The organism is Dyella ginsengisoli LA-4, from assembly GCF_000334915.1.
Classification (GTDB): domain Bacteria; phylum Pseudomonadota; class Gammaproteobacteria; order Xanthomonadales; family Rhodanobacteraceae; genus Dyella_A; species Dyella_A ginsengisoli_A.
Genome location: NZ_AMSF01000013.1, coordinates 1 through 57,671 on the forward strand (window position 1 = coordinate 1; position 57,671 = coordinate 57,671).

The 57,671-nt window shown below is 64.9% G+C and carries 41 protein-coding genes, 1 tRNA gene and 2 pseudogenes (1 of these 44 running past the window's edge); 22 read left to right on the forward strand and 22 right to left on the reverse strand.

Annotated features, from left to right (window positions below):
* The 5 genes from C693_RS20900 to pyrC all read left to right on the forward strand — a co-directional run.
* Positions 1-414, forward strand: a 414-nt coding sequence (locus C693_RS20900; protein ID WP_043598355.1) for a hypothetical protein, incomplete at its 5' end; no start/stop codon positions are given.
* The gene (locus tag C693_RS20905; protein ID WP_017460607.1) at positions 411-2,864 is read left to right on the forward strand and encodes a YbcC family protein; all 2,454 of its coding nucleotides are present in this window, start codon (positions 411-413) and stop codon (positions 2,862-2,864) included. The genes C693_RS20900 and C693_RS20905, both read left to right, overlap by 4 nt.
* Positions 2,861-3,781, forward strand: coding sequence for a sulfate adenylyltransferase subunit CysD (cysD, locus tag C693_RS0102175; protein ID WP_017460608.1), 921 nt, complete (start codon positions 2,861-2,863; stop codon positions 3,779-3,781). Before C693_RS20905 ends, cysD begins: the two co-directional genes overlap by 4 nt.
* On the forward strand, positions 3,781-4,644 hold the full coding sequence (locus C693_RS0102180) for a DUF6671 family protein (RefSeq protein WP_017460609.1): 864 nt from the start codon (positions 3,781-3,783) through the stop codon (positions 4,642-4,644). The genes cysD and C693_RS0102180 overlap by 1 nt, the downstream gene beginning before the upstream one ends.
* A 74-nt stretch (positions 4,645-4,718) precedes the next feature.
* A complete protein-coding gene (gene pyrC, locus C693_RS0102185) occupies positions 4,719-5,771 on the forward strand; it encodes a dihydroorotase (protein ID WP_017460610.1) in 1,053 nt (350 codons plus the stop codon).
* Between the two features lie 10 nt (positions 5,772-5,781).
* Here the strand turns inward: pyrC and C693_RS0102190 are convergent, their stop codons facing one another.
* Entirely contained in the window at positions 5,782-6,477 is a 696-nt protein-coding gene (locus tag C693_RS0102190) for an EAL domain-containing protein (RefSeq protein WP_017460611.1), read from the reverse strand.
* A 189-nt stretch (positions 6,478-6,666) separates the two neighbouring features.
* A complete protein-coding gene (locus tag C693_RS0102195) occupies positions 6,667-6,870 on the reverse strand; it encodes a hypothetical protein (RefSeq protein WP_017460612.1) in 204 nt (67 codons plus the stop codon).
* A gap of 878 nt (positions 6,871-7,748) precedes the next feature.
* Between C693_RS0102195 and C693_RS0102200 the strand changes: the two genes are divergently transcribed.
* From C693_RS0102200 to C693_RS22865, 7 genes are read left to right on the forward strand one after another with little or no spacing between them, the layout of a single operon-like run.
* Positions 7,749-8,030, forward strand: coding sequence for a hypothetical protein (locus tag C693_RS0102200; RefSeq protein WP_017460613.1), 282 nt, complete (start codon positions 7,749-7,751; stop codon positions 8,028-8,030).
* 49 nt (positions 8,031-8,079) lie between these two features.
* On the forward strand, positions 8,080-8,649 hold the full coding sequence (locus tag C693_RS0102205; RefSeq protein WP_017460614.1) for a restriction endonuclease subunit S: 570 nt from the start codon (positions 8,080-8,082) through the stop codon (positions 8,647-8,649).
* 5 nt (positions 8,650-8,654) lie between these two features.
* Positions 8,655-10,229 (forward strand): type I restriction-modification system subunit M, encoded by a 1,575-nt coding sequence (locus tag C693_RS0102210; protein WP_026107118.1) that lies wholly within the window; start codon positions 8,655-8,657, stop codon positions 10,227-10,229.
* A 46-nt stretch (positions 10,230-10,275) separates the two neighbouring features.
* Positions 10,276-11,304 (forward strand): RhuM family protein, encoded by a 1,029-nt coding sequence (gene rhuM, locus C693_RS0102215; RefSeq protein WP_017460616.1) that lies wholly within the window; start codon positions 10,276-10,278, stop codon positions 11,302-11,304.
* Positions 11,294-12,484, forward strand: a complete 1,191-nt coding sequence (locus tag C693_RS20910) for a restriction endonuclease subunit S (protein ID WP_083868206.1) — start codon at positions 11,294-11,296, stop codon at positions 12,482-12,484. Before rhuM ends, C693_RS20910 begins: the two co-directional genes overlap by 11 nt.
* Positions 12,481-15,777 carry a type I restriction endonuclease subunit R gene (locus C693_RS0102225; protein WP_017460618.1) on the forward strand — a complete coding sequence of 1,099 codons (3,297 nt, stop codon included), beginning with the start codon at positions 12,481-12,483 and terminating at the stop codon, positions 15,775-15,777. The genes C693_RS20910 and C693_RS0102225 overlap by 4 nt, the downstream gene beginning before the upstream one ends.
* Positions 15,770-16,522, forward strand: coding sequence for a M48 family metallopeptidase (locus C693_RS22865; protein ID WP_100243627.1), 753 nt, complete (start codon positions 15,770-15,772; stop codon positions 16,520-16,522). The genes C693_RS0102225 and C693_RS22865 overlap by 8 nt, the downstream gene beginning before the upstream one ends.
* Before the next feature lie 31 nt (positions 16,523-16,553).
* Here C693_RS22865 and C693_RS0102235 read toward each other — a convergent pair whose 3' ends face one another.
* The 7 genes and pseudogenes from C693_RS0102235 to C693_RS24420 all read right to left on the reverse strand — a co-directional run bounded on the left by C693_RS0102235 (position 16,554) and on the right by C693_RS24420 (position 24,309).
* A complete protein-coding gene (locus C693_RS0102235) occupies positions 16,554-17,297 on the reverse strand; it encodes an SseB family protein (RefSeq protein ID WP_083868207.1) in 744 nt (247 codons plus the stop codon).
* Positions 17,298-17,357: 60 nt separating this feature from the next.
* Positions 17,358-18,086: a hypothetical protein gene (locus tag C693_RS24145; protein ID WP_241762616.1), complete on the reverse strand. Its 729-nt coding sequence runs from the start codon at positions 18,084-18,086 to the stop codon at positions 17,358-17,360.
* Positions 18,087-18,248: 162 nt separating this feature from the next.
* Positions 18,249-18,686 (reverse strand): annotated as a pseudogene (locus C693_RS24470) (TniQ family protein); the annotation flags it as partial.
* Complete coding sequence (locus tag C693_RS22875) at positions 18,683-19,723, reverse strand: ATP-binding protein (protein ID WP_157798537.1); 1,041 nt, start codon at positions 19,721-19,723, stop codon at positions 18,683-18,685. The pseudogene C693_RS24470 and the gene C693_RS22875, both read right to left, overlap by 4 nt.
* Positions 19,724-19,748: 25 nt before the next feature.
* Positions 19,749-22,160: a TnsA endonuclease N-terminal domain-containing protein gene (locus C693_RS22880; RefSeq protein WP_083868210.1), complete on the reverse strand. Its 2,412-nt coding sequence runs from the start codon at positions 22,158-22,160 to the stop codon at positions 19,749-19,751.
* Positions 22,161-22,344: 184 nt separating this feature from the next.
* Positions 22,345-22,824: a hypothetical protein gene (locus tag C693_RS22470; protein ID WP_157798538.1), complete on the reverse strand. Its 480-nt coding sequence runs from the start codon at positions 22,822-22,824 to the stop codon at positions 22,345-22,347.
* Positions 22,825-23,880: 1,056 nt separating this feature from the next.
* Positions 23,881-24,309, reverse strand: a complete 429-nt coding sequence (locus tag C693_RS24420; protein ID WP_338390714.1) for a BPSL0761 family protein — start codon at positions 24,307-24,309, stop codon at positions 23,881-23,883.
* 181 nt (positions 24,310-24,490) lie between these two features.
* On the opposite strand from C693_RS24420, the gene C693_RS0102255 reads away from it, so the two are divergent.
* The gene (locus C693_RS0102255) at positions 24,491-24,754 is read left to right on the forward strand and encodes a helix-turn-helix transcriptional regulator (RefSeq protein ID WP_017460625.1); all 264 of its coding nucleotides are present in this window, start codon (positions 24,491-24,493) and stop codon (positions 24,752-24,754) included.
* 121 nt (positions 24,755-24,875) lie between these two features.
* On the opposite strand, the gene C693_RS0102260 is transcribed toward C693_RS0102255, so the two are convergent.
* Genes C693_RS0102260 through C693_RS0102275 form a run of 4 tightly spaced genes read right to left on the reverse strand, consistent with a single transcriptional unit; the run spans position 24,876 to position 32,022 of the window.
* On the reverse strand, positions 24,876-25,259 hold the full coding sequence (locus C693_RS0102260) for a hypothetical protein (RefSeq protein ID WP_017460626.1): 384 nt from the start codon (positions 25,257-25,259) through the stop codon (positions 24,876-24,878).
* Positions 25,249-28,695, reverse strand: a complete 3,447-nt coding sequence (locus tag C693_RS22475; RefSeq protein ID WP_017460627.1) for a helicase-related protein — start codon at positions 28,693-28,695, stop codon at positions 25,249-25,251. The genes C693_RS0102260 and C693_RS22475 overlap by 11 nt, the downstream gene beginning before the upstream one ends.
* Entirely contained in the window at positions 28,692-30,722 is a 2,031-nt protein-coding gene (locus C693_RS0102270; protein ID WP_017460628.1) for a hypothetical protein, read from the reverse strand. Before C693_RS0102270 ends, C693_RS22475 begins: the two co-directional genes overlap by 4 nt.
* 1 nt (position 30,723) lies before the next feature.
* On the reverse strand, positions 30,724-32,022 hold the full coding sequence (locus tag C693_RS0102275; protein WP_157798540.1) for a hypothetical protein: 1,299 nt from the start codon (positions 32,020-32,022) through the stop codon (positions 30,724-30,726).
* Between the two features lie 614 nt (positions 32,023-32,636).
* Here C693_RS0102275 and C693_RS0102285 point away from each other — a divergent pair.
* Both C693_RS0102285 and C693_RS23540 read left to right on the forward strand, forming a co-directional pair.
* Complete coding sequence (locus tag C693_RS0102285) at positions 32,637-33,608, forward strand: hypothetical protein (RefSeq protein WP_157798541.1); 972 nt, start codon at positions 32,637-32,639, stop codon at positions 33,606-33,608.
* A 617-nt stretch (positions 33,609-34,225) separates the two neighbouring features.
* Positions 34,226-34,630 (forward strand): hypothetical protein, encoded by a 405-nt coding sequence (locus C693_RS23540; RefSeq protein WP_157798542.1) that lies wholly within the window; start codon positions 34,226-34,228, stop codon positions 34,628-34,630.
* Positions 34,631-35,214: 584 nt separating this feature from the next.
* Here C693_RS23540 and C693_RS0102290 read toward each other — a convergent pair.
* The 5 genes from C693_RS0102290 to C693_RS0102310 all read right to left on the reverse strand — a co-directional run bounded on the left by C693_RS0102290 (position 35,215) and on the right by C693_RS0102310 (position 42,464).
* A tRNA-Arg gene (locus tag C693_RS0102290) sits at positions 35,215-35,291 on the reverse strand.
* A gap of 142 nt (positions 35,292-35,433) precedes the next feature.
* Complete coding sequence (locus C693_RS0102295; protein WP_017460632.1) at positions 35,434-37,338, reverse strand: M61 family metallopeptidase; 1,905 nt, start codon at positions 37,336-37,338, stop codon at positions 35,434-35,436.
* A gap of 67 nt (positions 37,339-37,405) precedes the next feature.
* Positions 37,406-39,313, reverse strand: coding sequence for a M61 family metallopeptidase (locus C693_RS0102300; protein ID WP_017460633.1), 1,908 nt, complete (start codon positions 39,311-39,313; stop codon positions 37,406-37,408).
* A 280-nt stretch (positions 39,314-39,593) separates the two neighbouring features.
* Complete coding sequence (locus tag C693_RS0102305; RefSeq protein WP_017460634.1) at positions 39,594-41,078, reverse strand: amino acid permease; 1,485 nt, start codon at positions 41,076-41,078, stop codon at positions 39,594-39,596.
* Positions 41,079-41,201: 123 nt separating this feature from the next.
* Positions 41,202-42,464 carry a sterol desaturase family protein gene (locus tag C693_RS0102310; protein ID WP_017460635.1) on the reverse strand — a complete coding sequence of 421 codons (1,263 nt, stop codon included), beginning with the start codon at positions 42,462-42,464 and terminating at the stop codon, positions 41,202-41,204.
* A gap of 307 nt (positions 42,465-42,771) precedes the next feature.
* On the opposite strand from C693_RS0102310, the pseudogene C693_RS0102315 reads away from it, so the two are divergent.
* The 7 genes and pseudogenes from C693_RS0102315 (at position 42,772) to C693_RS22480 (ending at position 50,810) form a co-directional block, all read left to right on the forward strand.
* Positions 42,772-44,310 (forward strand): annotated as a pseudogene (locus tag C693_RS0102315) (efflux transporter outer membrane subunit).
* 11 nt (positions 44,311-44,321) lie between these two features.
* The gene (locus C693_RS0102320; RefSeq protein WP_017460637.1) at positions 44,322-45,482 is read left to right on the forward strand and encodes an efflux RND transporter periplasmic adaptor subunit; all 1,161 of its coding nucleotides are present in this window, start codon (positions 44,322-44,324) and stop codon (positions 45,480-45,482) included.
* Positions 45,483-45,756: 274 nt separating this feature from the next.
* Positions 45,757-48,816: an efflux RND transporter permease subunit gene (locus C693_RS0102325; RefSeq protein ID WP_017460638.1), complete on the forward strand. Its 3,060-nt coding sequence runs from the start codon at positions 45,757-45,759 to the stop codon at positions 48,814-48,816.
* 172 nt (positions 48,817-48,988) lie between these two features.
* Positions 48,989-49,258, forward strand: a complete 270-nt coding sequence (locus C693_RS0102330) for a hypothetical protein (RefSeq protein WP_017460639.1) — start codon at positions 48,989-48,991, stop codon at positions 49,256-49,258.
* Between the two features lie 129 nt (positions 49,259-49,387).
* Entirely contained in the window at positions 49,388-49,642 is a 255-nt protein-coding gene (locus tag C693_RS0102335; RefSeq protein ID WP_017460640.1) for a DUF2164 domain-containing protein, read from the forward strand.
* Positions 49,643-49,738: 96 nt separating this feature from the next.
* Positions 49,739-50,161 carry a hypothetical protein gene (locus C693_RS0102340; protein ID WP_017460641.1) on the forward strand — a complete coding sequence of 141 codons (423 nt, stop codon included), beginning with the start codon at positions 49,739-49,741 and terminating at the stop codon, positions 50,159-50,161.
* A gap of 31 nt (positions 50,162-50,192) precedes the next feature.
* Positions 50,193-50,810, forward strand: coding sequence for a hypothetical protein (locus tag C693_RS22480; RefSeq protein WP_017460642.1), 618 nt, complete (start codon positions 50,193-50,195; stop codon positions 50,808-50,810).
* Here the strand turns inward: C693_RS22480 and C693_RS0102350 are convergent.
* The 4 genes from C693_RS0102350 to C693_RS0102370 all read right to left on the reverse strand — a co-directional run.
* Positions 50,750-51,481 (reverse strand): lysoplasmalogenase, encoded by a 732-nt coding sequence (locus C693_RS0102350; protein ID WP_017460643.1) that lies wholly within the window; start codon positions 51,479-51,481, stop codon positions 50,750-50,752. The two genes, C693_RS22480 and C693_RS0102350, sit on opposite strands and share 61 nt — an antisense overlap.
* Before the next feature lie 146 nt (positions 51,482-51,627).
* Positions 51,628-52,977 carry a cytochrome-c peroxidase gene (locus C693_RS0102355; protein ID WP_017460644.1) on the reverse strand — a complete coding sequence of 450 codons (1,350 nt, stop codon included), beginning with the start codon at positions 52,975-52,977 and terminating at the stop codon, positions 51,628-51,630.
* A gap of 41 nt (positions 52,978-53,018) precedes the next feature.
* On the reverse strand, positions 53,019-55,442 hold the full coding sequence (locus C693_RS20930; protein ID WP_017460645.1) for an alkaline phosphatase family protein: 2,424 nt from the start codon (positions 55,440-55,442) through the stop codon (positions 53,019-53,021).
* Positions 55,443-55,604: 162 nt separating this feature from the next.
* Positions 55,605-57,671 carry the 3' portion of a TonB-dependent receptor family protein gene (locus tag C693_RS0102370; RefSeq protein ID WP_017460647.1) on the reverse strand. 246 nt of this gene lie beyond the right edge of the window, so 2,067 of the gene's 2,313 nt are visible here — the last part of the coding sequence; its start codon lies off the right edge, out of view; the stop codon is at positions 55,605-55,607.

Sequence of the window (57,671 nt, forward strand, 5' to 3'; positions counted from 1 at the left end):
GCCGCCATCGGCGCGCTCGGTCTGCTGCTGGCGATCGGCGCGGGCCTGCTGCTGGCGCGCGCCACGCCGGCGCGGCAGCCCGCCGCCAATCTGGTGCGCGGACTCGTACTCGCCGCCTTCGCCATGCTCGCCTACGCCGCGCTGCACTCGATTGCCGGCGCCGCACTGGCCGGCAGCGTGCCGGCGGCCCCGGCGGCGAACTGGATCACCTGGGCGATCCTCGGCCCGACCCTGCTGGCCTTCGCCGCCATCGCGCTGGTGCAGTTGATGCCCGAGACGCTGCAGGCGCGACGCGGCTGGCGCACCGCCTACGTGCATCTCGCGCAGGGTCTCTATGTCGATGCCTTCCTGTGGCATCGCCTGGAGAACCGCGTGTCCACTCCCCCTGTCGCCGCCGCGGAGGCCCGTCGATGAACGCCATGCTGCGCCCCGCCGAAGCCGACGCCGCTCCGGCCGCCACCACGACGCCGACGCTGCAGGCCGCCGTCGCGGATGCCTGTCGCCGGGTTGCCCCGCTGTGGCCGCTCGCCCACTTCGTCGCGGTGAATCCCTTACTCGGCCTCACCGACCTGCCCTTCGCCGAGGCGGCGCAGCGGGTCGCCGCCACCGAGGGCGCCCGCATCACGCCGGCGCGGCGCGTCCGCGTCGAGGCGATCGCCCGCGGCGAGATCACCGACGCCGACCTTGCCGAGGCGCTGCGCCAGGCCGCGCCCGGCCCGCTGCGGCCGGCCGACGTGGCCGAACTCAAGCGCCACCTCGCCGAAGCACATGACCCCACCGGTGATGCGCTGCCCACGGTGCTGTCGCTCGCCGCCATGGTGCACCGGCGCGACGACGAGGCGCTGGCCGACGCCCAGCTCGCGCAGTGGGCGGCCGCGCACTACGACCAGGGCCAGGCGATGTGGGCCTCGCCGTGGCGCGGACTGCGCCCATATGCGGCGTGGCGGCAGCAGGCGCAGCGCGACCGCCGCCCCGAGATCGAAGGTTGGCCGGGCTTCCGCGCCGCGGTGCGCGCGCTGCCGGCCCACGCCGACGCGCTGATCGCCGAAGCGGCCACCGCGCTGGCGCTGCCGGCGCCGGGCCTGCCGCTGTACTTCCAGCGCCTGCTGGCGACGCTCGGCGGCTGGGCCGGCCACGCGCGCTACCGCGACTGGCAGGACGAGCTGCGCGGCGAAACCGGCAGCGAACTGGCCGAGCTGCTCGCCGTGCGGCTGGCGTGGGAGCTGCTGGCGCTGCGCCTCGGCGGCCCGCGACTGGCTTCGGCCTGGGCCGGCAGCCGCGCACGCTTCGTCGAGCACGGCCGCGATCCGCGCCGGCTCCGCGCCTTCATGGTCGACGAGATCGTCCAGCGCGCCTACGAGATCGCCTGGCAGCGCGCGCTGGCCACGAAGCTCGCGAAGCCCAGCGTCTCGGCGGCCGAGCCAGCGCCGCGCGCGCCGGTGCAGGCGGCGTTCTGCATCGACGTGCGCTCGGAAGTGTTCCGCCGGGCGCTGGAAGGCAGCCTGCCCGGGGCCGAGACGCTCGGCTTCGCCGGTTTCTTCGGCATGCCGGTGAGCTACGTCCCGTTCGGCCACGACGCCGGTCGCGCGCAGTGCCCGGCGCTGCTCGCGCCGCCGCTGACCGTGCATGAGCAGCCCAAGCGCAGCTCCGACGGCGACCGCGCGGCGCGGCTCGCGCAGCAGCGCACGCGCAACCTGCGCGCCGCCGGCTGGCAGGCATTCAAGCGCGCGGCGGTGGCCTCGTTCGCCTTCGTCGAGAGCCTGGGCCTGATCTACGCGGCGCGCCTGCTGCTCGACGGCTTCGGGCTGGCCGGGCACACGCCGCGCGGCCGCGGCCGCGACGACATGGAGGCCACGCTGCCGCCGCCGGACGTGCGGCTGGAGCTGGCGACCAACCTGCTGCGCGGCATGTCGCTCACCGAGCGCTTCGCGCGGCTGGTGCTGCTCGCCGGCCACGGCGCCAGCAGCACCAACAACCCCTACGCCAGCGGGCTGGACTGCGGCGCCTGCGGCGGCCACAGCGGCGAAGCGAACGCCCGGCTGGCCGCGCGCGTGCTCAACGACCCGGCGGTGCGCGACGGCCTCGCCGCCCGCGGCATCGCGATTCCCGCCGACACCGTGTTCGTGGCCGGCCTGCACGACACCACCACCGACGCGCTCACCGTGTACGACCGCGACGACGTGCCGGCCAGCCACGCCGACGACCTCGCCCGCCTCGAACAGGCGCTGGCCGAGGCCGGCGCGCGCACCCGCACCGAGCGCGCCGCCCGGCTGGGGCTGGACGCCTCGCCCGAGGGCCTGCGCGCCCTGCTCGCGCGCAGCCAGGACTGGAGCCAGCCGCGCCCGGAATGGGGCCTGGCCGGCTGCGCCGCCTTCATCGCCGCGCCGCGCGAGGCCACCCGCGCGCTCGACCTCGGCGGCCGCGTGTTCCTGCACAGCTACACGTGGGAACAGGACCCCGAGGGCCGCGTGCTCGAGCAGATCATGAGCGCGCCGATGGTGGTCGCCAGCTGGATCAACCTGCAGTACTACGCCTCCAGCGTGGACAACGACGCCTTCGGCAGCGGCAACAAGACCCTGCACAACGTGGTCGCCGGCGTCGGCGTGATGGAAGGGGCCGGCGGCCACCTGCGCAGCGGCCTGCCCTGGCAGTCGGTCTCCGACGGCACGAAGCTGGTGCACGAGCCGCGCCGCCTCACCGCGGTGCTGGCCGCGCCCACCGAGGCGATCGAGCAGGTACTGGCCAGGCAGGCCGGCGTGCGCGCGCTGGTCGAGCACGGCTGGCTGCACCTGTTCGCGCTGCCGCCCGGCGGCGAGGGCCTGCAGCGCCGCGGCATGGACGGCCACTGGGAACGCTTTGCATGAAAGCCGCAGGCGGCCGCCGGCTGTGCGGTCACCTCGACGCGCTGGAGAACGAGGCGATCCACATCCTGCGAGAGGGCGTGGCGCAGGCGCAGCGGCCGGTGCTGCTGTTTTCCGCCGGCAAGGATTCCACCGTGCTGGCCCACCTCGCGGTGCGCGCGTTCCATCCCGCGCCGCCGCCGATACCGCTGCTGCACGTCGACTCCACCTGGGAGTTCCGCGAGCTGCTGGCATTCCGCGATGCGTTCGCGCGGGCGCACCGCTTCGAGCTGCACGTCTACGCCAACGAAGCCGGGCGCGCCGCGGGCATCAACCCGTTCGACCACGGCGAGGCCTACACCACCGCGATGCGCACCGACGCGCTGAAGCAGGCGCTGGATCGCGGCCGGCACGACGTGGTGTTCGGCGGCGCGCGCCGCGACGAGGAGCGCACCCGCGCCAAGGAGCGGGTGTTCTCGGTGCGCAGCGCCACCCACGCGTGGAACCCGCGGCAGCAGCGGCCGGAGCTGTGGAACCTCTACAACACGCGGCTCGCGCCGGGGCAGTCGCTGCGCGCCTACCCGCTATCCAACTGGACCGAGATGGACATCTGGTACTACGCGCTGCGCCGCGAGCTGGCGCTGGCGCCGCTGTACTTCGCCGCGCCGCGCCCGGTGGTCGAGCGCGACGGCGGCCTGCTGGTGGTGGACGACCCGGCGCGGATGCGGCTGGCGCCGGGCGAGACCGTCACGCACCGCCCGGTGCGCTTCCGCACACTGGGCTGCTGGCCGGTGACCGGAGCGATCGCCTCGGACGCGCGCGACCTGCGCGCGGTAATCGCCGAAACCGCGCGCGCCAGCGGCTCGGAGCGCCAGGGCCGGCTGGCCGATCGTGAAGGCGCCGGCAGCCTCGAACAGCAGAAGCTCGAAGGCTACTTCTGATGACCGGCGCGGCACCTTCGCTGCGCGGCGAGACCGCGGTGCTGGCCACCATGCACGGCAAGGAACGGGCGATCGCGCCGCTGCTGGCGCGCCTCCTCGGCGTGCGCGTGGTGGTACCGGAGGACTTCGACACCGACCGCTTCGGCACATTCAGCCGCGACGTGGCGCGTACCGGCACGCCGCTGGAGACGGCGCGTGCGAAGATCGCCGCCGGCTTCGAGCGAGTCCCCGACGCGCGGCTCGGACTGGCCAGCGAAGGCAGCTTCGGGCCGCATCCGCAGGTGCCCTTCGTCAGCTGGGGCAGCGAGCAGGTGGTGCTGGTCGACCGCGCCACCGGGCTGGAGCTGGTCGGCCGCCACGAGGCGCCGGCCGCACATTTCGTGCATGCGCAGGTGGACGACGTGGACGCCGCACGGGCTTTCGCCGCGCGCGTCGGCTTTCCCCGCCAGGGCGTGATCGTGATGGGCGTGGTCGACGGCCAACCCTCGCCCGCCGTCGCGCTGGCCAAGGATGCGTACGACGACCACACGTTGGTCGCCGCCGTCCGTCGCGTACTGGATATCTGCGGCGCGGCCTCGGTGGAAACCGACATGCGCGCCCACCGCAATCCGCAGCGCATGCGCTGTATCCGCCGCGCCACGGTCGACCTGCTGCGCGCCTGGCGCAGTCCCTGCCCGGCCTGCGCGCGCCCGGGCTTCGTGGTCAACGCCCGCCTGCCCGGCCGGCCCTGCGGCTGGTGTGGCGCGCCGACCCGGCAGGTGCTGGCCGACGAGCGGCGCTGCGCCGGCTGCGGCCACCTCGAACGGCGCCCGCGCGACGACGGTCCGGCCGACCCCGCGCACTGCGACGCCTGCAACCCCTGACGCACCCCCGGACTTTTTCCGCCGGACGCGGGACACTATGCGTCTTTGATCCCCATGCTTGAGAGGAACGGCCCATGAGCACGGACCGACTGGACATCGTCCGCCCCGACGACTGGCACCTGCACCTGCGCGACGGCGAGGCGCTGGCCTCGGTGATCGGGCACACCGCTCGGCGCTTCGCCCGCGCCATCGTGATGCCCAACCTCAAGCCGCCGGTGACCACCGTGGCGCAGGCACTGGCCTACCGCGAGCGCATCCTCGCCGCGGTGCCCGCGGGCATGACGTTCGAGCCGCTGATGACGCTGTACCTCACCCGGCAGACCACGCCGGAGGAGATCTTCGCGGCCAAGGCCAGCGGGCGGGTGTTCGCGGTGAAGTTCTACCCGCAGGGCGCCACCACCAACTCGGCCGACGGCGTGTCCGATCTCTCCAGCGTCTACCCGGTGCTCGAGGCGATGGAACAGGCCGACCTGCCGCTGCTGGTGCACGGCGAGGTAACCGACCCGGCGGTGGACGTGTTCGATCGCGAGAAGACCTTCATCGACCGCCACATGGTGCCGCTGCGCGCGCGCTTCCCGAACCTGCGCGTGGTGTTCGAGCACATCACCACCGCCGACGCCGTGCAGTTCGTGCAGGCGCAGGACAGGCACGTGGCTGCGACGATCACCATCCACCACCTGCTGCTCAACCGCAACGCGCTGTTCGACGGCGGCGTGCGCCCGCATCACTACTGCGCGCCGGTGCTCAAGCGCGAGCAGCATCGCCAGGCGCTGCTCGCCGCGGCCACCGGCGGCGACGCCCGCTTCTTCCTCGGCACCGACAGCGCACCGCATCCGCGCGAAGCCAAGCTGGCCGACTGCGGCTGCGCCGGCATCTTCACCGCGCACGCGGCGATCGAACTGTACGCCGAGGCGTTCGAGGAGGCCGGCAAGCTGGAAAGCCTGGAAGGCTTCGCCAGCTTCCACGGCCCCGACTTCTACCGCCTGCCACGCAACACCGCACGCATGGTGCTGGAGCGCCGCGCCTGGACCGTGCCGGACACCGTGCCGCTGGGCGCCAGCGTGTGCGTGCCGATGCGCGCCGGCGGTCAGGTGGCGTGGTCGATCGTGGACGCATCCGCCGCCTGAGGGCAGCGGATCAGCTCGCGTCGAGCGCCGACCAGTCGACCGCGGGCAGTTGCTCGAAACCCGGCCGGGCGAACAGGAAACCCTGGAACAGCCCGATGCCGAACTCGCGCAGCAGCGCGAATTCGGCACGGGTCTCCACGCCCTCGGCGATCACCTCGATGTGCAGCGCCTGGCACACGCCGAGGATCCCCCGCACGATCGCCTGGCGCACCGGGTCGGTATCGATCGCGCGCACCAGCGCCATGTCCAGCTTGATGATGTCCGGCTGGAACTCGGCCAGCAGGTTGAGGCCCGAATAGCCGGCGCCGAAGTCGTCGATGGCCGTCTTGAAGCCCTGCCGCTTGTACTCGCGGATGATGCTCTTCAGGTGCTCTTTGTCGACCAGCTGCTCGTTCTCGGTGATCTCGAAGATCAGCTGCTCGGTGGGAAAGCCGGACCGCCGCGCGGCCTCCAGCGTGGCGCGGATGCAGGTGGCGGCCTGGTACACCGCATTGGGCAGGAAATTGATGCTCACGAAGCACGGCATCGCCAGCCGCGAGGCCAGCTCCACCGCCTTGACCCGGCAGGCTTGGTCGAACACGTAGCGGTTGTCCACCGTCACCTGCGGCAGGATCGTCTCCGCCCCCTCGCCCTGAAGGCCCCGGATCAGTGCCTCGTAGGCGAACACCTTGCGTTCGCGCACGTCGACGATCGGCTGGAACGCCATGGTGAAGTCGAACGGCAGATCCTCGCCGGGACGGCAGGCGTTGCACGATGGCAGGGAGGGCGTGTCAGGGGTCACGTCAACGTGTCGACGAGGTGGGACCACCAGCATAAGCGGCCATGTCGGGCCCCGCCAAACCGATACCGCCCGGTCCGCGTTCCCCACGACGCGAGGGTCACGGGGAATCCGGCATTACAGCGCCTGCCAGCGCCTCCAGTGATTGCACATCGCGCGTGGCGCCATCTGGGTTCGGTGGGTGGTGGACACCGGGTTCGCGCAGGCCGCGGTCTTCAGCGGCCCCTCGAACGTCACGTGGCCGGCCGGCTCGTGGCGTCGCTCGCCGGTCCAGAAATCGCAGGTGAAGCACTGGGTGACGCCGGCGGGTTGGATTTCCACGGAAGGACTCGCTGGGAAGGGGACGGGGCGGTGGCACTCGCGGCATCACTGCGAATATCACCCGAAGGGCACGAGCGGCTCGCAGGCGGGCCTTCGACGCTGCAGCGTTACGGGTGCCGGACGTCGTTGGATCCCCGACTCGACTGCGGCCACACCGATTGCTGCGCGCACGTTCGTCCGACGCGGGAAAACGTTGCGCACGATCCATGCAAAAAAGCCCCGCCGCGACGGTCGACGTGGCTCGCAGGGTTGGCTGGGTGCGGCTTGCCGCCGCTCGCATGACACCGCTTGCCTCGCCGCGGCCGGTGGACAAATCACCATAAAGTGTCAGTTTTGACGCTTTATGCCGCCTTGAGCCCTGACACGAATTGCCGTTTCTTTATTTCGGATAGTGGCGACCGCTCCGTGTAGCGGCCGTGGTTGAACGCCTCGCTGCCTCGTGTCTCCGGCAGCGCCGGTTCTGAAAGGTGGCCTATCTCCGCGATTCCCGCGGCGGCATTTCCTTCCCCTCATGCTCGGTCACGAACTTGTCAGCTGGAAGTGGTCGGCCAAAGACTATGGCGGCGGGAGCGCGCCGGCGGATGTGCGCTAGCTAGCCGGCTCGCCGGTCCAGTGAGGGCTCTATTTCAAGAGCGCCCGTGCTCGCCGGGGATGAGTGCGTGCGAATTCGAGTGCACGACCGGAGACAGATATTCGCGGCAGGATCGCGCGCTGTAGAGTGCCTACTGTAAAATTTGTTGACACAAAGATGCGGGACGCGCATGATCCAGCACGTCCGTAGGGCCTCTACTGCTTTGCGGATAAGTGGTGCGGCAGGTTGCAGCCTGCCGCACCGGTTCGAATGTCCCAGTCGACGCTAACCAACAAGGATCAAACCGATGGCACTGTACCAAATCAGTTACGACCTCCGTAAGCAGCGGAATTACGACGCGCTCTACGAGCGCATCAAGGCCTATGGCAACTGGTGTCACGCACTGGAGTCCAGTTGGGTCATCTCCACGCCTCAATCCGCGGTACAGGTCCGCGACAACCTGCGCCAGGCGATGGATAGCGATGACGGGTTGCTCGTCACCCGCCTTTCCGGCGAAGCCGCTTGGTATGGCCTCGGCGAGACCATCAGCACGTGGCTCAAGACGCAGCTCGAAAGCGCTGCGGCGTAATTCACCGGCGCCAGGGATGGCGCCGACACCAACTGAATGGAGGAAGTGAATGCGCGAGCCCTTACGCCACGTCGCCGACATCCGTGTCGGGTACAGCTTCAGAACGAAGATCGAAAACGACCGCGCTGGCGATGTACGTGTGTTGCAGATCAGCGATATCAGAAATGCCGCAGCTCTCGATCCGCAAGCGCTGCCACTGGTCAAGTGGCCAGTAGCGAGCCAGCCGCCGTTGCTGCGCCCGGGAGACGTAGTGATACCGGCGCGCGGCGATCATTACGAGGCTTTGGTCATACGAAGTGACGAGCCCATGGTGGCATCGGGCCAATTATTCGTGATCGAGCCACGGATGGCAGCGGTGCTTCCCGACTATCTGTGCTGGTTCCTCAACAGGCCCGAATCCAGCAACTACATCCTGAAGAATCGTGCTGGCAGCAGTATTCCTTCCCTAAGTCGCCCGGTTCTCGGCGACCTGCCGATCACGATTCCCGCGTTGGAGACACAAAAGAAGATTCTCGCTCTGGCGCAGCTGTCGCAGCAGGAACAACTGCTCAGCCAGCGGCTGCTGGTCAATCGCCAGAAGATGCTCGAGGGCATCTACAGCAAACTCTTGGAGTCGTAAGCAACATGACCACTGTAGATCAAAACGAAATCAACGCCGCCGTCTGGTCGGCGTGCGACACCTTCCGCGGCACCGTGGATCCCAGCATATATAAGGATTACGTCCTTACGATGCTGTTCCTGAAGTACGTTTCGGACGTCTGGCAGGACCACTACGAAGAGTACAAGGCGCAGTACGGTGACCACCCCGAGCTGATCGAGGAGATGCTCAAGAATGAGCGTTTCGTGCTGCCGTCACGGGCCAACTTCTATGCACTCCATGAGCAGCGGCATTCGCCCGGAAACGGTGAGCGCATCGACAAGGCGCTGCACGCTATCGAAGAGGCCAACATCGGCAAGCTGCGCGACGTCTTCCAGGACATCAGCTTCAACTCCACCAAACTGGGCGACGAGCAGCAGAAGAACGACATCCTGCGACACCTGCTGGAGGATTTCGCCAAGCCAGAGCTCAACTTGCGCCCCAGTCGCGTCGGCACCCTCGACATCATCGGCAACGCCTACGAGTTCCTGATCAAGAACTTCGCGTCCACCAGCGGCAAGAAGGCGGGCGAGTTCTACACCCCGCCGGAAGTCTCGACTCTGATGGCGCAGCTGATGGATCCGCAAGAGGGCGATGAAATCAGCGATCCCACGTGCGGCTCCGGTTCGCTTCTTCTCAAGGTCGGCCGGCTGATCCGCGAGCGCACGGGTTCGCGCAAGTACGCGCTGTACGGCCAGGAAGCCATCGGCAGCACCTGGGCGCTTGCCAAGATGAACATGTTTCTGCACGGTGAGGACAACCACCGCATCGAGTGGGGCGACACCATCCGCAACCCCAAGCTGCTTGATGGTGAGGCTGCGTGGGATCCGTTCTCGGCAGTGCGCGGGAAAAAGAAATCTCCGTCCGAGCCGTCAATAAAGCCGGCCAGCCTCAAGCACTTCGACATCGTCGTCGCCAACCCGCCGTTCTCGCTGGAAAAGTGGGGCCACGAGGGTGCCGAGGCCGACACCTTCAGCCGTTTCCGTCGCGGCGTGCCACCACGTACGAAGGGTGACTACGCCTTCATCTTGCACATGATCGAGACCATGAAGCCAGGCAGCGGCCGCATGGCGGTGGTCGTGCCGCATGGTGTGCTGTTCCGTGGCGCTGCCGAAGGCCGAATCCGCAAACAGCTGATCGACGAGAACCTGCTCGACGTGGTGATCGGCCTGCCGGAGAAGCTGTTCTACGGCACCGGTATTCCTGCGGCCATCCTGGTATTTCGCAAGAAGAAGGCCGACGACAAGGTGTTGTTCATTGACGCCAGCCGTGATTACCAGGACGGCAAGAACCAGAACTTCCTTCGCGCCGAGGATCTCAAGAGCATCGTCGATACCGTGCAGGCTCGCCGGAGCGTGGACAAGTACGCCTATCTCGCTAGCCCAGCCGAAATCGCCGAGAACGACTACAACCTCAACATCCCGCGCTACGTCGATACCTTCGAAGAAGAGGCCGAAATCGACCTGATGGCAGTGCGCAAGGAGCGCCTCGAGCTCAAGGCCGAGCTGGCCAGGCTGGAAGAGCAGATGGCGAGCTACCTTAAGGAGCTGGGGTATGAGTGAGCGCAAACCGACGGATAAGCCGGTATCCACTCAGGTGAGGGATCAGATGGAGCCGCGCCTTTCCGAGGGCGAGCTGGTGCTGTACGCCACCGAGGACGGGCTATCCCGGCTCTACCTGCGGGCGGAGGACGGTACCGTTTGGCTAACCCAGGCCGAAATGGCTGAGCTGTTCCAGACCAGCAAGCAGAACATTAGCTTGCATATCAAGAGGATACTCGCCGAAGGCGAGCAAGCTGAATCAACCGTCAAGTTTTACTTGACCGTTCAAACCGAGGGCGAGCGGCGAGTTCGGCGCAAGGTCTATCTGTATGAGCTGGACATGATCCTGGCCGTCGGATACCGGGTGAAATCCCCACGCGGCACGCAGTTTCGCCAGTGGGCCACCGCTCACCTGAAGGAATACCTGGTCAAGGGCTTCGTCATGGACGACGAGCGCCTGAAGGACCCGGCTGGCTGGGACTATTTCGACGACCTGCTGCAGCGCATCCGCGAGATCCGCGCTTCGGAAAAACGGTTCTACCAGAAGCTGCGCGACCTGTTCGCCTTGTCCGTCGACTACCAGGACGATCCGGAAGCCACGGGCCGGTTCTTCGCCACCGTGCAGAACAAAATGCTGTACGCCGTGGCCGGCAAGACTGCCGCCGAAATCGTAGTGGAACGCGCTGATCCCGAGCAGCCCAACATGGCGCTCACCAGCTGGAAGGCCAGCCGTGTGCGCAAGACCGACGTAGTGGTCGCCAAGAACTATCTCCGCGCCGACGAGATCGATGCCCTCAACCGTATTGCAACCATGTTCCTCGACTACGCCGAGGATCGCGCCAGCCAGCGGCAGAATCTGCGCATGGCGGACTGGCAGCAGTATGTAGATCGCTTCGTCGAGTTCAACGAGCGCCCCTTGCTCAAGCATGCAGGCTCGGTCAGCCACGAGCGCATGCAGCAGGTGGCACACGAGCGTTATGCGGAGTTCGACGCCAAGCGGCGCGCGGCTGAAGCCTTGCAAGCAGATGCAGAAGACATGCGGGAGTTGGAGCGGGTCGAGAAGCTCGCTCGCAAAGGGGGCGGGCATGCTTCCTAAGGGGTGGACACGCAAGCCTTTGGCTGACTGTGCGAAATTCGTTTCAGGCGGCACTCCGAACAAGGACACCGAGGCGTATTGGGGTGGTGATTTCCCCTGGATCACCGCGAAGGACATGAAGCAGTTCCGCCTTGGTGCATCCGGGCTGACTCTTACCGAAGCGGGCAAGGCACAAACACGCACGGTACCTGCCGGCTCCATTCTCGTACTGACGCGCGGCATGACGCTGCTGAAAGACTTGCCCGTTTGCGTAACAGCAACCGATGCCGCCTTCAATCAGGACGTCAAGGCGTTGCTCCCCTTCGACGGTGTTGATGCCGACTATCTTGCTTGCCAGTTGATTGCCAGCAAGAACGAAATCCTTGGCCTCGTTGATACGGCAGGTCACGGTACGGGACGTCTCGACACTGACCTGCTAAAGGACTTCGAGGTGGTCATTGCGCCAAGGGCGGAGCAAAAACGTGTCGCGAAGCTGCTGTCCGTATGGGACGCCGCCATCGCCACCACCGAGCGCTTGCTGGCCAATAGTCGAATGCAGAAGTCAGCACTCGCGCGCACTCTTCTAGCGCCACAGCGGAAGGGCGGCAGTTGGAAGACATACCGCCTCGGCTCGCTCTTTCACGAAAGGGCTGAAACGCGCCGCGACAACCTTCCGCTGCTCTCCATTACACGCGACGAAGGCGTTATTCCGCGTGACGACGTGGGACGTAAGGACACCTCTAACGAGGACAAATCCAAGTACCTGCGCATCTGTCCCGGCGACATCGGTTACAACACCATGCGCATGTGGCAAGGCGTCTCGGCATTATCGTCGCTCGAAGGAATCGTCAGTCCCGCCTACACCATTGTGACGCCCAACGAGAAAATTGACGGTCATTACGCCGCCTACCTGTTCAAGCTGCCGAGCATGGTGTTCACGTTCTACCGTCACTCGCAGGGGCTCGTGTCGGACACCTGGAGCCTGAAGTTCGAGCACTTCAAGAAAATCAGTGTTGCCATTCCGAGTCGCGCGGAGCAGGAGCGCATCGTCTGTGTTCTTACCGCTTCCGATGAGGTCATCGCGAGCTTGAATGCCCAAGTAGACAAACTCCGCGCCGAAAAATCAGCCCTGATGCAGCAGCTCCTCACCGGCAGGCGCCGCGTGCGCCTTCCTGCCTCACCTGAGGCCGTATCTGTATGAACGGAAGCGCCCCCGATACCCGCGAGCAGGCCAGTGCGCAGATACCCGCGCTGCACCTGCTGGCCAACCTCGGCTGGCGGTATCTGGGAACGGCGGCATGCCTCGCGCTTCGCGGAAGCACTCGCGAGATACTGCTCAAGCCCCGTCTGATCGAGGCCCTGCAGGCTCGGCGATTCGACTACAAGGGGGGGCTTTATCCACTGTCGCCCAGTGCGATCGACCAGATCGTGCGCGAGCTGTCGGCGCTATCGTTGGCCGAAGGGCTGCTGGCGGCTAACGAGCGGCTATACAACAAACTCGCGCTGGGCATCACCGTCACCGAGTTCATGCCCGACGGCAAAAAGCACCAGCCGACCATTCCCATCATCGACTGGAGTAATCCGGCGGCGAACTTGTGGGACGTCACCGAGGAGTGCGAGCTTTTGTCCGCGCAGGGTACGCATCACCGCACGCCGGACATCGTGTGCTACGTGAACGGCTTGCCGCTGGCGGTGATCGAGGCCAAGCGCCCCGAGTCCGGCCATGCCGGCAAGGCGATGGTGAACGAAGGCATCAGTCAGCACTTGCGTAACCAGCGTCAGGATGAGATTCCGCAGCTGTTTGTCTACGCACAGCTGCTGCTGTCGATTAGTCAGACCGATGGCCGCTATGGCACTACGCACACGGCCGCCAAGTTCTGGTCTCGCTGGCGCGAGGAAGAGTTCGACGACAAAGCGCTCACGACGCTGAAGAACCGTACGCTGCCACTGGATACACAGCCCGCACTGTTCGACGGCAAGCCGCCCAAGTTGCGTGCTTACTTCGAAGCATTGTGGGCGCGGCCGATGCTGCCCACAGACCAGGACCGTCTCCTCGCCGGTTTGCTTGCGCCCGCTCGCCTGCTCGAGTTCCTGCGTGGCTTTGTGCTGTTCGATCGCAAGGTGGGCAAGGTGGTCGCGCGCTATCAGCAGTTTTTTGGCATCCGTGCCCTGCTGGCGCGCATTGCGCAGAAGCGGCCAGATGGCGGGCGTGAGGGCGGCGTCCTCTGGCACACCACGGGTTCGGGCAAGAGCTTCACCATGGTCTTCCTCACCAAGGCGCTGCTCTTGAACGAGGCGTTGAAAGAGTGCCGGGTGGTGGTGGTGACTGACCGTCTCGACCTGGAAGCCCAGTTGGCGCGCAACTTCATGACCGGTGGTGCGTTCGGCTCGGCTATCGGCACGCGCAAGGAGGCCGAGCACAGCAAGGCTACTTCCGGGCGCGAGCTCGCGCGGCGCATTGGTCACGGCACCGAACGCATCACTTTTTCGCTGGTGCAGAAGTTCAATACGGCTTCCAAGCTGCCGGAGTGCCGTAATGACTCGGCCGATCTGGTGGTACTGGTGGACGAGGGTCACCGGAGCCATGGCGGCGAAACCCACGAGCGTATGCGCAAGGCGCTACCGAAGGCGGCCTATATCGCCTTCACCGGCACGCCCTTGCTGAAGGACGAAAAGACGGCGAACAAGTTCGGTGCCATCGTGCACGCCTATTCCATGCAGCGCGCGGTGGAGGACGAAACCGTGGCGCCGCTGCTCTACGAAGAGCGCGTGCCAGAGCTGGATATCAACGAGGATGCCGTCAACCGCTGGTTCGACAAGATCACTGCCGCCCTGTCGTCCGCCCAGAGCTCGGATCTCAAGAAGAAGTTCGCCAGCAAACGGGCTATCTATGGCGCGGCCAACCGCATCGAATTGATCGCCTGGGACATTGCCACGCACTTCAACGAGAACATCAAGCAGTTGGAGCTCGGTCTGAAAGGCCAGGTAGCTACCGACAGCAAGCTCGACGCGATCCGCTACAAGAAGGCGCTGGACGAAACCGGCCTGGTGACCAGTGCTGTTGTGATTTCTGCGCCTGACACCCGCGAAGGCAATGCCGAGATCGACGAAGACGCGATGCCGGAAGTGCAGAAGTGGTGGAAGCAGAACATCGTGGATCGCAAGCTCGATCCTGAGGAATACGAGAAGCAGGTGCTGCAGGACTTCGGTAGTGACGGTTCGCCGGACCTGCTGATTGTGGTCGACAAGCTGCTCACAGGCTTCGACGAGCCACGAAACACCGTGCTTTACATCGACAAGCCGCTGAAAGGCCACAACCTCATCCAGGCCGTGGCGCGCGTGAACCGCCTGCACGACGCCAAGCGCTATGGCGTGCTGGTGGATTACCGCGGCATCCTCAAGGAGCTGGATGTGGCGGTGCGTGCCTATCAGGATCTGGAAGAGCGCACCCAAGGCGGCTACGAGCTGGCCGATCTCGATGGCCTATATCGCAGCTTCAGTACGGAGTACAAACGTCTGCCCGCCTTGCACGAGCGCCTGTGGTCGTTCTTCAAGAGCGTGGCCAACCGCAAGGACACCGAACAGTACCGCGAGATCCTGAAGCCGCACCTCGTGAAGGGTACAGTTGGGGAAGAATATGACGAGCGGCAAAAGCTGCGCGACGACTTTTCGGCGGCGCTGACGGAGTTCGGCCTGTGCCTGCAGACGGCGCTCTCCTCGCGCAGCTTTTTCGAAGATCAAAGCTTCTCCGAGGAGCTGATCCGTCGATATAAGGATGACCTGCGCTTCTTCTCCACTCTGCGCCAAATTGCCCGCAGGGATGCGATGGAGACGATCGACTACAGCGTCTACGAGGATCAGATCCGCAAGCTGGTGGACAAGCAGGTGATTGGCCGCGAGGTTCGCGATCCGCAGGGCGTGTATCTGGTTCATGAGTTAGGCAAGGTCGAGGATCCGCAAGGCTGGACCGAAGAAAAGACTCGCAACGAAACCGACCTCATCAAGACACGCGTGCGCAAGACCATCGAGCAAGAACTCGCAGAAGACCCGTACGCCCAGAAGGTATTTGGCGAGCTTCTGCGGCAGGCGATCGCCGAGGCGGAGGCGATGTTCGACCATCCCCTGAAGCAGTACGCACTGTTCAAAGCATTCGAGCAGAAGGTCGAGGCGCGTGAGACTCCTGGCATACCATCCGCATTGGCGGAGAACCGATACGCCATGGCCTACTTTGGTGCTCTGAAAATGGTGCTTGGCGACGCTGCCTTTGACGCCATGGAGGAAACAGAGCACCAGGCCTACACCGATCTTGCCGTGGAGATCGATCAGGTGGTGCGCGATGCCATCGCCGAGAACTCGCTCAACCCGCAGAACATCGAGGCGGCGGTGCGCAAGGCGTTACTCCCAAAGCTCTTCGCGCGAGTGGGCCTGGATCAGGCGAAGGCCGTGGTTGACCAGATCATCCAGATCGTGCGGGTGGGCTTGAGTCGTGCGTGAGGTGTTACCGCATGAAGCCGACTGGAGCATCCACTACGGTGAGGAGATCATTCGGTTCGCAGTACGTAGGCAGCCGCAGCGCCATCGCGGCAGCATCGCCATCCACGTCGAGCCACCCGGCCGCGTGGTCGTGGATGCCCCGCATGATGCTTCGCGGCCAACCGTACTCGCCGCGGTGCGGAAGCGAGCGCGGTGGGTGCATGAACATCTCGCCAGCTTCCGCCGCCGGCACCTTCATGTATTGCCACGTGAATACGTCAGCGGCGAGGCCGTGATGTACCTCGGACGCCGTTATCGTCTGAAGGTGATTCCTGCTGACGTAGCCGAAGCCAGCGTAAAGCTGTGCGGAAATCGCCTTGAAGTGCGTAGCACCGATCCAGCGCCGGCAATGGTTCGCGCGGCCATGGAGGCCTGGTATCGAGCCCGTGCCCGTGCGGTGTTCGCCAAAGGCATCGACGACATGCTCGCGATGCTGCGTTGGAAGCCGGCCGCCCCGCCGATGCGCCTGCAGGCGATGAAAATCCAGTGGGGCAGCTGTTCGCCGGCAGGGCGGCTCACGCTCAATCCCTGGCTGGTGAAAGCGCCTCGCGATTGTATCGACTACGTGATCCTCCACGAGCTGTGCCATCTCAAGGAGCACAACCACAGCGCACGATTTTTCAGGTTGATGGATCGATACATGCCGACATGGCGGCAGCGAAAGGCGCGTCTAGATGAACTTGCCGAGGTCATTCTGAACCAATAGATACAGCATGCTTGCGAACCTGGCGCTTTGATCAGGTCCCGAAGAGCTGCACACCGCGATAACAGATTTCGTCAAACGGCTCGTCTGCTGTGAGAAATCTCATGTCGAGCGGCAATGCGAGCTCGAGTTCCTCTGTTTTGAAAGCGAGCGCGATTAGCTGGAGGAGGCGTTCCTGATGTGCCTTACTGGCCACGACGGTGAGGAGCAGTGTGGCCGCTGCGTTCTCCTCTTGACGGCGTACTTCCGTTAGGAACGCGGCTCTTACCGTGGTCTCCTTCTCAAAGAGGTTGCGTAGGATGATGTGGAGCGAAGCCGTCGACACTGATGGCGGTGCTGCTAGGACCTGCACGCTCGCAGGGATCTCGTCCCAGGTGAAGTTGCCTAGGGCTCTTCCCTCCAGAAGGGCTATGACTTCGGGTGGGTAGAGGGCGATGGCATCTGTGTTTGGGTTAAGCATCAGGGACGCACCTCTTGTCAGCTCGAATAGGCTTCGACCAGACATCGCCACGATGAGAGCTGCGTTGTTTGCTGCCGCTTCTGCTTGCGCCTTGTCGCTGAAGAACGGGAGCACGGTCTGTCCGTTGTCTGGACGTACAAACTGGAGGAAGCGCATGACACCCTTGGGAGGGCTCTCCATAGGTACGTGGGCGTAAACCGTGGAGTCGAGCAACGCTTTGAAGAAATCATCTTGAGCACGCTCAGCTTCTGCTCCAGACGATGGACTCCTTGCAGCATCAAGCAGTTGCGCAAGCGTACCGGGCGCCGTTTGGGCCATTGTCTTAACCTGCGGATAGATAGGGCGAGGTATCGATCGCCACTTGGGTGGGCCGCTACGTCAGTCGCTGCTGTGACCACGGCTTGATGCGGCGAGTGGCTCGTCAGTGGGGAGCTCGCGGCGTGCATTCATCTTGGCCACGGCTACTCGAAGCGCCGATCGCGCAATTGCTTTGGGAACATGGATTTCCCTCATCACTTCAGCAACCGCATTGGCCCGATGCAGTCGCCGTCCGGACCGCCGCGCTTGCTCAAGCAGCCTCGCGATATAGCTGCATGCGACGCTAAAACTTATGCATTTTTGGTTTTCTGCGCGTCGCCGCCGCTCATTGGTGTAGCTTGAACAAAGCTCCGGGTGGTTGTCATAAAAGCTGGAGATACACACCTTGAATTCCTGGCACAGACTTCGCAATGGTGGAAGCATGGTCGTGGACGGAAGCGCCAGTAACTTTCGCAAAGTGGCTTCACAAAGCCGATAACCTGGCTTGTTAAACGCACACCGGCGCGGCGGGCGAGGGATAGAAATGTCTCGTTCGAACAATGCCGGCGAGACAGCTTCGTCTGGTCGAAGGAGGACGTCGATGGGAGTTGTTCCCCAGCGCGCTGCCATCGCAAAAATGGTTGACCAGCGATTGCCTTGAGACCTCAGCTTCTCCACTTCCTTGGACATAGGCCGTTGACGGTGCTCTGCGGAAGCAACCGCCACAACCTTCTTAATGAAGGTCTTGACGGCGTCAGGAGAGATTTCCTGGGAGGTGGGAGTCGCTATATGTTCGAGAACCTCCAGCATTCGAGCCTGACACCATGCTTCCCAAGGCGTGGGCACGTCTCGTGCCGAGTTATGCACTTTTAATTCAAAGCCGCACCTGATGCACAGTTTGCGAGCTCGGCCGACGGGCCAGTTCCTTTGGTACGAGCCGCACCGAGCACACTGATCTAAGAGCTTCGACCCGTGCGTAGGACAGTACGTTATTTGTGGCACCCACCATGCCAGCGGTTCGGCAACGATATCCTCGCGCTGCGCATAGCAAATCGGACACCATCGACGTCTTTCTACGCATGATCCGGATTGATTTCGACTTAAAACTCCTCGAAGACGCAACAATGTTCCGTGCACCAGATTATCTGCACCAGTCAGTCGTTGCAGTCGCTCGACAAGAACGGCTGTCCGACCTGAGTGTGCGCAAAATTCAATCGGATAGAGATCAATGCTTTGCAGTCGTGGCAGACCATCGCTACGCAGGTATATGGAATCGTTGCATACCACCTTGGCCAGCTGCTTCCCGGTAACCTGGTGTGCATCTGCGAGGCGGCAATAGTAAGACGCCAACGATTCGACAAGTGGAGTGCCTAAGCCGTGCAAATGAAGGGGCGCGAGGATTGATCTCATGACTCGAGACCACAGGGGTCGCGGTCAGGATTGCGTCGCCCAGGGCGCTTATTTCCTTGACTTCTTTGGACTGCCGATGGTCCTTTGGTAAGTTCTCCTCTGATCCGCGCCTCTCCCGCGTCGATCTCATGTTTCAGACGTTGCATTTGAACCGGTGTATACCTGGCTGCTTCCATGTCACGCCAATGCAACACATCCCTGCCTTGAGATAGGGCGCAGAGCTTGGCACGCTCAAATAGGCCGTGAACCTCGCCGAAAACCCCGAGGGTCCAAGCCAGGATGTCCTTTGCATGCCGGTCCAGCGTGCGTGGCTCTTCAAACTTAAGTGACTTGGAGTACATTCTTAACACCGCGAAAAATGCATCGCGATCGTCTTTGATCGCGTCATCGTATCGGCGCAGGTGGATAATGCGACAACGACGATTTAGTTGCGCACTGTGGTTCCAGATCTCTAGTAAATCATAAGTTCCGAAAAGGAAGATGATGATCCCTAGCCTCTCAGCCAGGATCTTCAAGCTTTCGAGATGATCAGACGGGCTCCGGTTTACATGCGTCAGGCACATGCTTTGAGCTTCGTCTACGAAGATTGCTTGCACGGAAACCGCTTTTGCCAAATGCTCGAATGCGCGCCTGATTCTCGTCTCCGTCATGGATACCCGGATTGAGCTCCAGAACTCTTCGCCAAGAAAGGCCAGTTGTTCCGGTGTCATCATTTTTTCTTGCTGAGTGCCGACGATGGTTCCTATGCGTCTGAAGGGATCACCTGCCTGATCCAGTAGACGACTGTAGAAATCCTTTGAAGAGAAGTAACCGCTTTCCGCGTTTGCTGCCAGGACAGATATGAGCGGAATCTGATTTTTTGAGGAGTGGTCGTCTGTTCTATATGAGGTTTTCTCAAGATGACCTCTTAGGGTGGATTTGCCGGCGCCTGATGGTCCGACCACGAATATCAGGGTGCCTTTCGAGGCGTGCGTGATGCAGGCTTGCGCTTGCCGACTCCACGCTAGAAAATGTGCGTGTTCCAGTGTGCCGCTCAATAGCATAGCTTTATCCCTCTTTGTGTTATTTGGAAAACGAGATATCGGCGTACTGCTCGAGGTCGACTGAAGCGTCTTCTGGTTGATTGGAGACGGTTTCTTTAGAGGTTGTGCCAGTTCTGGGTTGGTCAGCCGACAATTCGAAGGAAGCAGTTGCGGCATGCGAGGCTTCAATTTGCTCTATCCGCCTAGCAATGCGCTCGTGGCTGTGGCGTCCCTCGGTCCGAGATGTCCTGCTGTTACTTCGCACTCTGTAGTTTTCGAAGAAGCGGCCCTCGTTTGAAAGGGGTAAAAGAGCGTTGTGATCACGCGAATGGCAAATAAGCCAGTTTCCCTTGCACTTAACGTAGAGCGTGCTTGGTAAATCAGGGTCGAGGCGTGCCTCCTCGAGCTTGTAGGGGCGTCGTATCTGATTCAGCTCCTCAGTCCAATATTCCCTGTAGCCACAACGCAACCCCTTTTGCCTACCGAGGCGCACGTCTACGGCTACTGACGTAGCAATCAAGAAGGGTAGATCGATGTTTACAAGTTGGCCGACCTGGCCATACTCCAGTTCACCTCGATGCCATAGGTCATCGGGACAGCCGTCCGCGTCCCCGTGCGTTGTCTTATTGAACTCCTCAAATTCGAAGTTCCGGAATTCGCCGATGATGACGGCCAGCTCGAGCCGCGCTGTTGCTCGACTCTTCTTTGCGCCGGATGCCTGTCGGCTGCGCTGGTCCGCCCAGGTCGCTCCGGCAAGTCGATTGGCTATGCGGAAGTTGATTTGCTTGAGTGCTGACTCCGCGAGGCCGCCAAAGCGAGGTGCGCTGGATGGGCGCGAGTACTTGGTAATGTTGAACCTTGCTTGCAATTGCTCCCAAAGGACTGACCCGTACTCGGATCCACGGTCCTGCAGCATGTAGGGTGGCAATCGCCCTTGCCGCCTGACCAGATCTCGAAAAGCCAGGAATAGGCCGAAGCGATCTGACTTGCCAAAGCCAATCCAGGCACCTAACGCACGACTCGTTGCTTCGTCATAGAAGACGTAGAGCCATGGTGGTTCGCAGAATTTCGCCAGCTCGCATTCGCTCCACACCCGACCATCGAACTGCGTGCTATCGACATGACCGATGAGCCCAGGAATTTCACAACGAAGGGTCGCGTGTTCCGCCGACACGGGCGGGCGCGTGGAGTGGTAGCCGCGTACACCGAGTCGACCTAGAGCCACTTGCTCAGGAGCGACCTTCGAGCATCTGGTCCGAAGCGTGCTCTTGGAGATCTTCTGCACGCCATGCCTCGTGCAGGCGCTGTCTACGTGACCGAGAAGTTGCGACCGGTCTTTGCAAATGCCTGAGGTCCAGTGCGTCTTGATCACGCTCTCCACGATTCGTTCCTGATCCGTGGTGAGCCGGGGCACGCGGTTACCCCGGTCCGAGAATCGGGGCAGACATGCAGCAAGAGGGTGAGCAGCTTCGAGAGACGTGTTCGAAATCCGCTGAAGATAGCGGTATTCGTTACGGGTGGGTTTCCGAACCCCGGCGAGCACCTCCTGTATTCCGGCGTAGGTCTCGTTCGCATGCGCGAGTTCACGCGGTGTAGCGCTAAGCAGTGCCGCGAGAGCAGTCTCGCCACCCTTTTCAGGCGTTGCCCGATATGCCTGCAAGAGCTGTGCTTGAAACTCGTATGCCTCCGAGCGATTGGCGAAGAGCCGAAAGACGTCCTGTTGTGTCAGAAGCTGCGCCCTCAGAGCGCCAAAGATCTTTGATTCCGCCAGCAGCTGATAGACGATGGATGGCGCCGGTCCACGCTTGGCACTGCAGAGTTCGAGGATGGTCGGTGCGCCATGCAGTCTCGCCAGGATGCGTTGAACCATTTCATCCGGACAGTTGACAGCTGGGTTCAGCTGCAGCGCGTGGAGGAACTCAAGATTGGCCAGGTGGCGTGATGCAGTGTCGTCTGCGACGTAGAGCTCGTGAGGTAGACCCAATCTCTCTGCCGCGGTATGGGCAGGGAGATACCGCGGAACGCCTCCCGAGTAACTCCACTCGTCGGGCTTGTTGGCGATGTTCTTCTGAAGGGCGGCATACGGTTTGCACTCGACCAGAGCAGGTCCCGCTTTTCGTAGTACCAGGAAGTCCGGTGTGTAGCTGGCGACGTGGGTACCCTTGGCGCCCCTGTTGCGCCGAATCTGGAGTGGTATGGGCTGATCCCATATTTCCAGTACCTCGGGCGACAGCTCCGATTCGTAAACAAATGCCGCCTCACAGGTGCGGCTCTCCGCCTGGACCGTCAGGCCAATCCCACTGCTGGGGATGCGGGCACATACGTTGTGGCGAGCCGTGTCGCCGACACGTCTCGACGGTGGCCCTGCGCGTACAGCGGAGATGTACTCGACGGCTGCTTTGCACAGACGCGCCTGCCCGCAATAGGCTGCAAATTCGGTTGAGCTGAGCATGCTTTTTCAGCGCACGCCGGCCCGCTGCCGCCGAAGTTTGGCAGTTGAACATTCCTGCGACGGAGAGTAAGGTCACGGCGTCAGGCGACAAATCTGACGCGTTGCAAAGAGCCCAAGTCATCAGCTTGGGCTTTTTTGTGGCCGCTACTTTGACCGCACTTTGATCGGCGATAGCGTGTAGGCGCTAGCTAGCCTCCTCTTTGGTCATGGGCCCCTGAGTTGAGGTGCGATCCGATTCCCGTCGGTCGTTGAAGACCTTCTCGGTGTCCACTTGCCGAGGGAAAGGACGACCATGATCGCGCGGACGGTAAAGCGGCGACGACAAGATGTCCCCGTGACCTGCTGACGGTACGCCACCTGCCGATGAGCATTCCAAGAGGGTGGCATCAAGCTCGGTCGAGATGGGGGAGCGCTGCTCCAGACTCGCAAGAAACTCGGCGACCGCGCGTGTGGTCGCAAACCACCCTCGCCGCATGGGCAGCTGAAACATGGGAATGGCGAGATATCCGCGCGAACGAGCCTTTCGGACCGCCTGGACGGTCGGATAGCGCAGGAGCCGCGCAAGGTCCGCCTGTGTAAGCAATGCGCCGAAGTCTTCGCGCAGCCCCTCCTCAATCCGCTGGGCGGATTGTTCGAGGATTGCCTGCGGTTCAATATCCGGCATGAGTATCGCGGAGTCCCCGAAAGTCTCGCGAAGTATCACGCAAGGCGAGCGACTCGCGGTGTGTCAATTTCGGGCTGTCCGGAGGGGAGATATCTGACCCATGCGCCGTGCCTTGATCGATGACATACGGAAGATTTCTGGTGACTCCGAGGGCGCGAACCATGCCGTGAAGCGTCTGCGGACTACCGCTTGGCTTGACGGTGCGTGCAAGCTGGCCGCATGCCCTTCTTGGCCGGAGTTCGACAAAATGTATGTGGAACGGGGTCGGAGTCGATCGAACTTGGGCGAAAAGTGGCGAAAGGGGATCGTGGAACCCAGCCGTTACTCAGCCGAGAAGCTGGAAGACCGACTTCCTGGAACTTTAGCTGTGTTCGATTCACCTCTGTGGGTGCTGCTTGAGAACCGGCCCTTCAGCCAATCTGAAGTGGCAAGGATCATGAGCGACTATCGTCCCCAGAAGGCGAGCGATCTTCCCTTCTTCTGGCTGTTCCCCAACGACGAGGTGCAGTGGAAGCAAAGGCGCTGCGCTCCAACCTTGAGCATGCGCGATACCGGGGGGTTGGTCCATCGCGGAGACATGTGGGGATTCTTGGCGCTCTTGTGGACAATGAGGTACGCAGAAGCTGACGGAGACCAAGAGCTGCACCACTTGGCTTCCGAAGATATGTACCGAGCCATGCCCATGGCCATCCGGGAGCCGTGGCTGGCAGATCACGCGACTACGCTGTTCGAGCTCACGGAGGCTATTCGGGCAAGGAGGTCGTACTCCTTTTACCTCTTCGACGTCGACTTCGATGTCATCAAGCGGCAGGCCACTGACCCGACATATGAGCCGGTTCGCGAACATCGACCCTGGGATGCCCGGACCGGTCGATTTCAGGAGGTGGAGGATCCCGTGCTGCCTGCGCACGTGATCTCAGGCAGGGAGTGGTCTCTGTCAGCGAAGTCTAGACCTAGGTAACGGGCTCATGCCGACTTCTACCAAGCGCGTCGCTTCGATGCCGTGCTTCTACACCGACAACGCCCCCATCTGACAATGGTCAAAGCCAAGTTGATCTACTCAGGCCAAACCATCCGGGTGGAGTAGCGCAGGGGACCGTAGCGACATCCTTCGGCCCACGAGGGTTCAACAGGAGCCAGTTCAATGCCAACCCCAGACGGACGCTTCAGTGCTGCCATAGTCGAGACATTTTCAACCGTCGGAAAGTGACGTGCGATCACCACTGCGCGTTGCCTGATGTCCAACGGCAAACGGTTGTCTCGGGAGAGCTCGATCAGGAAGCCGCCTGCCCAGATCAGTGCTCGGGTCCTTTCTTCTGGCATTGTCATGGCCGATCCCCGCGATGGCATTGAATCCAGCATCGCCCGAGGGTGTCGCATAGGTTGGGACTTGCGCGTCCGCAACGGAGCGATGTCATCACGCTGCCGATTGGGCGCTTGCCAGGCGGAAGCACCGAATCGCTTATGCCGAGAGGATGGATGCATGGCTGAACTTCATGCCAGCTAGGCCTTCCGCTTCGCTTGGCTCTCGGGACACGGCTTATTCGCTGGGCGTGTCGCCGGCGTCCCTCATTTGGCCCGCGGGTTACGTTCTGACCTGTCAAACTGTAGCCGGTAGGCTACAAGTTGCTCTTCCTACGCCGGATATGATGCCTGGGGGCTACAAATGACGACGCTTGCTGACGTGGCTGAATTACTCAAAAGGGTGCGCCTGGAGGCCGGGCTCTCCCAAGTGGAGCTGGCGAATCGAGCTGGTGTGGCGCGCACGACCGTGGCCCGTATGGAAACCTTGGCCAGAGGGGACATGAGCGTGTCCGCCTTGGTGCGGCTGCTGGATGCGGCCGGCTACGACTTGAAGGCGGTCAAGCACGGACACATCCGAACGCTTGAAGACATACTGGCTGAGCAGCGCCTGGGAGATGACGCATGAAGCTCGAGGTGCACATTCTTCCCGGTGCCATGACACCCCTTCTTTCTCATCAGGACGCTTCTTTTAGGTGTCCGTGGTGACGGGGTAGAACCTCTGCTTTGCCGAGCCAGCGAGCACAGCCCTAATGCGCATCTCCCCCCGACAGCAAGAACTCGAACCGATCCGCCTCCCGTGCCAGCAATCTCACCTGCATCAGGAACTCCCCGGCACCTACTCCTAGCTTCGGCACCCAGGCGTTCGCGACCAGGCGCCCGCGACCGTCTATGCGGTAGCCCACCAGGTCGATGAAACGATTGCGCAACCAGCATCGGTTGGACGGTGGATCAAACGCGTCGAGCCTATTAAGAACGCGTGGCGTTGCGACCACGGCAGTGAGTTCCCACGCGTCCCAGGTTGACTCCACGCGCACGCGATGCGAGCGGCCCTCTCCGAGGTCGACGTCGATCCAGTCGTCTTTGATGCCGCATGCGGGGGCGTCGCACAGTGCATGCCAATCACGTGACATGGGCCGCCTCCTTCGCCAGATCCGAGCGGAACTTCGAGAATGGTGCATCGTCGCCTGCTAGCAAGGCATTTTCAATCGTGTCGGCGTGGTGGACGACACGACTGACCAGCGCCTCGACGCGCGCAATGTCGTGTGCCTTGCGTTGACCCAGCAGGACTTCGCTTTGCACGGTCAGATCGTAGGAGCCGGCATCCTTCGCCGGAATCAGGCCGGCCTTTACCGGCGCCGCGCGGATAAGGTCTTCGATCTTCGACAGGGTTGCGTCCGAATACACGCGTCCCACCGGACTGATGCATCGCAGGATGGCTTGGCCTTCAGCTGCGCCGAGTAGCAAGGCGAATGGCTGGATTCGCGTGCCAACGCGAGCCGTGCCCATAATGCGTCCCTGGTTCGCGAAACCCTCCCACTCGATGGTTTCCAGACTCGCCGTGGCGATCGCATCGAATCGCGCGATCACCTCCGCCACCTGTTCCGGTCTCACCGCCAGGCCGCGGCGGCGGCCTTTGAGCATCGTTTTGGCAATGGGAAAGGCCGTCCGCAGAACTTCGGTCGGCTGGGTCGGCATCGAGCCTAAGGCATGCATGTCCTGGTTGACGTTGAGCGAGGCGCTCTCCCCCGCCGGCATCGACAAGCCCTCGTGCATCAGGCGGATGAAGGTGTCCATGCGGTCGAGGACGCGTCGGACCTGCAGCACCTCTACCGTGCCCTGCAGATAAGGGAAATGAACCTGCAGCTTGTCGTCGGGGTGCAACGCATCCGCGACCGATAGCCGGCGGTCAATCTTGGATCGCACGCGGTCGATGCGACCGGTGCGTTGTTCCATCGACGAGGGTGTCCAGGAGATGCCGTAGTGATGCACACGACCGCAGAACGTGTGCAGGTCCTCGCCTTCTTGCAGCACGTCGGTCGTGACCAGGACGAACGGATTACCGGGCATGCGGAATTGCTGGACGAGCGTCTGATTGACGCCGCCCGACATGCCGCCGACCGGTCGCTGTTCGCGCAACAGCCGGCCGAAGGCCATCGATGCTTCGGACAGGGACTTCTGTCGCAGGTCGTGCGCGTTGACGTCGAGGATCAGGTCAAAATTATCGGCAACTTCCGCGAGCTCATCGAAAAGAGCCCACGAGCGATCCGTCAACGGCGTTTCCATTTGCGCGCGGAGGAGGTCCAACAGCACCGCCGTAATGTCGAAGCGCCCGTCTTCCTCTCCGTCGTCGTCTCCCAGGCGTCCGGACTCCAACGTCCCGAGCACGCCGATGACCTTGGCATAGAGATCTATGAGCCCGTGGCCTAGGCGCGTCGATGAGGCCAGCAATTGCGCGCGCAGGAACCGCTCACGGTACTGCTGAGTCGCGTCTCCGGCATCCGATACGGGCCAGAGACGCTTCGAAAGCGTGGGCTCGCCAGCCAAGGCATCGAAGAATGTGCTTTCGGCCAGCAGCGGCATCACCTTGGGGATGATGCCCGCCACGGGTGCGGGCCTGCGTCGCTGTTCCCAACGGGCCTGCCACACCGCCCGCGCGCGATCGACGTGCCCGCCGTCTTTCTGGCGCAGCAATGAGCATGCGGCCGCCTGGACGGCGACGAACATGTCCGCGCGACGATGCCGCTTTGCATCGCTCAGGAAATGGCGGACCTCATCTTCCAGCAGGATGGCCAACCTGTCGGGCGTCGTTCCGAGCACAGCCGACAACCGCTCCGTCATCTCCTGCGGCGTGCATCCGAGGATCCAGGCCAGCGCGTTGTCCTCGAAGACCGTCGAACGCTGGAGGAATCGCAACTGCATGCTAGCGCCAGACAGCACGCTGTTCGGACCGTCGCCGCGGAAGAACCACGCGAAGAAGGTGTCACGCCCGCCGCGGTCCGCACCGTACTGCGATCCCACCTGCGACGGCTGGTTCTCGTGCTCGCGGCGGCGCTCCTTTTCGTACTGGATGCACACCGCCTCGAACGCACCGAGGACGTTGGCTGGCAACGCAGTACGGAGCCTTGCGATCAACCACGCATCGTAGGCGTCGTCGAGTTTCTGCTTAAGCTCTTTCACCGAAGCGACTCGGCGCACGAAAACGAGCGCCTTCTCGCCTGTCTGCCACGCACTGGCGAGCGCAGACGCCACAGCGTCCATCTTCGGGTGCGGAAGTTCTTCCCGGAACGTCGACTTGTACGACCGCGCGATGTGGTTGATTGACTGCACGTCAATGCCTTCGCGTGCGAGCGCGTCCTGCGTCTGCTCGCTGCCGTCGAAGTTGGCCTCTTCGGGTTCGTCCTCATCGCCGATCGTGAGCTTTGTCGTCTGCTGGAAACTTTCGAACGATGCCAGCATGCCCATCTGGAACGCGCCTCCGAAGCGTTCGTGTCCGAGGAGTTCGGCTACTTTTTTCTGCATCAGGGCCAGCACCAGGCGTTGCCGGTCGTCGGCGACCTCGATCGGCAGGTCGTGCGACTGCACGCCGCCCTGCCGCCATTCGCGGCGATACAGGTTCCGCGTCAGCGGCGTTTCCCCGACGGTCACCTTGGTGACGCGCCGGATCAGGAAGCGTTTGGCGGCCTCCCGCGCCTCGGACTCCTTCTCCGAGAGCAGTCCTTCGAACGGCCCCGCACGCCCGAAGACGTTCAACTGATTCCACAGGTGGTGGTAGGTGTCTTCGACCGGCGTGGCCGACAGGAACAACACGCGTTGCGCGCGGGGGCCATGGCCGGGAAAACGTCTTGCGTCAGCCGGGGCAAGCGGTTCCCGCCCCATCATCAGCCCTAGCACACGGTTGCGCGCCGCGACCCCCTCGGCAAACCCGTGCTTGAGGTTGTGTGCTTCGTCGACGACCACCAAGTCGAATTTCGGCAAAGCGCAGCAGAGCGCGCGCGCAAGATTGTCCTTGAACGCGCCATTGCGAGCGTCCAACAGGTCGCTCGGCATCCACGGCAGATGCTTGAAGAGTTTGGCGCGCAGGTTTTGCGCCGTGGCGCGCGCTGCATCTTGCCCGCTGCCCACCGCCAAACTAAAACTCGTCAACCGGCAGAAGAAATCTCGGTTCGCACCGAGCATGCTCTCGTGCAGCAGTTCGAGCAGGTTATCGCAATGGACCGACGGCCACGCCGGCCGGCCATCGGGCGCGCGATTGCGCAAATCGGCGAAGCGGATGTTCTTGTCGATGAACGCATCGCGCTCCTTCTGCCATTTGCGCTGGATGTTGGCGCGCGGCGCCAGCACCAGAACGCGAAACTCCGGATTGAAGTGCCGGAACAGCGCGATGGTGCCGAGCGTGACGTAGGTCTTCCCCATGCCGACTTCGTCCGCGAGATAGGCCACGCCCCGCTTCTCCAACAGGTTGTGGATCGCGACAGCGCCCTCGAGTTGCTCGCGCGCGCGCGGACCATTGCCAATGCTCCTGCCGAAGTCGAGCAACTGGGCTGCCGTCTCGATATCGATGGTCACGTCACTTCCCTTGGCGATGCAGTCTTCAGAAATTGCCCCTCGAACCAGCGGAGAAAGTCGGCGAACTCCGGGCCGTTACGGTCCAGAAGGAGTTGCTTCAACGCATCGACCTTCGCCAGCGCCTCGCGCGGCCCCCCGGATTGCGGTTCGTGCGCACGCCAGAACTCGCCACACTCGGCTTCCAACTTGTCGCACAGCTGGCGCGCGCACAGCAGGATCAGATACCGGTGGACGGAGTCGCCGTCTTCCGACTCACGGAGGACGCCTTCGAGCAGGTTGCCGAGCGAGTCGTACTTCCTGCCGAAGATGCGGTGCACGGCTTCCTTCGTCCGCCCGTCCTGCAGCGCTGCACGGACGGAGCGCTCCAGCGAACCGAACGCGTGGAAGATGCCGGCCATCTCGCCGAAGAGATCGTGCTCCGTCGACAATGCAGGCAGGCGCGCGGCCATCCCGGCTTCTTCCTGCACTAGCGCCGCGCCGCGCGTTTCGATGAAGGCGGCGCGCTGCTCAGGCGTCAGCAGCGACCAGTATTTCAGGATGTCCGCGGGACTGAGTTCGAGCAGCAGGGAAGGCTTGCCCGCCATGCCCTCTTCCTGCACCAGCAGCGGGATTGGCACGTCGCGATCGCCCGCCACCTCGAACAGCGACGTGCGCTGCAGGGCGCGCTGGATGTCCGCTGTGATTTCGGCGTCGAGCGGCACCCAGTCACGGGGCGGCAGCGAGGGGGGTAGCGATGCGATGCGTGCGCCACAAGCCAGGAGCACCAGGGCAGGACTGGGCCCTGTGTCGTCCCACCAGATCTCCGCGGATCGCGTCGTCCAGTCATAACGCAACTGCACGCGCGTCCCACGCGATGACACCGCATCGCCTTCGTCGCGTTGCCACTCGAACATCGCGGGACGCTTGGACAGCGGCTGCAGCCAGAAGTCCGGCTTCCGCGGCGACTGGGTTTCGGTAAGCACGGCGGCTTCAATATTGCCGCCCCGCTGATGCGCCGCCTGCGTCATGTTCACCGAGCCGCAGAGGAAGATTTCACGGGCGGGCTTCTTGCTGAAGAACCGATAGAGCTTGGCGTGAACGAAGCGCTCGGTGGCACCCTTGTTGTTGCCGCGACGCAGCAAGGCCTCGGGCAGCGTTCCCCAGCGGATCGTTGTCCGGTCCGACAGCCCTTCCACCGCGTCGAACATCCGCTCCGAACAAGCCGCCACGCCCGAGCGTTGCGAGGGCAACAGCACGCGCACCTGCGTAGGCCGGAATGCATCGACCAGGGCTTCGAGCGGGAGGCAGTCTTCGGCGTCGTCGAAGTACGGCGCGATGATTTCCAGCGACAGACCCTTGAGGGACCCGCCCGCGACGTCGGCCATCCACGCCGTTACCGCGGCGTCACCGCCGATGAAGTGCGTGTGCAGCCTGTTATTGTCCGAACGCTGCCTGCGTGTCGGCACGCGGCGGAGAAAGGTCAGGACCTCGTCGACGGCGGCGTGATCGTGCCCCGGCGCCAGCTTGCGCAGCCGTTTGAGGAACGCAACGAGCCCATCGACCGTCGCACTTTTCTCATCGACGCGAACCTCCTCGATGAAGGCGACCTCGACGTTCTCCCACCAGCCCGTGCGCGTCAGGTTCGCGGACAAGGTGCCCACGATCAGCGTCTGTGCGGCAGGGTCGTCCTGCGTGGGCGACGACACAAGCGCGAACACGAGTTTTGGATGGAAGATCCTGCCCCCGCGCAGCCGCACCGGAATCCTGCGCACATCCTGCCGCGCATGGGTCCGATCCCCGACACACAGGCCATTGGCGTCGTAATAAAGGGCGATTTCACCGGGGACGGTGCGCAACGCATCTTCCAGCTGCACGCGCCGGATCGGGGCCGCGTGACTCAACGGCATGTCCAGGAAGACGGGCAGGATCTCCTGCTCGAAGAACTCGGGATCCAGCTGGAAAGTCGTGAAAACGGCGCACGCGAGCTTGCGGCCGCGCAGCATGTCCTCGAAGGATTTCGACAGCGCGACGCTCGGAAGGTCGGACATCTCAGGCGGCCTTTCGCAAGGGGGCGGCGATGGCGCGAAGCGACGGGATGAAGTATGGGAAGGTCATCTGCGACTTCAGCGCTTCGGGATCCGGCACGCGGCCGGGTCCATCCTGGAAGCGCGCTTCGAGGCGTTCGCCCTGCAACACCACCCAGGCCGCGCCGCCGCGGGCTTCCATTACCCGGGCGTTCACGGCGACGAGCTGGCGTATGAGCGCTTCGTAATCGCCTGCGCGTGCGGCGTGGGCGATAGCGACCCACGCGTCCGCCAGCCCCGTGTCGGCCGGCAGGAACTCCCGGAGTGCCGCGAAGGCGTCCGTATCGATCATGCGGAGGCCTTTGCCCCAGCCCTTGCCGAGATCGATGGCCGCCTGCTGGAGCGTCGCGCCGTGCGCCCCCAGGAGCCATGAGAACAGCAGCGCCATCGGGCCGAGGACGGCATCCGCGACGCGGATGTCGTTGAGATGTTGCGCGAGCGCGTCGTAGTTCGCCTTGCGCGCGCGCTCGGCGAGCTGCATCACGCTGGCTGGCGACAAGACGAAGCTGCCGTCCAGCGTGTCCGACAGGATGTGGGCCAACTGCTGTTGCCGTCCATTCGTGGCATCGCCGGGACCGCCGAACAGCAGGTGCTCGCGGTAGAAGCCCGGCTCGCTTTGGCGCAAGGACTTGTGCAGCAACGCAGCGGTCGCCTTCGCCAACGCGGCGTCCTTGCCTTCGAGCTGCAATTTGCGGCCGTCCATCGAGAGCAGCTTGCGGAGGGCATCGGCCTTGATGCCGTGGTCCGCGAACACCCGCAAATAATGGCGTTCGACGAACTCCACCGCGATCGCGAGCAAGGCGTTGGCGTCTTCCCGCACGAGGCCCGATGCGCGCGCAGGCATCGTGTACAGACCCCACAAGCCGTAGGTCTTCTGATCTGAGAGGATGCCCTGCTCACGGGACAGTGTGAGCGCGGCGCCGTTGCCTAGGCGTTTGCGGACCTGGTCCACACCCCGGAAGTGCCAGTCCCGGTTGACTCTGGCGCGGGCGTAGGCGCACAGCTGCTCCCACCGGAGGAACGTGCCCAGGTCCGCGCCCGCGCCAGATTGCCCCTTTGCCTGGTCTGCCAGGTAAAGGCCCAGCAGCAATACGGTAAAGTCGCGCAATGAGTCGCTGACGGTGGTGAGGTTGCCGACGATCTGCCGCCCGAGACGCGTCCAGATGGGTTGGATCCCCAATGGGTCTCGCGAGCCTTTGATTTCGGCGCGATGGTCTAATTCGGTGAAGAAGGGGCCCAGGGGCACCCCGGCGTTGCTTCGCATTGCACTCCCCCGTGCGCAGTGAAGTGAGGCAAGAATAGCGTGACTGTCGCGAACGAAGCCGGGAAAATCGCTCGAGGCTCGCTGCTCGACGGGCTATTGCGCCACGATAAGCACTGAATCGCCCAGGGGTTTCCTGGACATCTCGGCGCCATGGAAAATGGCTAGTTCGGAGCTGTCCATGAGCAGCAAGTGGTGTGCGGCGTTGACGCGCACCGGGATTTGACAGCTAGCCGAAAATTGATTGACGCGAAGTCGGCGTAGACCAACCTTGGCGCGCGGCGAGGGTTCGCCGTCAGTGGAGGTGGTCAGTCGAAAGCGAGCGCGATGGTGAATTTGTCGCGAGCGCCAACAGTCCAGTCCACCATCTGAAGGAGATTGGACCTGAAGAAGAGCTCTTCCGAAGAACAGATCATCGGCTTCCTGCGTGGGACTTGATCGGTGGGCGGCATCGTTTCGCCACATGTCGCTACAGGTCCCCAAGGCACGCGCGTTTGTTCGGGAGTATCAAGCTCACTTGCAGTCAGAAGCGCGCCTCCTAGTGGTCGCCTCTGCGGCACTTCGATCCGTCGTATGATCCCGTGAGAGTCGTATCCACGCAGATCATCGGAATCATCATGGAAGACCAGGTAAGTCACCAGTCGCCACGTACCCAAGAAGTGCAAGAAGGAGCGGAGTCGGTAGCTCAAGAGCTGTACGAGCAGGCTGAACAAGCCATCCTCATTGGCCGATCAAAAAACTTGACCAATCGAGAACTTCTGCCATCAGAGCTGATCCTTGGGAATTCGATCCATCGCGATATTAAAGAGCGCATAAAAGTGCACTCGGAAAATGTTCGCTACATTGTGAAGGGGGTCGCCTATTACATCGAAGAGCAGTCGCTAAGGGACACAGCCTTATCGATGAAGAAGTTGAAGGAGGGTCGGCTGCGGTTCGATCAAGAGCGAATCGACAGCATCCTCGAGGCACAGGGCAGCATCAGACTATCGTACTCTACCTTGAAAGTCGTAGTTGAAATCTTTTCCGCCGTCAACCGTCGTGTCATCGAAGAGATGAGAACTGGCGGGAGCCTCAAAGGCATTGAATTGACGGAGCTCTACCTGAAAAACGCAATCGTCGTTTATGAGCTCTCAGCCTTCGTCTACGACTACATATCCCGTTTCTCATTGGTCGGCTTGAGCGACCTAAAAAAGATTGGCGAGGAAGTTTCGAGGGAAATCGAAAGAGGTCGCAAGGACGACGTTGCACTCAAGCGATCTATCTCTGACGGAAGCGCAGCTATGCGCCAAAGCGTCGCCAAGGAGATTGAAAACCGAAACGTCATCCGAGACCGCCTAAAAAAGAAGTGGGGCGAGCTGCTTTCCCGCTTTGACGGGGCCAAAATTGATTCCCACCACGTGGCGGATGTTCGGATCGTTCGCGACAACATGCGCAACCGTATCGATATCCTCAATCTTGTGGCCACGACAAATCTGGTGGAGGGGGCTATAGAGAGAGTTGACAGCTTGGCCGACCTCATTCGGGGCTGGGAGATTCCGGAGCTCGATGCGGATGCAGTGAAAGGATTGCTTGATGTGGAGGGGCTATGAGCTCCTCGCGTGACAAATACATCAAGGCCGGAAAAGCGGTGGACAGTGGGAGGGTGAACCTGTCACGAGCGCCGGCGCAGTTGGATCACAAGCTTAGCCACGTACCGGAGGCATCAGCTCCCGTTTCTGCGGTCGCCAGGACGAGGCGTAGCCCAACTGCTAGGTACCTCGCAGGTATCGCAATCTTACTCGTCACGTTGACAGCTTGGCATTACCACCAAATACACGTCTCTGGGCAAAGTCTGAGCGATGCTTTGTCGACAGGCGGAGATGGCAACGGCTCCACTGACGCTCACGGGGGCGATAGCGTGACTGCTTCACCCGAAACGCGCGGATTCGACAACCCTTCAGATTCTACGGATCCAAGTTCCCGCGATGCCAGCCTCGCCGCACCTGGCGGCAATCCCGTTCGAGGTAACGGCGCTCCCACTGCGAGGAGGGGCGTTTCCGGATCTAGTCCCCGTGCAGCGCAGGGTGCCACCGGCCGGGAGCAGACTGGCAAAGACAGCAGCGATCAGGGGACAACTCAGGGCCAAGAGACATATCCATCTGCTCGTTCCGCAGACTTGGTTCGGCGGTACATCGCCGAACAGCAGGAGCAGTTGGGCTGCGGGGATATGCCCGAAGTCTACTGTGAATCAGATGTTATTCGGGAAGCCAACGGTTATGCGCTCTCGGTTGCAAGCGGCTGCGATATCGGCGCGATTCGAGACGAGCCCTGCCCGATAAATGCTGCAGCCGTTATTAACAAGAAAATTCGGGAAATCGAACTCAGGGCTCTTGCCAGCAAACAACGTGCCTTGGAGCGCGCCATCACCGGAGTAGCTTTGGGGGCCCCCTCAAGCTTTATCGAGGACATGCAAACATGCAAGATTGAGGCGTTGAATTCCGGTTTGCGGGACGCAGCGTACCAGCAGTATGTTGAATCAAAGTGCCTACCTTCCGCCCGCGCGGCTCGCGCCAAGCCTTTAAAGCAGCTACTTGCGCGTGTAAACGGAAAGATCAGGGAGCTGGGAGGGTGAGATGCGCGCCTCCTTGGTTGCGGCTTTCTGCTCTTTGCGTCCCAGGCGCAACGGCGGCACTAGCCCCGCTAATCCGGGGTTTCCTGCAGCCGGCATGCCACCGCGTTGCCTGCTGCCGAAAGGAACTAGTAACTCAAGCTGCAAGCTTGTGCTAGGCCACGCCACCACTTGAGGCCACGATGGACCCAAGCCGATTTTAAAAGCGGGAATGAACCGCCCCGGGTTTCGTGGAGGCTGTTTGGTTTAAGTCAGGCCTCCGCGGAGGCTGCCTGACTGGCGAGTTGCCGGTAGTAGTTTGCCTCGGCCTCTGCCGGCGGGATATAGCCGATCGATCCGAGCAGGCGATGGTGGTTGCGACGTCCCCCTGCTTTGAGTAGTGGGACGGTTTAGTGTCTGGGGCGACTTTGGCGCCGCAGGCAGCACAAGCTGGGCCTTTGCGTGATGACCCGATATGGTTCGTCACGTTATGAGGCTCCGCACCGCATAATTCGTGTCAAAGCAGCTGGTCCCTCGACACATTATGCTCACCGGCAGCGCCAGTTATCTCGAATTTGTCCACCGGCGATACGATGACCTATGCCAAATGGCGCGCCCGGAGGGATTCGAACCCCCGACCAATGGCTTCGGAAGCCACTACTCTATCCGGCTGAGCTACGGGCGCTTCTGGGATGCACGCCGCGGGCTGGGCCGCGGCGGACGCGCAGTATAGCGAAGTTGCGCGGCGTGGCGCGATCCGCATGAAAGAAAGCCGGCGCCCGAGGGCGCCGGCTTCGTCTGTGCACCAGCCGCAGGGGCTGACCGGATCAGCGGGCCTTGAACAGCTGGCTCAGCGTGTCCGGCTTGCTGGTGTCGCGCACCAGGTGCGGGTACTTCATGCCGCCGTGGTAGTCGATGCGCACGGTACGGTAGCTGTCGAACTCCTTGATCAGCAGCTCGACCGGCTTGGACTTGTCCTTGGCCGAGGCGCCGATCGCGTCCTTCATGGCATCGGCCGAGTACTCGTTGCCGTCCACCGCGACGATCTTCATCGACGGGCCGATGCCGGCCTTGAACGCCGGGCCGTCCCACAGCACGTCGTTGATCGAGCCGTCCTTGCCGACCGACAGGCCCAGCGAGTAGGTCAGGTCGACGGTGTGGCGACGTGCCTCGATGGCCTTGGCGGCGTCGGACGGCTGGTCGGTGTAGACCAGCTTCCAGCCGTGCTTCTCCAGGCCGCCGATCAGCGGACCGTGGCCATCCAGGCGGCTGCGCAGGAAGCTGGCCCAGTCATACGGCTTGATGCCGTTGAGCGTCTTGACCACGTCCTCGAAGGTGTAGGTGTTCACATTCCAGTCGCCGTTGTTCATGCCGAAGAAGGCCTTGGCGAAGTTGTCGATGCTGTCCTTGCCGCCACTGAGTTCACGCAGCTTGGCGTCCACGTCCAGCCAGATCATCGCGCCGGCGACGTAGTAGTCCTCGCTGGCCTGGTAGTTGCGGTACGGCAGCGGCGCGCGCTGGGCGATGGTCGGGTCGTTGGTGGTGTCCTGCACGTTGCGCCAGGTGGCCAGGCCCGGGCGGCCCTTGTCGTAGGTGGCGGCGGCGTAGGCCCAGATGTCGCGGGCCTGCTCCGGCGTCCACAGGCCGGCACGCGTGGCCATCACGTAGCCCCAGAACTGGGTCTGGCCCTCGTACACCCACAGCAGGGTGTCGCTCATCGGCACGTTGAAGTTCGGCGTGGTGAGGTCCGCGCCACGGCGGTACTTGCCGTCCCAGGAGTGGTTGTACTCGTGCGAGAACAGGTCGCGGGCGAAGATGTTCTTCTTGGTGTCGGTGAAGTAGTCGGCACTGACGCCGTCCTCGCTGGAGCGGTGGTGCTCCAGGCCGATGCCACCGAGCTTGTCGCTGAGCGAGACCAGGAAGTCGTAATGGTTGTAGTGGTGCGCGCCGTACAGCTTGTACATCTGCTGCACCAGCTCGCGGTACGGCTTGATCAGCTCGGGCTTGAAGTCGAGGTTCTTCGGCGCGTCGGCGAACAGGTTCATGCGCACCGGCACGCTGGCGCCCGGATTGAGCTCGAACTGCTTGTAGTACTTGCCGGCGAGCAGCGGCGAGTCGACCAGCGCGTTGTAGGTGATCGGCTCGTAGCTGATGGTGTCGCCGTTCTTCGAGGCCACGTGCAGCGCGGTGGCGGCCTGCCAGCCGGCCGGCAGGGTGACGCTGGCCTTGGCGGTGATCTGGCGGATGTTGTGGCCGGCCGGGTACACCGAGACCTTGTCCCACTGCAGGCTGAGCATCTCCGGGGTCATCATCACCCGGCCCTGGCGGCCGCCCTGCGAGGACAGGAACTGGAATTCGACATCGACCGCACTGGCGCCTTCCGGCACGTTGATGTGGAAGGCGTAGACATTGAGCGGGTCGCGCGTCCACTCGATCACCTTGCCGTTCGCCTTCACCGTGAGACCGGCGAACTTGTCGATCGGGCCGGTCGGCGAGTGGTTGCCCGGGATCCACTGCGGATACAGCAGGGTCAGCGGGCCCGCCGCGGCGGGGATGGTTTCCTGCACGCGGAAAATGCGCTGGGCGACATCGGTGGCATCGACGTGGATGCTCAGCGTGCCGGGGGCGTAGGGCGTGTCCTGCACCGGCGGCACGTTGTCGGCGTGGGCCGGAGCGGCGACGAAGCCGAGTCCGGCGAGCAGCAGGGCGGAGGCGAGAGCGGAGGTCTTCAAGCGGGCATCTCCTCGATGCGGGGAAGGAAGCGGCCGCCGGCGCGTTGCCGCACCGGCGGCCAGGCGATTACTTGCGGGGTGCGGCGATGGCGTCGAACAGGTCCTTGCCGGTGCTGCGGACCAGATGCGGGTACTTCAGGCCGCCGTGGTAGTCCACGCGGTAGGTGCTGTAGGCGTCCTCGTTCTTCACCAGCAGCTCGATCGGCGCGGTGCCGCCCTTGGCCGCGGTGACCGCGTCCTTCAGCGCGTCGGCCGAGAATTCCTTGCCGTTCACCGCCACCACGGTCAGCCCCGGGACCAGGCCGGCCTTGAACGCCGGGCCGTCCCACTGCACGTCGAAGATGCGACCGCTGCTGCCGACCGACAGACCCATGGAGTAGGCCAGGTTGACGCCGTGGCGCACCTTCTCCATCGCCTTGTCCATCGCGTTCGGCTGGTCGGTGTAGACCAGCTTCCAGCCGCTGCGCTCGATGCCGTGCTCGGGCAGCTCGGTGCCGACGTAGTCCAGCCGCTGGCGCAGGAAGCTGGCCCAGTCGAACGGCTGCACCTGGTTGAGCGTGTTCACCACGTCGTCGAAGGTGTAGGTCCGGGTGACGTAGCTGCCGTTGTCCATGCCGTAGAAGGCCTTGGCGAAATCATCCAGCGAATGCTTGCCGTGCGAGAGCTCGCGGATCTTGGTGTCCACGTCCAGCCACAGCAGCTGGCCTTCCGGATAGAAGTCGGTCCCGCGACGCCAGTTGATCCAGCCGCCGCCGCCGAAGTAGGTCAGCGGTGCGGCGTCGGCGGTGTCCTGCAGCGAACGCCAGCTGCGCCCGGTGCGGTGCGACATCGCCGCGGCGATCGAGGCGATCGAGTCGCGGTACTCGGCCGGCGACCACAACCCGGCGCGGGCGGTCAGCACGCCGCACCAGTAGTCGGTGAGGCCCTCGTAGACCCACAGCAGGTCGTCCTGCATCGGCTCCATGAAGGTCGGCGTCCACAGGTCGGCCGGGCGGCGGAATTTGCCGTTCCACGAATGCACGAACTCGTGCGGCATCAGGCTGGCCGCGAGCTTGTGCATGGTGTCGTCGGTGAAGAAGTTGGCCGGCAGACGATCGTCGCTGGACTGGTGGTGCTCCAGGCCGAAGTGGCCGGTGTGGTCGGACAGGGTGAGCAGGAAGTCGTAGTGGCCGTAGTGGTGCGCGCCGAACAGCTTCAGCGTCTGCTGCACCACCGCGCGCTGGCCGGCCAGCTGCTTGTCGGTGAGCTTGACGTCGTCGGCACCGTCGCCGACCACGTTGAGGTGCACCGGCACCTTGGCGCCCGGATCCAGGTCCACCCGGTTGAAGTGCTTGCCGGCGATCAGTGGCGAGTCGACCAGGTTGTTGAAGGTGACCGGCTTGAAGGTGGTGGTGTCGCCGGACTGGCTGGCGATCTCCAGCGCGGTGCCGAACTTCCAGCCGGCCGGCAGCGTGACGCTGGGCGCGATGGTGATCTGGCGGGTGTAGTGGCCGGCCGGGTAGAACGCGGTCTGGTTGAACTCGACGTCCACCAGGTTCGGCGTGGACGAGGCGCTGGCGCCGAACTCGCCGCCGTCACCGGGCGAGAGGAACTGGAACGAGAGGTCGAGCTGGCTCACGCCCGCAGGCACGTCCAGGTGCAGCGCGTACATCTCGCGCAGGTCGCGGCGCCACGCCAGCTGCTTGCCATTGGCCTTGATCACCAGGCCGGTGACGTTCTGGATCGGGCCGGACGGCGCGTGCTCGCCGGGGATCCACTTCGGGTAGTACAGCGTCAGCGGGCCGGGCGTGACCGGGATGGTCTCGGCGATGCGGAAGATCTTCTTCGGTGCACCGGAAAGGTCCACCGCGAGGGTGAGCGTGCCCGGATACGGCTGGTCCACCGGTGCCGGCAGCTCGGCGGCATGGATCACCGGCGCGGCAACAGCAAGCAGCAACGCAGCGGACAGCAGGGAAAAGCGAGGAGAACGGCGCACAGGATTCACTCCGGACAGATGCCGGGACCGCGATGGCCGCTCCCCCGGCGACAGCCACGCCGGCAACCCGTCACGTCCTGTGGCGCGGGGTCGGTGTGGATCGAGCGGTCGATGGTAGGCCGAAGGTCATGGCCCCTCCCCCTGCCATTGGTCACACCGGAATCCTGTGCGTGAGGAGGGCAGTCCGGCGCAGGATGCTGCGAATGACCGCTGCAAAGCGAAGCGCCCGCCAGCCTTGCGGCGTGGCGGGCGCGGATGGGCGCACCAGGCGGCCCGTGACTTACGACTTCGCCAGCTCGCTGTGGCGGATGCCGTAGCCGAGATAGATGACCAGGCCCAGCACCATCCAGGCGATGAAGCGCCAGATGGTGATCATCGGCAGACCGCCGAGCAGCTGGAACTTCCCGTCGGCGAACCACGGCCAGCCGATGATCAGGAACAGCGAGAACAGCATGCCGGCCGGGGCCACCAGCCACAGCATCGGCGTGCGGAAGCGACGCTCCACGTTGGGCTGGCGTACGCGCAGGATCAGCACCGAGCCGCAGATGATGATGAAGGCGGCCAGCGTGCCGATGTTGACCAGCTCGGCCACCTCGCCGATCGGCAGGAAGCCGGCGACCAGCGCGGTGAACACGCCGAGGATCATCGTCGGGCGCGCCGGCGTGCCGTACTTCGGATGCACCTGGGCGAACCACTTCGGCAGCAGGCCGTCGCGCGACAGTGCGAACCAGATGCGTGCCGCGCCGAGCATGAAGGCGAACATCACGCTGGTGATGCCGGCGATCGCGGCGATCGAGATGATCGCGCGCACCCAGTGCAGGCCCAGCGCCTTGAACGCGGCATCCACCGGCGCGGCGCCGGCCAGCTCGGTGTACGGCACCATGCCGGTGAGTACCAGCGACACCGCCAGGTACAGCGCCATCGACACCGCCAGCGACAACAGCACCGCACGCGGCAGGTCGCGCTGCGGATCCTTCGACTCCTCGGCGGCGGTGGTCAGCGTGTCATAGCCGAATACCGCGAAGAACACCACGCTGGACGCGGCCAGCACGCCACCCCAGCCGAACGTGCTGACCCCGTCCTTGATCACCGCCGGCGGAATGAACGGATGCCAGTTGGCGGTGTTGACGTAGAACGCACCCACGCCGATCACCAGCGCCACGCCGATCACCTTGATGGTGACGATGGCGGTGTTGGCGCGCGCGCCCCACTCGGTCTTCACCGTGAGCATCCACGCGATCAGCAGGGTGATCGCCGCGGCGATCACGTTGAACACGTGGCCGTTGTCCGGATGATGCGGGTCATAGGCGCCCTGCGCCCACAACGGCAGGGTGACGCCGAAGATCTGCTCGATCAGCGCCTGCACGTAACCCGACCAGCCGATCGCCACCACGCCGACGATCAGCGCGTACTCGACCAGCAGGTCCCAGCCGATGATCCAGGCGAACAGTTCGCCGAGCACGGCGTAGCCGTAGGTGTAGGCGCTGCCGGTGACCGGGATCATCCCGGCGAATTCGGCGTAGGCCAGCGCGGCGCAGGCACTGCCCAGGCCGGCGATGATGAAGCTGAGCACCACGGCAGGACCGGCGTTGGCCGCGGCCTGTTGGCCGGCGAGCACGAACACGCCCACGCCGATGATCGCGCCCACGCCGATCGCGGTGAGCTGCCACAGGCCCAGCACGCGGCGGAAATCACCGCGCGAGCCCGCCTCCGATTGCAGCTGCTCGATCGACTTGTGACGCACCAGCTTGGCAAGAAAACCCATCATGTATCCCCTTGATACCGACGCATAACAGCCGGTGACTATAGCAACCCATTCCGCGAATTTCTTCACGGAAGACTAACGAAATCAGACATTTAGACGGCTATACGGCCAAACAGCCGAAATTCAGGCGTGCCCGGCGACGGACCCGCTGGACGCACCACCACCCGCGCGCGAGACCCAGGCCAGCGCCAGTGCGCTGAGCCCGAACACCGTCGCGAACGCCGCCACTACCGGCGCGCCAGGCAGCGCGAACCAGCCGCCGACCAGCAGCGGCGCGAGCGCCAGCGCGGACACGCGCAGCCCCTCCAGCCACGCGGCCGCCGGTCGCCCTTCCCACCACGCACCGAGCACGGTGAGGCTGAGCGCGATCACCAGCGCGTAGCCGAGCAGGATGCCCAGGCCGGCTCGCGCGGCCAGGCCGAGGAAGTGGGTGGTCATGCCCAGCAGCAGCGCGAACTGCACCAGGCCGTAGGCGGTGCGCGCACGCGACAGCGGCGGGTCGAAGCGCTCGCGGCCGATATCGAACGCCGGCTTCGGATAGCGCGCGGCGACGTCGGCCGGCCGCCAGCCCGGCGGCCGGAACCAGATCTGCAGCCGGTCGCGCCAGCGGCTCGCGCGGCGCGCGTCCTGCCAGGTCGCCCAGTACACCTCGAGATTGGCCCACAGCGGATTGAAGCTGCGCAGCGGCGCCCGCGTGCCGTACACCGGCCGATCCACGTCGTCTTCCTCGACGAAGGTGCCGAACAGGCGGTCCCACAGGATCAGGATGCCGCCGTAGTTGTGGTCCAGGTAGCGGTCGTTCACCGCGTGATGGGCACGGTGGTTGGACGGCGAGCAGAACACCCGGTCGAACCAGCCCAGCTTGCCGACCTGCTCGGTGTGCACCCAGAACTGGTAGAGCAGGTCGATCAGCGCGACGGCCACGAACACGCTCACCGGGTAGCCGATCAGCGCCATCGGCAGGTAGAACAGCCAGCCCAGCAGACCGCCGGTGGCGGTCTGGCGCAGCGCGGTGGAGAGGTTGTAGTCCTCGCTCTGGTGGTGCACCACGTGGGCGGCCCAGAGGATGTTCACCTCGTGGCCCATGCGGTGCAGCCAGTAATAGAGGAAGTCGTACAGCAGCAGGCCGCTGACCCACACCCACCAGGCGTCCGCGGGAAGCACGAACAGCGCCACGTGCTCCACGCACCAGGCGTACACGCCCACGGTCAGCACCTTGAGGAACACCCCGGCCAGTTGCGAGATCACGCCCAGCCCGATGCTGGTGACCGCGTCGTTGCCACGATAGGCGCTACGCCCCCGCAGCTTAGCCACCAGCAGCTCGACGCCGATCAGCGCGAAGAACACCGGCGTGGCGAAGGTGATGACGGTCTCGGCGGAAATCATCGCGTCGTTTCCTCGGGGGGATGGCGGTCGTCCGGGACACGGTCGATAGGCGATCGGCGCATGGGGGCTTCCGTCATGGTCTGACCGCGATCATAGCCAAGCAGGTGCAGGACAGCCCCGGGTGTCGAAATCGGCACCAACGATTCGTCGCCTTGTTACCTGAGACCACCGTGCAGGCGTAAAGCGGCCGGGCGCGCTCGGCTACGAAATCAAGATTTTTCGCTCCATGACTGACGACATGCATATGTAAACTGATTGGTGTGGTATTGTCCCGCCCCGCTTCCCGCCCCTATTCCAGGTAGCCGCCTTGCTCCGCCAACCCGCTCTGCCAGCGCTCCGCCCGCTCGCCCGCAGCCTGCAATTTCTTGCGCTGACGGCCCTCCCCCTCTGGCTCGCCGGCTGCGCCGTCGGACCGGACTACCGGCGTCCCGATGCACCGGCGGTCGAGCGTTTCACCCACGATGCCCTGCCCGCAGCCACCGCGATGGCCGACACGGCCGATGGCGATGCGCAGCGCTTCCTCGCCGGGCGCGACGTGCCGGAACGCTGGTGGGCCACCTTCGGCAATGCCGAACTGGACCGCCGCGTGCAGCAGGCGCTCGCGCACAGTCCGACGATCGCCTCGGCCCAGGCCGCCCTGCGCCAGGCGCAGGAGAACGCCCGCGCCGCCGGCGGTGCGTTGTTCCCGTCGGTCGACGCCTCCGCCGGCGCCACCCGCGAGAAGCAGTCGGCCGCCGCCTCGGGCGTGCCGGGCGGGGCCGGCCCGTTCACCCTGTACAACGCCTCGGTCAACGTCGGCTACACGCTGGACCTGTTCGGCGGCGTGCGCCGCGGCATCGAGGCCCAGCAGGCACAGGCGGATTACCAGCAGGCGCAGCGGGATTCCACCTATCTCACCCTGGCCGGCAACGTGGTCACCGCCTCGCTGCAGGAGGCCTCGCTGCGCGAGCAGGTGCGCGCCACCGCGCAGATCGTCGACTGGCAGCGCAAGACGCTGGACATCGCCGAGCAACAGCAGAAGATCGGCGCCCGCTCGCTGTCCGACACGCTGGCCGTGCGTGCACAGCTGGCCGCGACCGAGGCCACGCTGCCGCCGCTGCGCGCCCAGCTCGCCGCCGTGCGCAACCGCCTGGCCACCTACCTCGGCAGCACGCCGGCGCAGTTCGATGCCGCGCCGCTGGCGCTGGACGACGTGCGCCTGCCGCAGGACATCCCGGTCAGCCTGCCCTCGCAGCTGGTCGACCAGCGCCCGGACATCCGCGCCGCCTCGGCGCTGCTGCATGCCGCCTCGGCCCAGGTCGGCGTGGCCACCGCGAACATGCTGCCGCAGGTCACCCTGTCCGGCAGCGTCGGCTCGCAGGCACTCAGCGGCGGCGACCTGTTCTCCGCCGGCACCCGTGGTGCCTGGTCGCTGGGCCTGGGGCTGACCCAGCCGCTGTTCCACGGCGGTGAGCTGCTGCATCGCAAGCGCGCCGCGCAGGCCGGCCTGGACAAGGCCGATGCCGACTGGCAGCAGACCGTGCTGACCGCGTTCCAGAACGTCGCCGACGCGCTGCAGGCACTCGAGTTCGACGCGTAGACCCTGGCCGCGCAGGCCACCGCCGAGCAGGCGGCATCGAAGCGGCTGGAGCTCACCCGCGAGCAGTACCGCATCGGCGCGACCAACTACCTGAACCTGCTCGACGCCGAACGCAGCTACCAGCAGGCGCATATCACCCTGATCCAGGCGCGTGCCGCGCGCCTGTCCGACACCGCCGCGCTGTACACCGCGCTCGGCGGCGGCTGGCGCCGAGACGCCGCCGCGCCGATGGCGGCCACCGCTTCCCCTTCCAACGTTTCCCGATAAGGAGTTCGCGCATGACCTCGCGCGCAGACAAGAAGCCCAGCACGGCCAAGCGGATGATCTGGGTGATCCTGGGCACGCTCGCCCTGATCGCCGTGATCGTCGGCGCCAAGGTGCTGCTGGTGGTCAGGATGATCCACTCCATGCCCAAGCCGGGGCCGGTCACGGTGAGCACGGTGAAGGCCAGCGAGCAGGACTGGCAGCCTTCGCTCGACGCCGTCGGCAGCCTGCGCGCCGCCAACGGCGCCGACCTCGCCACCGAGGTCGCCGGGCTGGTCACCGACGTCCATCTCAAGTCCGGCCAGGACGTGAAGAAGGGCCAGCTGCTGGTGCAGCTGCGCGACGGCGACGAAGTTGCCCAGCTGCAGCAGCTGCAGGCCAACGCCCAGCTGGCGAAGCTCACCCTCGAGCGCGCCCGCAAGCAGTTGGCAGCACAGGCTATCAGCCAGGCCGACTTCGACACCGCGCAGGCCGACTACAAGGCCCGCCTGGCCGCGGTGGCGCAGCAGCAGGTGGTGATCGCCAAGAAGCAGCTGCACGCGCCGTTCGACGGCCGCGCCGGCATCATCACGATCAGCCCGGGCGACTACCTCGCCGCCGGCACCCAGGTGGTGACGGTGCAGCAGCTCGACCCGCTGTTCGTGGACTTCAACGTGCCGCAGGGCGAACTGTCGCGACTGAAGGTGGGCCAGGCGGTACGCCTGCACCTGGATGCCTGGCCGGGCCGCACCTTCTCGGGCCGGCTCAGCGCGATCAACCCCAAGGTGGATACCAGCACCCGCAACGTGCAGGTGGAGGCCACCGTGCCCAACCACGACAAGACGCTGACCCCGGGCATGTTCGCCAAGCTCACCGTGGATGTCGGCCAGCAGCGCCGTCAGCTCACGCTGCCGCAGGCGGCGATCGTCTACAACCCGTACGGCGACACCGTGTACGTGGTGCAGCCGGCCAAGGGCAAGGACGAACAGGGCAAGCCGAACGCGCCGACGGTCAAGCAGGCCTTCGTCACCACCGGCGACACCCGCGGCGACCAGGTGGCGATCCTCAAGGGCATCAGTGCCGGCACCGAGGTGGTGACCAGCGGCCAGATGAAGCTCAAGAACGACGCCACCATCACCGTCGACAACAGCGTGCAGCCGGCCGACTCCGCGCAGCCCACGCCGCAGGAGCAATAGGGTCCGCCCGCCGCCACCCAGCTGGTCGCGCCGCGGCCCTTTGCCCGCCATCGCGGGCATCGCGAGGACGATGTATGCCTTTACCGAATCAACCATCCACGCATCCCCGGGGGCAAAAGCCCCCGGCCCCGAGGGTTGCTCCGCAGCGCCCGCCAGCCGGCGGTGCGCACCTTGGCCATAGCGATGCTATGGCGCTGCGGCGCGCGCCTTGTCTGACAGACGCTGCGAAGACAACGCGATTCACCCGGATGACTGCGAGCGGACCCTACGCCCCATGAAATTCACCGACCTGTTCATCAACAAGCCGGTCCTGGCGATCGTCGTCAGCCTGCTGATCCTGGTGCTCGGCCTGAAGGCCGTCACCAGCCTCACGGTGCGCCAGTACCCGGAAACCGAGAACGCCACCGTCACCGTCACCACCGCCTACTACGGCGCCGACGCGCAGACCATGGCGGGCTTCATCACCCAGCCGCTGGAGCAGGCGATCTCGCAGGCGCAGGGCATCGACTACCTGTCCTCCACCAGCGTGCAGGGCGTGTCGACCATCACCGCCACGCTGCGCCTGAACTACGACGCCAACCGCGCGCTCACCGAGATCACCACCCAGGTGAACTCGGTGAAGAACCAGCTGCCGCCGCAGGCCCAGCAGCCGGTGCTCACGGTGCAGACCGGCGAGACCGTCGACGCGATGTACATGGGCTTCTACAGCGACGTGCTGCCCACCAACAACATCACCGACTACCTTTCGCGCGTGGTCAAGCCGAAGCTGGACTCGATCCCCGGCGTGCAGACCGCCGAGCTGCTCGGCGCGCGCAACTTCGCCCTGCGCGCCTGGCTCGACCCGGCCAGGATGGCGGCCCACGGCGTCACTGCCGCGGACGTCAACAACGCACTGGCGGCCAACAACTACCTGGCCGCGGTCGGCTCGTCGAAGGGCCAGGCGGTCACCGTCGACCTCACCACCGACAGCGACCTGCACACGGTCGAGCAGTTCAAGCAGCTGGCGGTCAAGCAGGTCCATGGCGCCATCGTGCGGCTGGAGGACGTGGCCAAGGTGACGCTGGGCTCGGACAGCTACGACTTCAACGTGGCCTTCAGCGGCAAGCGCTCGGTGTTCATCGGCATCAAGGTGGCGCCGGACGCCAACGTGCTCGACGTGGCCAAGCAGGTGCGCGAGTCGTTCCCGGAGATCCAGCACCAGCTGCCCAGTGGCCTGACCGGCGAGATCGTCTACGACGGCACCGAGTTCGTGAACAGCTCGATCGACGAGGTGATCAAGACCCTGGTCGAGGCGCTGGTGATCGTCACGCTGGTGATCTTCCTGTTCCTCGGCAGCCTGCGCGCGGTGATCATCCCGGTGATCGCGATGCCGCTGTCGCTGGTCGGCACCTTCTTCGTGATGCTGGCGCTGGGCTACTCGATCAACCTGCTGACCCTGCTGGCGCTGGTGCTGGCGATCGGCCTGGTGGTGGACGACGCGATCATCGTGGTGGAGAACGTCGACCGCCACATGAAGGAGGAGCACAAGACCCCGCTGCAGTCGGCTTTGCTGGCCGCGCGCGAGCTGGGCGGACCGATCCTGGCGATGACCGTGGTGCTGATCGCGGTGTACGTGCCGATCGGCTTCCAGAAAGGTCTCACCGGCGCGCTGTTCACCGAGTTCGCGTTCACCCTGGCCGGCGCGGTCACGGTGTCGGCGGTGGTCGCACTGACGCTGTCGCCGATGATGTGCGCGACGTTCTTCCGCGGCGACCAGGACGAAGGTCGCTTCGTGAAGTTCATCGACCACCAGTTCGAGCGCGTGCAGCGCGGCTACAAGCGCATGCTGCACGGCACGCTGTCGACCTGGTCGGTGGTGATCGTGATGTCCGCCCTGCTGCTGCTGGCGACCATCGCGCTGGGCATGACCGCGCAGTCGCAGCTGGCGCCGGAGGAGGACCAGGGCATCGTCGCCGGCCAGATCGTCGGCGCGCCGAACGCCACCGCGCAGCAGATGAACGTCTACGCCGAGCAGATGTACGCGGCGGCGAAGAAGCTGCCGGAGTACGAGCAGATGTTCCAGCTCACCGGCGTGCCGACCACCAACCAGGGCATCGGCGGCGTGCTGTTCAAGCCGTGGGACCAGCGCAGCCGCAGCGCGCACGAACTGCAGCAGGAGCTGCAGGCTGCCTGGAACGGGATCGCCGGCGCCAAGGTGGCGGCGTTCCAGTTCCCGCCGCTGCCGGGCGCCTCGGGCCTGCCGATCCAGATGGTGATCACCACCACCGAGCCGTTCCAGAACCTCAACGAGGTCGCCAGCGAGGTGCTGGCCAAGGCGCAGGCCAGTGGCAAGTTCTACTTCATCGATTCGGACCTGAAGGTGGACAAGCCGCAGGCCACGGTGGCGTTCGACCGCGACATGATCACCTCGCTGGGCCTGACCCAGAAGGATGTCGGTGCCTCGCTGGGCGCGGCGCTGGGCGGCGGCTACGTCAACTACTTCTCGATCTCCGGCCGCTCGTACCGGGTGATCCCGCAGGTGTTGCAGGTCGACCGGCTCAATCCCCACCAGGTGCTGGACTACTACCTCAACACGCCGGATGGCCAGGTGATCCAGGCCTCGACGGTGGCGAGCATCAAGCACTCGGTGGTGCCGCGCTCGCTCAACCACTTCCAGCAGCTCAATTCCGCGACCATCTCCGGCGTGTCCGGCATGTCGCAGGGTGAGGCCCTGCAGTACCTCGCGGGACTGGTGAAGGAAGTGGCGCCGACCGGGTACACGGTGGACTACGCCGGCCAGTCGCGGCAGTTCGAGAAGGAATCCGGCGGCTTCGGCGGCACCTTGCTGTTCGCGGTGATCATCGTGTTCCTGGCGCTGGCTGCGCAGTTCAACAGCCTGCGCGATCCGATCGTGATCCTGGTGTCGGTGCCGCTGGCGCTGTTCGGCGCGCTGATCTTCGTCAACCTGTTCACCAGCCTCAACATCTACACCGAGGTGGGCCTGGTGACTCTGATGGGCCTGATCTCCAAGCACGGCATCCTGATGGTGGAGTTCGCCAACCACTCGCAGCTGGCCGGCATGAGCAAGCGCGAGGCGATCGAACACGCCGCCGCGGTGCGCCTGCGTCCGATCCTGATGACCACCGCGGCGATGGTGCTGGGCGTGGTGCCGCTGGTGATCGCCTCCGGCGCCGGTGCCGCGGGTCGCTTCAACATGGGCCTGGTGATCTCCACCGGTCTGGCGATCGGCACGCTGTTCACCCTGTTCGTGGTGCCGGCGTTCTACATGCTGCTGTCCACCGACCACCACGCGGACCAGGCGAAGGAAGAAGAGCCGCCGCTGCTGGAGGCCTGAGTCATCCGGCGACATCGCCGTCGGGAAGGCAAAAGGCGCGGGCAACCGCGCCTTTTGCTTTATCGGGCGCGCGCGAGCGGACATCGATTGACCGGCCGGCCCGCTCCACCGACCATCCGGGAACACGTCCCGCACAAGGGGTGCTCAGGAACGTGTCACCAAGGGGAAAGACATGCTCGCAGAGTACAAGCGCACCACCAACATCGGCGTCGGCCTGGGCCTCATCGGCTCGATCATCGGCCGCGTGCTTATGGAGTCGGGTAGCGAAGGTCTCGGTGTCCTGATCGCGCTGGTGGGGCTCGGCGTGTTCATCTGGGGATGCAGCCAGTACGCGAAGGCAAAGGGTCACTCGCCACTATGGGGCGCCCTCGGGATACTCAGCCTGATCGGTCTGCTGGTGCTGTTCTTCCTGCCGGACCGGCACAAGGGGGCAACCGCCTGACGCCCTTCCCTCCCGCTGCCGGGGCGGGAGGCACCGCCGCGATGACCGGGTCAGTGCGGACAGATGCACCGCCCATCCTTTTCCCGAACCGCCTGCGCGCCCCAGGCGCTGGGCGAGGCTACCTTCCCCATGACCGACATCACCTTTACCGCCGACGAGCGCGCCATCCTCGTTCGCAGGATCCAGGGTTACTTCAGCGAGGAACTGAAACAGCGCATCGGCCAGTTCGACGCGGAGTTCCTGCTCGACTTCGTCGGCCGGGAGATCGGCGCGTACTTCTACAACCGCGGCCTCTACGACGCGCAGGCCATCCTCGGCAGGAAGATGGACGATCTGCAGGACGCGATCCTGCAATTGGAGCAGCCGACCGAGTTCAGCCGCTAGCGGCCGGCCCCCTCATGCGATGCCTCTTGACCCGGGGCCATCACCGGGCGCTTTAATCCGCCTCGATCGTCCACTCGTGCTCCTGGAGGATGTCCCGTGAACAAGCCCCCGGTGTGGTTCTACGTCGTCGCCACCGCCGCCCTGTTGTGGAACCTGGCCGGCTGCGTGGCTTTCGTGGCCGATCTCCAGTTGGGTCCGGATGACATCGTGAAGCTGCCCGAGGCGCAGCAGGCGCTTTACCGCGCCCGCCCCGTATGGGCCCTGGTCGCGACCGGAGTCGCGGTCATCGGCGGCGCACTGGGCTGCCTCTGTCTGTTGCTGCGCAAGCGCTGGGCGACCGGTCTGCTGATCGCCTCCCTGCTCGGCGTGCTGGCGCAGGATGTCGGCCTGTTCGTCATGCTGGACGGCCTGAAGGCCACCGGCGGCCTGGCTCAGTTGCTGCAGGGTGCGGTATTGCTGATCGCCATCGGCCTGGTGCCGCTGGCGGGCATTGCCAGCGCGCGGGGCTGGACGGCCTGAGTCACGAAGAGCCGCTCGAGGCGAAGCGTTGATGAGCACCGTCGACAACCCCCGCCTGCTCGGCGTGGCCTGCCTGGCCGCACTCTGCACCATCGGTACGGCCTCCGCCCGGGAGTCGCTGCACCCCTGCGACGCACGGGACGGAATGCCTCCCCGCCTCGAGCAGTTCCTCGATGCGCAGGGCATCGATCTCTCCGATCGATGGGTCGCGCTGGCCGATCTCGACGGTGACGGGCGGGAGGAAGCACTCGTCTACCTGCACGGCCGCGACTGGTGCGGGAGCGGCGGCTGTACCCTGCTGGTGCTTCAGGAGCACCAGGGTGGATGGGATCGGATCTCGCAGATACCGGTCACCCGCCTCCCGGTCCGCCTGCTGGAGCGGCGGCGTCATGCCTGGCGCTCGCTGCAGGTCCGCGTGGGTGGCGGAGGAAGCCCCGCGCAAGACGCGGTGCTGGATTTCGATGGGCACCGTTACCCCGGCAATCCGACGACGGTGGAACCAACGTCATCTACGGACGGTGCGGGACGCACCTTGATCGACCCCTCGACCGATGGAACGCCGCGCTGCGAACGCGCAGTCATCGGCGATCAGCGGGCGCGGCCGGATCCGCGCCGCACCGACCACGCGATCAACCCGATCGCCGGGTAGTAGCTGCCGAGTATCCACAGCGCGGCCAGCGGCAGGGCGTGGCGGAAGCGGTCCCAGGCGATCAGGCTGTCGCTGGCCATGAACAGCACGGCACCGTGTGCGGCGATGCGCGACGGCATTGCCAGCGCATCGCCGTTGGACGCGTGTTGCCACGCGCGCCCCACCGCCTGCCCCGCCATGATCGCCAGTACCAGGGCGTAGACCGTCACCGGCGCGCGCAGCGGTGCGGCCACGTGCAGCCACAGCAGCCACAACAGGCCGAACGCGGCGAGCAGGCAGGCCAGCAGGCCGAGCGGACGTACGGCGAGACGGCTGTCGTCCAGCCAGGCCGCGATGAAAGCGATATGCCCGAGCAGGAACGCGGCCAGCCCCGGCACGAAGAAGTCGCCGGGCAGCATCAGCAGCACATCGCCGAGCAGGGCGAGGCCCAGGCCGATCAGCACACGGCGGCGATAGCGCAGCGACAGCGGCGGCCTCGCGCGCCAGGCCATCGCCAGCACCAGCACCGTCGCCAGCGGCTTGCAGATCCAGTGCAGCCAGCGCCAGCCGTCCGCGGTATCCGGTGTGGCCAGCAGGGCACCGAGGATGGCACCCCCCGCCGCGAAAGCGATCACCGCGACGAGGCCGACACGAACCCCTGGCGAATCGGTGTCAGAGCGGCCTGCGAGCATGCCGGGCATCCTTGGTGGCAACAGCCACCGATCATAGCGGGGCGCTGGCTTCGGGAAGTTCGGCGACCGATCGCCGGCCTCATGGACCTGCTGCGATGTGCGGCCCTGCTCCCACGCGATACCAGGTCGCCCGCCCGGACGCGCCACTAGGGCGCGGTCGTGGCGCCGCGCACAGCATCCGTGTCGGGATGCGTAGCCGGCCCGCCCGCCGTCGCGGAATACCCGTCGTCCAGCGTGCGCAGGAAAGCCACCACATCGCTGATCTCGCGCGCGTCCAGCGCCGGCTTCGCGCCCTTGCCGCGATCCATCGGCGCATCGGTTCGGTCGACGTTGCCGCGGTAGCGCAGTGGCAGGTCGTCGTAGACGGCAACCTTGCCGCGTATCACCGGATACCACTTGCCCGGATCGGTATCGCGCTGCACGTAGAACGCCACCACGTCGCGGAGCGAGTGGAAGACGCCGTTGTGGAAGAACACCGGCCGCGTGGCCACGTTGCGCAGCGTCGGCGTCTTGAACATGCCGCAGTACCGCGCCTGCCCGTGCAGGTCGCGGCGGTAGGGGCCGCACAGGCCCAGGTCGACATGCCTGGGATCGCGGTTGGCAGGGATCGCCGGATTGCGCGGCACACCCAGCGCGGCGTAGGCGAAGTCGGTGAAGGGCGCGGGACGGCCCCCCGGCCCCGGCACGTCGATATGGCAGGACGCACAGTTGCCCTTGCGCGGATTGTTGAACAGCGCGTAGCCGCGCAGCTCCTGCGCGGTGAAGCGGGCGTGGCCGGACATCACCGCGTCGAACTTGCTGGTGTAGGGATGGAAGCTCGGGTCCTCGCGCTGGAACGCCGCCAATGCCGCGCCGACATCGGTGAACGCCTGTGCCGGATGCGCGAACACGTCGGCACCGAATACCCGCCGGAACGCCGCGGCATGCGGACCGTCGCGGACCGCCGCGACGACGGCCTGCGGACCGGCATTGGCCATCTCGTTGCGGTCCAGCAGCGGGATCGCCGCCTGCTGCTGGCGCGAAGCAGCGCGGCCATCGCGGGTGAAGCCGCCGCGCGGGCCTTCGTACTCGGCGTCCTCCGAGCCCGGCGTGAAGGCGTCGAGGCTGAACAGCGGCGTGTGATCGAGGTAGCGCAGCGAGGGCACGGTGCGGGTGCCGGCGCGATCGAGGTGCGGTCCACCCAGCTGCACGGCGCGTCCGTTCGGTGGCCCGTAGGCATGCGCCGGGCTGTGGCAGCTGGCGCAGGACATCCGCTTCGAGGCCGACAGGGTGGTATCGAAGAAGAGCCTTTTGCCCAGCTCGGCCTGCGCACTGAGGTGGTCGGGTATCGATGGATAACGCACCCACTGGCGGATCGCCGCGTCGGCCGGCGTGGTGTCCGCCGGACGGCTCGCGGCGGCGACCGACCAGCCGCCGCCGACGCACGCGGCAGCCGCCGTCACCACAAGAGCGATGGCGGCACGCAGGCCACGCCAGGTGTTCGCAAGACAGTGCATCGGGCCAGCCGACGGCAGGATCCCGCCGTCGGTCGTGCGGATCAGAACCGGAACATCGACATCAGGTCGCCCACCGCCGGCCCGTTGATCGGCTGGTACGGCTTGGCGGGCGTCACGACCGGGTTGGGCAGGTTGTCGCGGCTGCGCGCGGACAGCGGCGACAGGCGCCAGTTGCGCTCGATGAATTTCAGGATCGAGGCGTGATCCTGGTAGGCGTGATCCACCACGCCCTTTCGTGCATACGGCGACACCGCCAGCATCGAGATGCGCGGACCGTCGCCGAAGAAATCCACGCTCTGGATGTAGCCGGTGTCGAAGTGGCCGCCGCCTTCGTCGGTGGTGATCAGGATCGCGGTATGCGCCCACAGCTCCGGGTCGGCCTGCACCTTGGCCAGCAGGGTCTTGAGGAAGGCCTCGTAGCTGGCCGGCGCGGAGTAGCCCGGGTGGCCGCTGTCGAGGTTCTTCGGCACCACGAAGGACACTGCCGGCAGGGTGTGGTGGGCGATGTCAGCGTCGAACGTGGCCAGTCCGGCCAGGCCGGACTTCAGCGCCGGATCGCCCACCACCTTCGCCGAGGCGGCCAGCGGATCGCCGATGTTGTTGTACTGGAGCATCTGCGCCTTGGCGACCGGCACGTGGTAGGCCGCGGCCTCGGCGGCGACATCCGCCGCATCGCGCCCGCCGGTGTACCACTTCCAGCTCACGCCCTTTTGCGCCAGCGCCTCGGCGATGGTCGGCACGGTCTGCGGCGGGTAGTTGTAGTTGTCCGGACCGATCGGCTGCGGCTTGCCGTCCATGTCGTAGCCGGGGTTGTAGTTGTTCACCAGGTAATAGGTGTCCGGCGCGCACTTGCTGGGGATGTGGCGCTCCGCGAGGTAGGCCAGGATCGGTGCCACGCCCGGCTGCTTCGGGTCGGCGCAGTTCACGTACGAGCCGCCCTCGTAGCCGTCGCGGGTGTAGAAGTTGGCCGTGCCCGGCATCGGCTCCGGATTCTCGATCTGGTTGGCCGGCGGCATCGCCGGCTTGCCGTCGCGGTTGAAGAACGGCACGTCGGCGGTGGCGATGGCGAAGAAGTTGTCGCCGGTGCCGCCCATGATCGACTGGTGGTAGTTGTCGCTCAGCGCGTACTGCTTCGCCAGCGCGTCGAACAGCGGCGCATCGCCGGCGGACATGTTCATGAAGCCCATCAGCTCGCCGCCCTGTGCCGGGTTGGCCGGGCTCACACCCTTGGTGTCGCCGCCCTGCCCGGTGCTGTCGGCCACCCAGGTGAACATGTCCAGCTTGTGGTTGTCGCCGCCGGTCTGCTGCCACATCTGGAAGAAGCGGTGCACCGGGTCGCCGGTGCGCACTGCCGCGTCCAGGCCGCTCTTGCCGGCGTTGATGTAGGGCACGTAGCGGGTGATCTGGAACGGGCCGTTCGGCAGGTCGGCGGGGAAGCGCTTGTCGGGCAGGCCACCGGCGCTCTGGAAGGTCACCGGGTTCATCTCGCCGATCTGCTGCGGCTGCGGCAGCGTGGCGTACGGACCGGCGCGCTCGGGCTGCAGGGTGTAACCGGTCTGTGGCTTGCCCTGGCTCTGCGCGGCCAGCGCGAAGTTCGGGCCCGGTGTGCCGTCGGCGTTGATGATGCCCTCGGAGAGCAGGTTCTCCACCGTCTGCCCCTTCGGCGGCGCGTAGCCGCCGAACAGGCCGTCGAAGGTCTGGTTCTCGCCGATCACCACGATCACGTGCTGGATCGGCGTGGTGGTCGGCCCGTTCGCCAGCGCCAGCGCCGATGCCGCGGCGCGCGCCGGCACGGCGGCCGAAAGCGGGCCGCGCGCCGGAATCGAGACCTCCGCACGATCGGCGTCACGGCCGACGCTCACCGCGCCATCGTGCAGGTCGAAGTGGACCACGGAGAACAGTTCGGCCAGCGGCGTGCGCGCGCCGGCCTGGAAGTCCGGCTCGCCCGCCGGGTCGGCCACCAGCGCGGCCGGTACGTGGAAGGCGGTATAGAGCGGAGCGAGCACGCCGGAAACGTCCTTGGCGGCCGCCGCGATGGCGGCCTCGGTCACCCCCGCCATCTGTGCCGCCGCCGGGGCGCCTTGCGGCACGCCGCCCAGCGTGCGCTGGGTCAGCAGGGCGGTGACCGGGTTGATGTTCACCACCGCGCGCCCCTGTCCCAGCGTCGGCACGAAGGCCGCGGACAGCGTGACCGGAGAGCCGTCGCTGTCTGCACCCGGCGCGGTCAGCACGAACGGACCGACGCCATCGACGACCAGCGAGTAATGCCCCTGCGCGTCGGTCACGGCAGACACGGTGTGCTTGCCGGCATGATCGGTGGCGGTGACCGGCACACCGGCGAACGGAACCGCCCCACCGACCACGCCGCTGACCGCGACATGGACCTTGCCGTCGACCGGGGGTGCCCCGTGGTGGCAGGCGGCGAGCGGGAGCATCAGGGCGAGCGGCAGCAGGCGACGTTTCATCAATCGGTCTCGATGGGCACGGGAAAGCCGTCGCGCGAGGTATCGCCTTCGACGGCCAGGTCGGACAGGGCGCGCACAGGGTCGCGCGTGGATGTGACAAGGGCATTCCACCCGTCGTCGCCCGCCGCCATGCACGGATGGCGGCGGGCGACGCGGCGAAGGTCAGAACTTCGCGCTGACGTTGAAAAACACCTGGCGCGGCGCACCGGCCTGCAGGGTCTGGTTGTAGCCGTTCGGGTCGGCCGCCACGTAGCCGTTGGTGCCGGTGGTGGCGAAGTAGTGCTTGCCGGTGAGGTTGGTCACGTTGAGCGCCAGGCGCAGGTCGCTCAGGCCGGCCAGCGCACCGAAGTCGTAGCTCGCGCCGGCGTTGAACAGCCAGTACGAGGGCACGAACGAGTCGTTGGTGTAGGTGATGTAGCGCTTGCCGGTGAACTTGCCGTCCACGGTGAAGTTCCAGCCGCCCACGCCGTAGCTCAGGCCGGAGGTGAACATCCAGCTCGGGATGCCGACCACGTACTTGCCCTTGGTCGCGACCACGCCGCCGTTGAGGTAGTCGTCCTGGTACTTGGTGCTGCCGTAGGACAGCGTGTTGAGCCAGCGCATGCCATCCATCGGGCGCCAGATCAGCGACAGGTCGGCGCCGCGGCTGTCCACGCTGCCGACGTTGTTGAGCTGGCTGGCGCAGGTCTGCACGGCCGAGCACGGGGTGGTCTGCAGCAGGCGGTTGGTGAAGCGCGTGTAGTACAGGTCCGCCGCCGCTTCATAGGTGGCGCCGCGCACGCGGTAGCCCGCTTCCAGCGTCTGCGAGCCTTCCGGCTTGAGCGTGCCCTTGCTGGCGTCGAACGCCGCCTGCGAGGTGGCGAACGGCAGCGCGCCGTAGGCGTTGATGTTCTTGCTGTACGAGGCGTAGACGTCCTGGAAGTCGTCGATCCGGTAGTCCACGCCGGCCTGCGGCAGGAAGCCGTCGCTGGCCTTGATGCTGCCCTGTGCGAACGCACCGGTCGGCACCCGCGAGGCCGAGTCGGTGGTGGAACGCAGCGACTTGGCGCCGAAGTTCACGGTCAACCGGCCATCCATCAGGTGCAGGGTGTCCTCGGCGTACACCATCCGCGTCTTGTAGTTGTAGTGCTGCAGGAACGCGCGGTAGAACGGCGTCTCGCCGTCGTAGATGGTCCACAGGCCGGTGTACGCGCCGTACAGGTTGAAGTAGTTGCGCTCGATGTTGTTCTTCGAGTTCTCGCCCCACACGCCCACTTCGATGTCGTTGTTGCCCAGCGTGTACTGCACCGAGCTGGTCACGCCGTAACGGTCCAGGCCATAGTCGGTGGTGCGCAGGGCCAGCGGCACGCCGCTGGCCGGCGACGGCGTGTACGGCGTGGCCCACTGACCCTCGCCGCGATCGGCGTGGTAGTAGGTGCCCAGGTTCCAGGTCAGGTTCTCGCCGAAATTGAAGCTGCCGCTGAGCCCGGCCAGGTTGTCGTGGCGGATGCCGCCGCCGGCGTAGTAGTCGGCGTCCAGCCAGTCGTAGTCGGCCGGCAGGCCGGCCAGCGAATCGGGGTAGCCGTTGGCCACGCCGTTGTACTGGCCGGTGGTCTGGTAGGCAGTCGCCACCTGCACGGCCTTGTTCCAGTCCGGCTGGTAGTAGTCGAAGTTCCAGCCCAGCACGCGCTGGCTGGTCAGCGACAGATCCTGGTAGTCGTATTCCTTGCGCTTGGAGCTGTCCACGAACAGGCTGATGCGGTTGCCCTCGCCCCACTGGTAGACCGACTTCAGGTTGACCTGGTTGGAGCGCTGCGAGCCGTAGCCCTTCCACTTGTCGGTGTTGGCGTGGTTGTAGGACACGTAGGTAGACAGGCCATGGAAATCGCCGGTATCCAGGCGCACGTAGGTGCGGCGGGTGTTGTCCGAGCCGATCGCCTGGTCGACGCGCGCGCCGGCCTTCGCCTCCGGATCGGCCGAGTAGAACTGCACGGTGCCGCCGAGGTTGGAACTGGACGGCGTGCCCAGCGCGCCGGCGCCCTGCGCCAGCTGCACCGAGGCGATGTTGTCCGAGCTGATCGCGCGGGTCACCTGCAGGCCGTTGGTGACGCCGTAGCCCATGTTGCCCAGCGGGATGTTGTCCAGGGTGAAGCCGAGGCGACTCTGGTCGAAACCGTGCAGGCTGATCGTGGTGGACCACTCGTAGGCGCCCCACGGATCGGACGACTGGAAGTTCACGCCGGGCAGCTC

What these genes read in the sequence shown, in the direction of transcription:
- rhuM (WP_017460616.1), top strand. Translation starts at nt 10,276, where the DNA reads ATGGAGCCGCGCCTTTCCGAGGGCGAGCTGGTGCTGTACGCCACCGAG.
- C693_RS22470 (WP_157798538.1), bottom strand. Translation starts at nt 22,824, where the DNA reads ATGCCGGATATTGAACCGCAGGCAATCCTCGAACAATCCGCCCAGCGG.
- C693_RS0102355 (WP_017460644.1), bottom strand. Translation starts at nt 52,977, where the DNA reads ATGCACTGTCTTGCGAACACCTGGCGTGGCCTGCGTGCCGCCATCGCT.
- pyrC (WP_017460610.1), top strand. Translation starts at nt 4,719, where the DNA reads ATGAGCACGGACCGACTGGACATCGTCCGCCCCGACGACTGGCACCTG.
- cysD (WP_017460608.1), top strand. Translation starts at nt 2,861, where the DNA reads ATGAAAGCCGCAGGCGGCCGCCGGCTGTGCGGTCACCTCGACGCGCTG.
- C693_RS20905 (WP_017460607.1), top strand. Translation starts at nt 411, where the DNA reads ATGAACGCCATGCTGCGCCCCGCCGAAGCCGACGCCGCTCCGGCCGCC.
- C693_RS0102180 (WP_017460609.1), top strand. Translation starts at nt 3,781, where the DNA reads ATGACCGGCGCGGCACCTTCGCTGCGCGGCGAGACCGCGGTGCTGGCC.
- C693_RS0102190 (WP_017460611.1), bottom strand. Translation starts at nt 6,477, where the DNA reads ATGGCGTTCCAGCCGATCGTCGACGTGCGCGAACGCAAGGTGTTCGCC.
- C693_RS0102255 (WP_017460625.1), top strand. Translation starts at nt 24,491, where the DNA reads ATGACGACGCTTGCTGACGTGGCTGAATTACTCAAAAGGGTGCGCCTG.
- C693_RS20930 (WP_017460645.1), bottom strand. Translation starts at nt 55,442, where the DNA reads ATGAAACGTCGCCTGCTGCCGCTCGCCCTGATGCTCCCGCTCGCCGCC.
- C693_RS0102310 (WP_017460635.1), bottom strand. Translation starts at nt 42,464, where the DNA reads ATGATTTCCGCCGAGACCGTCATCACCTTCGCCACGCCGGTGTTCTTC.
- C693_RS0102350 (WP_017460643.1), bottom strand. Translation starts at nt 51,481, where the DNA reads ATGCTCGCAGGCCGCTCTGACACCGATTCGCCAGGGGTTCGTGTCGGC.
- C693_RS0102200 (WP_017460613.1), top strand. Translation starts at nt 7,749, where the DNA reads ATGGCACTGTACCAAATCAGTTACGACCTCCGTAAGCAGCGGAATTAC.
- C693_RS0102235 (WP_083868207.1), bottom strand. Translation starts at nt 17,297, where the DNA reads ATGGCCCAAACGGCGCCCGGTACGCTTGCGCAACTGCTTGATGCTGCA.
- C693_RS24145 (WP_241762616.1), bottom strand. Translation starts at nt 18,086, where the DNA reads ATGCTGGAGGTTCTCGAACATATAGCGACTCCCACCTCCCAGGAAATC.
- C693_RS0102225 (WP_017460618.1), top strand. Translation starts at nt 12,481, where the DNA reads ATGAACGGAAGCGCCCCCGATACCCGCGAGCAGGCCAGTGCGCAGATA.
- C693_RS0102335 (WP_017460640.1), top strand. Translation starts at nt 49,388, where the DNA reads ATGACCGACATCACCTTTACCGCCGACGAGCGCGCCATCCTCGTTCGC.
- C693_RS0102260 (WP_017460626.1), bottom strand. Translation starts at nt 25,259, where the DNA reads ATGTCACGTGATTGGCATGCACTGTGCGACGCCCCCGCATGCGGCATC.
- C693_RS0102325 (WP_017460638.1), top strand. Translation starts at nt 45,757, where the DNA reads ATGAAATTCACCGACCTGTTCATCAACAAGCCGGTCCTGGCGATCGTC.
- C693_RS0102330 (WP_017460639.1), top strand. Translation starts at nt 48,989, where the DNA reads ATGCTCGCAGAGTACAAGCGCACCACCAACATCGGCGTCGGCCTGGGC.
- C693_RS23540 (WP_157798542.1), top strand. Translation starts at nt 34,226, where the DNA reads ATGCCCGAAGTCTACTGTGAATCAGATGTTATTCGGGAAGCCAACGGT.
- C693_RS20910 (WP_083868206.1), top strand. Translation starts at nt 11,294, where the DNA reads ATGCTTCCTAAGGGGTGGACACGCAAGCCTTTGGCTGACTGTGCGAAA.
- C693_RS22480 (WP_017460642.1), top strand. Translation starts at nt 50,193, where the DNA reads ATGAGCACCGTCGACAACCCCCGCCTGCTCGGCGTGGCCTGCCTGGCC.
- C693_RS0102305 (WP_017460634.1), bottom strand. Translation starts at nt 41,078, where the DNA reads ATGGGTTTTCTTGCCAAGCTGGTGCGTCACAAGTCGATCGAGCAGCTG.
- C693_RS0102205 (WP_017460614.1), top strand. Translation starts at nt 8,080, where the DNA reads ATGCGCGAGCCCTTACGCCACGTCGCCGACATCCGTGTCGGGTACAGC.
- C693_RS0102275 (WP_157798540.1), bottom strand. Translation starts at nt 32,022, where the DNA reads ATGCGAAGCAACGCCGGGGTGCCCCTGGGCCCCTTCTTCACCGAATTA.
- C693_RS0102270 (WP_017460628.1), bottom strand. Translation starts at nt 30,722, where the DNA reads ATGTCCGACCTTCCGAGCGTCGCGCTGTCGAAATCCTTCGAGGACATG.
- C693_RS0102320 (WP_017460637.1), top strand. Translation starts at nt 44,322, where the DNA reads ATGACCTCGCGCGCAGACAAGAAGCCCAGCACGGCCAAGCGGATGATC.
- C693_RS22880 (WP_083868210.1), bottom strand. Translation starts at nt 22,160, where the DNA reads ATGCTCAGCTCAACCGAATTTGCAGCCTATTGCGGGCAGGCGCGTCTG.
- C693_RS24420 (WP_338390714.1), bottom strand. Translation starts at nt 24,309, where the DNA reads ATGCATCCATCCTCTCGGCATAAGCGATTCGGTGCTTCCGCCTGGCAA.
- C693_RS0102210 (WP_026107118.1), top strand. Translation starts at nt 8,655, where the DNA reads ATGACCACTGTAGATCAAAACGAAATCAACGCCGCCGTCTGGTCGGCG.
- C693_RS0102285 (WP_157798541.1), top strand. Translation starts at nt 32,637, where the DNA reads ATGGAAGACCAGGTAAGTCACCAGTCGCCACGTACCCAAGAAGTGCAA.